Annotated in this window: 46 protein-coding genes; 17 read left to right on the top strand and 29 right to left on the bottom strand. The window is 63.7% G+C overall.

Translation table 11 applies throughout. The features are described 5' to 3' along the window. Positions 1-141 precede the first annotated feature (141 nt). The 4 genes from H0W65_RS04255 (at position 142) to H0W65_RS04240 (ending at position 2,994) form a co-directional block, all read left to right on the top strand. The gene (locus tag H0W65_RS04255; RefSeq protein ID WP_294004295.1) at positions 142-519 is read left to right on the top strand and encodes a type II toxin-antitoxin system VapC family toxin; all 378 of its coding nucleotides are present in this window, start codon (positions 142-144) and stop codon (positions 517-519) included. 66 nt (positions 520-585) lie between these two features. Then, the gene (locus H0W65_RS04250; RefSeq protein ID WP_294004292.1) at positions 586-1,260 is read left to right on the top strand and encodes a nitroreductase family protein; all 675 of its coding nucleotides are present in this window, start codon (positions 586-588) and stop codon (positions 1,258-1,260) included. A gap of 64 nt (positions 1,261-1,324) precedes the next feature. After that, positions 1,325-1,774 carry a hypothetical protein gene (locus H0W65_RS04245; RefSeq protein WP_294004289.1) on the top strand — a complete coding sequence of 150 codons (450 nt, stop codon included), beginning with the start codon at positions 1,325-1,327 and terminating at the stop codon, positions 1,772-1,774. Continuing rightward, positions 1,771-2,994 (top strand): DUF418 domain-containing protein, encoded by a 1,224-nt coding sequence (locus H0W65_RS04240; RefSeq protein WP_294004286.1) that lies wholly within the window; start codon positions 1,771-1,773, stop codon positions 2,992-2,994. The genes H0W65_RS04245 and H0W65_RS04240 overlap by 4 nt, the downstream gene beginning before the upstream one ends. On the opposite strand, the gene H0W65_RS04235 is transcribed toward H0W65_RS04240, so the two are convergent. The 4 genes from H0W65_RS04235 to H0W65_RS04220 form a co-directional block, all read right to left on the bottom strand. Then, complete coding sequence (locus H0W65_RS04235; protein ID WP_294004283.1) at positions 2,991-3,428, bottom strand: Hpt domain-containing protein; 438 nt, start codon at positions 3,426-3,428, stop codon at positions 2,991-2,993. The two genes, H0W65_RS04240 and H0W65_RS04235, sit on opposite strands and share 4 nt — an antisense overlap. A gap of 76 nt (positions 3,429-3,504) precedes the next feature. Beyond that, on the bottom strand, positions 3,505-4,857 hold the full coding sequence (gene der, locus H0W65_RS04230; protein WP_294004281.1) for a ribosome biogenesis GTPase Der: 1,353 nt from the start codon (positions 4,855-4,857) through the stop codon (positions 3,505-3,507). 40 nt (positions 4,858-4,897) lie between these two features. Beyond that, positions 4,898-6,226, bottom strand: a complete 1,329-nt coding sequence (locus H0W65_RS04225) for a PQQ-like beta-propeller repeat protein (protein ID WP_294004278.1) — start codon at positions 6,224-6,226, stop codon at positions 4,898-4,900. 12 nt (positions 6,227-6,238) lie between these two features. Continuing rightward, entirely contained in the window at positions 6,239-6,952 is a 714-nt protein-coding gene (locus tag H0W65_RS04220; RefSeq protein ID WP_294004276.1) for a tetratricopeptide repeat protein, read from the bottom strand. Positions 6,953-7,229: 277 nt separating this feature from the next. Here H0W65_RS04220 and H0W65_RS04215 point away from each other — a divergent pair, with 277 nt between their 5' ends. Then, positions 7,230-7,712, top strand: coding sequence for a hypothetical protein (locus H0W65_RS04215; protein WP_294004273.1), 483 nt, complete (start codon positions 7,230-7,232; stop codon positions 7,710-7,712). Positions 7,713-7,814: 102 nt separating this feature from the next. Here H0W65_RS04215 and panB read toward each other — a convergent pair whose 3' ends face one another. The 3 genes from panB to H0W65_RS04200 form a co-directional block, all read right to left on the bottom strand. Continuing rightward, positions 7,815-8,687, bottom strand: coding sequence for a 3-methyl-2-oxobutanoate hydroxymethyltransferase (panB, locus tag H0W65_RS04210; protein WP_294004270.1), 873 nt, complete (start codon positions 8,685-8,687; stop codon positions 7,815-7,817). Positions 8,688-8,740: 53 nt separating this feature from the next. Then, complete coding sequence (locus tag H0W65_RS04205; RefSeq protein WP_294004267.1) at positions 8,741-9,205, bottom strand: hypothetical protein; 465 nt, start codon at positions 9,203-9,205, stop codon at positions 8,741-8,743. 207 nt (positions 9,206-9,412) lie between these two features. Further along, positions 9,413-10,060: a helix-turn-helix domain-containing protein gene (locus tag H0W65_RS04200; protein ID WP_294004265.1), complete on the bottom strand. Its 648-nt coding sequence runs from the start codon at positions 10,058-10,060 to the stop codon at positions 9,413-9,415. Between the two features lie 80 nt (positions 10,061-10,140). Here H0W65_RS04200 and H0W65_RS04195 point away from each other — a divergent pair, with 80 nt between their 5' ends. Then, positions 10,141-10,539, top strand: coding sequence for a hypothetical protein (locus H0W65_RS04195; RefSeq protein WP_294004262.1), 399 nt, complete (start codon positions 10,141-10,143; stop codon positions 10,537-10,539). Positions 10,540-10,662: 123 nt separating this feature from the next. On the opposite strand, the gene H0W65_RS04190 is transcribed toward H0W65_RS04195, so the two are convergent. The 3 genes from H0W65_RS04190 to guaA all read right to left on the bottom strand — a co-directional run bounded on the left by H0W65_RS04190 (position 10,663) and on the right by guaA (position 14,065). After that, complete coding sequence (locus tag H0W65_RS04190; protein WP_294004259.1) at positions 10,663-11,574, bottom strand: sigma-70 family RNA polymerase sigma factor; 912 nt, start codon at positions 11,572-11,574, stop codon at positions 10,663-10,665. Between the two features lie 17 nt (positions 11,575-11,591). Then, the gene (locus tag H0W65_RS04185) at positions 11,592-12,350 is read right to left on the bottom strand and encodes an SDR family oxidoreductase (RefSeq protein ID WP_294004257.1); all 759 of its coding nucleotides are present in this window, start codon (positions 12,348-12,350) and stop codon (positions 11,592-11,594) included. 140 nt (positions 12,351-12,490) lie between these two features. Further along, entirely contained in the window at positions 12,491-14,065 is a 1,575-nt protein-coding gene (gene guaA, locus H0W65_RS04180; protein WP_294004254.1) for a glutamine-hydrolyzing GMP synthase, read from the bottom strand. 59 nt (positions 14,066-14,124) lie between these two features. On the opposite strand from guaA, the gene H0W65_RS04175 reads away from it, so the two are divergent. After that, complete coding sequence (locus H0W65_RS04175) at positions 14,125-14,262, top strand: hypothetical protein (RefSeq protein ID WP_294004251.1); 138 nt, start codon at positions 14,125-14,127, stop codon at positions 14,260-14,262. A gap of 62 nt (positions 14,263-14,324) precedes the next feature. Here the strand turns inward: H0W65_RS04175 and H0W65_RS04170 are convergent, their stop codons facing one another. From H0W65_RS04170 to rpsM, 8 genes are all read right to left on the bottom strand, one after another. Continuing rightward, on the bottom strand, positions 14,325-14,885 hold the full coding sequence (locus H0W65_RS04170) for a hypothetical protein (protein ID WP_294004248.1): 561 nt from the start codon (positions 14,883-14,885) through the stop codon (positions 14,325-14,327). Positions 14,886-15,097: 212 nt separating this feature from the next. Next, complete coding sequence (locus H0W65_RS04165) at positions 15,098-15,709, bottom strand: hypothetical protein (RefSeq protein ID WP_294004245.1); 612 nt, start codon at positions 15,707-15,709, stop codon at positions 15,098-15,100. Between the two features lie 218 nt (positions 15,710-15,927). After that, the gene (gene rplQ / locus H0W65_RS04160; protein ID WP_294004243.1) at positions 15,928-16,347 is read right to left on the bottom strand and encodes a 50S ribosomal protein L17; all 420 of its coding nucleotides are present in this window, start codon (positions 16,345-16,347) and stop codon (positions 15,928-15,930) included. Positions 16,348-16,789: 442 nt separating this feature from the next. Beyond that, positions 16,790-17,683 carry a restriction endonuclease gene (locus H0W65_RS04155; protein WP_294004241.1) on the bottom strand — a complete coding sequence of 298 codons (894 nt, stop codon included), beginning with the start codon at positions 17,681-17,683 and terminating at the stop codon, positions 16,790-16,792. Beyond that, on the bottom strand, positions 17,680-20,781 hold the full coding sequence (locus tag H0W65_RS04150) for a type ISP restriction/modification enzyme (protein ID WP_294004238.1): 3,102 nt from the start codon (positions 20,779-20,781) through the stop codon (positions 17,680-17,682). Before H0W65_RS04150 ends, H0W65_RS04155 begins: the two co-directional genes overlap by 4 nt. Positions 20,782-20,935: 154 nt before the next feature. Then, complete coding sequence (locus H0W65_RS04145; RefSeq protein WP_294004235.1) at positions 20,936-22,015, bottom strand: DNA-directed RNA polymerase subunit alpha; 1,080 nt, start codon at positions 22,013-22,015, stop codon at positions 20,936-20,938. An 85-nt stretch (positions 22,016-22,100) separates the two neighbouring features. Continuing rightward, on the bottom strand, positions 22,101-22,490 hold the full coding sequence (gene rpsK, locus H0W65_RS04140; protein ID WP_294004233.1) for a 30S ribosomal protein S11: 390 nt from the start codon (positions 22,488-22,490) through the stop codon (positions 22,101-22,103). A gap of 56 nt (positions 22,491-22,546) precedes the next feature. Beyond that, positions 22,547-22,915 (bottom strand): 30S ribosomal protein S13, encoded by a 369-nt coding sequence (rpsM, locus tag H0W65_RS04135; RefSeq protein WP_294004230.1) that lies wholly within the window; start codon positions 22,913-22,915, stop codon positions 22,547-22,549. A 206-nt stretch (positions 22,916-23,121) separates the two neighbouring features. Between rpsM and H0W65_RS04130 the strand changes: the two genes are divergently transcribed. The 6 genes from H0W65_RS04130 to H0W65_RS04105 all read left to right on the top strand — a co-directional run bounded on the left by H0W65_RS04130 (position 23,122) and on the right by H0W65_RS04105 (position 29,113). Continuing rightward, positions 23,122-24,054 carry a bifunctional riboflavin kinase/FAD synthetase gene (locus H0W65_RS04130; RefSeq protein ID WP_294004227.1) on the top strand — a complete coding sequence of 311 codons (933 nt, stop codon included), beginning with the start codon at positions 23,122-23,124 and terminating at the stop codon, positions 24,052-24,054. Positions 24,055-24,192: 138 nt separating this feature from the next. Further along, positions 24,193-27,264, top strand: coding sequence for an isoleucine--tRNA ligase (locus tag H0W65_RS04125; RefSeq protein ID WP_294004225.1), 3,072 nt, complete (start codon positions 24,193-24,195; stop codon positions 27,262-27,264). Next, complete coding sequence (gene lspA / locus H0W65_RS04120) at positions 27,257-27,745, top strand: signal peptidase II (protein ID WP_294004222.1); 489 nt, start codon at positions 27,257-27,259, stop codon at positions 27,743-27,745. The genes H0W65_RS04125 and lspA overlap by 8 nt, the downstream gene beginning before the upstream one ends. A 2-nt stretch (positions 27,746-27,747) precedes the next feature. After that, positions 27,748-28,155 carry a DUF3035 domain-containing protein gene (locus H0W65_RS04115; RefSeq protein ID WP_294004219.1) on the top strand — a complete coding sequence of 136 codons (408 nt, stop codon included), beginning with the start codon at positions 27,748-27,750 and terminating at the stop codon, positions 28,153-28,155. Between the two features lie 17 nt (positions 28,156-28,172). Then, on the top strand, positions 28,173-28,724 hold the full coding sequence (locus tag H0W65_RS04110) for a winged helix-turn-helix domain-containing protein (protein ID WP_294004215.1): 552 nt from the start codon (positions 28,173-28,175) through the stop codon (positions 28,722-28,724). Positions 28,725-28,774: 50 nt separating this feature from the next. Continuing rightward, positions 28,775-29,113 carry a hypothetical protein gene (locus tag H0W65_RS04105; protein ID WP_294004212.1) on the top strand — a complete coding sequence of 113 codons (339 nt, stop codon included), beginning with the start codon at positions 28,775-28,777 and terminating at the stop codon, positions 29,111-29,113. Here H0W65_RS04105 and sseA read toward each other — a convergent pair. From sseA to hflK, 10 genes are all read right to left on the bottom strand, one after another. Further along, positions 29,103-29,930 (bottom strand): 3-mercaptopyruvate sulfurtransferase, encoded by an 828-nt coding sequence (gene sseA / locus H0W65_RS04100; RefSeq protein WP_294004209.1) that lies wholly within the window; start codon positions 29,928-29,930, stop codon positions 29,103-29,105. The genes H0W65_RS04105 and sseA overlap by 11 nt on opposite strands. A 2-nt stretch (positions 29,931-29,932) precedes the next feature. After that, a complete protein-coding gene (gene queF / locus H0W65_RS04095) occupies positions 29,933-30,379 on the bottom strand; it encodes a preQ(1) synthase (RefSeq protein ID WP_294004206.1) in 447 nt (148 codons plus the stop codon). A 3-nt stretch (positions 30,380-30,382) separates the two neighbouring features. Continuing rightward, positions 30,383-32,356, bottom strand: coding sequence for an OPT family oligopeptide transporter (locus tag H0W65_RS04090; protein ID WP_294004204.1), 1,974 nt, complete (start codon positions 32,354-32,356; stop codon positions 30,383-30,385). A 113-nt stretch (positions 32,357-32,469) separates the two neighbouring features. Beyond that, positions 32,470-33,660 (bottom strand): M20 family metallopeptidase, encoded by a 1,191-nt coding sequence (locus H0W65_RS04085; RefSeq protein ID WP_294004201.1) that lies wholly within the window; start codon positions 33,658-33,660, stop codon positions 32,470-32,472. A gap of 44 nt (positions 33,661-33,704) precedes the next feature. Beyond that, positions 33,705-34,022 carry a hypothetical protein gene (locus H0W65_RS04080; RefSeq protein WP_294004198.1) on the bottom strand — a complete coding sequence of 106 codons (318 nt, stop codon included), beginning with the start codon at positions 34,020-34,022 and terminating at the stop codon, positions 33,705-33,707. Positions 34,023-34,090: 68 nt separating this feature from the next. Next, complete coding sequence (locus tag H0W65_RS04075; RefSeq protein ID WP_294004195.1) at positions 34,091-34,489, bottom strand: nuclear transport factor 2 family protein; 399 nt, start codon at positions 34,487-34,489, stop codon at positions 34,091-34,093. Then, complete coding sequence (locus tag H0W65_RS04070; RefSeq protein ID WP_294004192.1) at positions 34,479-36,119, bottom strand: helicase HerA-like domain-containing protein; 1,641 nt, start codon at positions 36,117-36,119, stop codon at positions 34,479-34,481. Before H0W65_RS04070 ends, H0W65_RS04075 begins: the two co-directional genes overlap by 11 nt. Before the next feature lie 71 nt (positions 36,120-36,190). Further along, positions 36,191-37,756 (bottom strand): Do family serine endopeptidase, encoded by a 1,566-nt coding sequence (locus tag H0W65_RS04065; protein WP_294004189.1) that lies wholly within the window; start codon positions 37,754-37,756, stop codon positions 36,191-36,193. Positions 37,757-37,837: 81 nt separating this feature from the next. Then, a complete protein-coding gene (gene hflC, locus H0W65_RS04060; protein WP_294004186.1) occupies positions 37,838-38,698 on the bottom strand; it encodes a protease modulator HflC in 861 nt (286 codons plus the stop codon). Beyond that, positions 38,695-39,789 carry an FtsH protease activity modulator HflK gene (gene hflK / locus H0W65_RS04055; protein ID WP_294004184.1) on the bottom strand — a complete coding sequence of 365 codons (1,095 nt, stop codon included), beginning with the start codon at positions 39,787-39,789 and terminating at the stop codon, positions 38,695-38,697. Before hflK ends, hflC begins: the two co-directional genes overlap by 4 nt. 92 nt (positions 39,790-39,881) lie before the next feature. Here hflK and H0W65_RS04050 point away from each other — a divergent pair, with 92 nt between their 5' ends. The 4 genes from H0W65_RS04050 to H0W65_RS04035 are packed head-to-tail and all read left to right on the top strand — an operon-like array spanning position 39,882 to position 41,848. After that, the gene (locus H0W65_RS04050; RefSeq protein WP_294004181.1) at positions 39,882-40,130 is read left to right on the top strand and encodes a type II toxin-antitoxin system CcdA family antitoxin; all 249 of its coding nucleotides are present in this window, start codon (positions 39,882-39,884) and stop codon (positions 40,128-40,130) included. Beyond that, positions 40,130-40,429, top strand: coding sequence for a CcdB family protein (locus H0W65_RS04045; protein WP_294004178.1), 300 nt, complete (start codon positions 40,130-40,132; stop codon positions 40,427-40,429). The genes H0W65_RS04050 and H0W65_RS04045 overlap by 1 nt, the downstream gene beginning before the upstream one ends. Beyond that, entirely contained in the window at positions 40,429-41,382 is a 954-nt protein-coding gene (locus H0W65_RS04040) for an Mrp/NBP35 family ATP-binding protein (protein ID WP_294004176.1), read from the top strand. Before H0W65_RS04045 ends, H0W65_RS04040 begins: the two co-directional genes overlap by 1 nt. A gap of 28 nt (positions 41,383-41,410) precedes the next feature. Next, entirely contained in the window at positions 41,411-41,848 is a 438-nt protein-coding gene (locus H0W65_RS04035) for a CoA-binding protein (RefSeq protein WP_294004172.1), read from the top strand. On the opposite strand, the gene H0W65_RS04030 is transcribed toward H0W65_RS04035, so the two are convergent. After that, positions 41,845-43,121 (bottom strand): metallopeptidase TldD-related protein (locus H0W65_RS04030; protein WP_294004169.1); only part of this gene is annotated, 1,277 nt, incomplete at its 5' end. The two genes, H0W65_RS04035 and H0W65_RS04030, sit on opposite strands and share 4 nt — an antisense overlap.

Here is a 43,121-nt window from a genome sequence, read left to right as displayed (position 1 = left end):
GACCAACGCTCTGGTCCGCCGCGCGCTGATCGAAATGCGTCAGCGCCTCGCGGCCGAGCGACTGATCGCGCTCGGCGGATCGGACCCTCATGCAAAGGCGGCGCCACGGCGCCGTCCGCCGCAATTCATAAATCCAGGTTGATGCGCGGGCCGCCAATCGTCGCTGACACGTCTATCTGGATCGACCACATCAACAACGGCAATGCTGAACTCGCGGCCCAGCTGCGCCGCCGACGCATCTTGCTGCACCCCATGATCGTCGGCGAGATTGCCCTCGGCTCGATCCCCAACCGACAGATCGTGTTGGAAGAATTAAAGGCGTTGCCCGCCGCGCCAAACGTTTCGCATACCGAAGTAATCGCAATGGTCGAATGGCTGGAGCTTTACAATCGAGGCATCGGCTTGGTCGATTGCCATTTACTGGCGTCGGTGAAGCAAGTGCCGGACGCGAAGCTGTGGACACGCGACAAGCGTCTTGATGCGCAGGCCGAACGGCTGGGCATCGCCTACGCGCCGTGATGGCTTTCATTGCTGTCTGACGGGTTAAGCTGGTTTCGATCGCCTGCCTTCCTGTTAGAAAGGCCCATGAAACCCGTCCCCCATATCGCTTACACCGCGCTCCCCGCGCTGTCCGATGAACAGCGCATCGCCGCCGCGCGCGCCTTTCGTGAGGACATTGCCCAGCGCCGCACCTGCCGCATGTTCGCCAATACCCCCGTGCCGCGCGAAGTGATCGAGGAGGCGATCCTGGCCGCTGGGACCGCGCCGTCGGGCGCCAATCATCAGCCGTGGCACTTCGCGGTCGTCTCCTCACCCGAGCTGCGCCATCAGATCCGCCTCGCCGCCGAGAAGGAGGAAGCCGAATTCTACGCTGGCAAGGCGGGACAGGAATGGCTCGAAGCACTCGCTCCGCTCGGCACCGACGAAGACAAGGGATATCTCGACGTCGCGCCATGGCACATCGTCGTATTCGGGCAGCGCCGCGGCGGGATCGAACCAGGCGACGACAAGCAGAACTACTATGTGATGGAGAGTGTCGGGATTGCCTGCGGCCTGATGCTGGCGGCGCTGCACAAGGCCGGGCTGGCGACGCTGACTCACACGCCCTCGCCGATGGGCTTCCTGCGCACCCTCTGCGGGCGCCCGGCCAACGAGAAGCCGGTGATGATCATCGTCGCCGGGCTCCCCGCCGACGATGCGACTGTCCCAGTCCATGCCACCCGTAAGAAGACGCTCGACCAAATCACCAGCTGGCTTTGAGCCGATTGACAGCGCCGCCGATTTCGCATTCGTTCCGTCGATCCAATCAGAGGGGGAATAATCGATGGGCCGCACGATCGCACTCGCCACGCTGGCAGCGGGCACGCTCGACATTCTTGCCGCGACCTTACTCACCTTATTTTATCATAAAGCCCCCGCCGACATGCTGCGCGGCGTCGCTTCCGGTCCCTTCCCCGATGCGACCCAGTGGGGCACGGGCGGCGCCTGTCTTGGGCTTGTGACCCACTTCGCACTGATGGCAATCATGGCCGCGGTGTTCGTGCTCGCCGCGCGCAACTGGCCCGCGCTGACCGCCGCGCCGATCAAATTGGGCGTGATCTACGGCCTTGTCACCTATGTCGTGATGAACCTGATCGTCGTGCCGCTGCGCTTCGGCGGCTGGCCGCCCAAGCCGCTGTCGATCGCGACCCAGCTGTTCTGCCATATCGTACTGGTCGGCATCCCCATCGCGCTGATCGCGGCGCGAGGCCTGGGCGCCAAACCCGCGGCATGACCGCCGCCGGGGGGCAGCGCCTCGCCACCCTCGACATCATCCGCGGGGTGGCGGTGGTGGGCATCCTGGCGATGAACATCGTCGCGTTCGCCATGCCCGACGCGGCCTATCTCAACCCGCGGGCCTACGGCACTAACGGCCCGGCCGATCTGATCAGCTGGCTGGTCAGCTATGTCCTGTTCGACGGCAAGATGCGCGGCTTGTTTTCGTTCCTGTTCGGGGCAAGCATGTTGCTGGTCATTGATCGGGCTCGCGCCGGCGGAGAATCGGCGGCGCGAATCCATTTCAGCCGCATGCTGTGGCTGTTGCTGTTCGGCTACCTCCACTTCTACTTTATTTGGTACGGCGATATCCTTACTGGCTACGCCTCGCTCGGCATGATCGCCTGGTTCTTCCGCGATCAGCCCGCGCCGACTCTGATCAAATGGGGCGCGATCCTGACTGCCGTCCAATTCGCGCTGTTCGCCTTCTTCGCCATGGCCTTCGCCCAGGCCAGCGCCGCCGCCGGTACGAGTGTCGAGGCAGCGAGGCAGTGGGCGCAAATGAGCGAGGGCATCGGCGTGCCGACACCCGACCAGCTAACCCACTGCCTGGCGCTCTATCGCAGCAATTGGTGGTCGATCTCGTTCGACAAATTGACCCATCGCACCACCGAGCCGCTGCTAACGCTCAGCCGCTTTGGCTGGGAAGTGATCGCCAACCTGCTGTTCGGCATGGCGTTGCTCAAAAATGGGTTTTTTACCGGCGAGTGGGCCGACGCCGATTATCGCCGGATAATGCGGATAGGGTTTGCCATCACCATCCCCGTCTTTCTGGTGCTGGCGGCGATCCAGTGGGGAAGCGATTTCGCGGTGCCCGCGATCATGCTGTCGATGGCGGTCAGCGCGCTATTTCGACCGCTTATGGTGGTGGCGATCGCCGCGCTGGTGATCCTGACCACGCGACCCGGCGGCTGGCTGGTCGATCGCATCGCCGCGACCGGGCGCGCTGCCTTCACCAATTATCTCGGCACCAGCATCGCCATGACCAGCCTGTTCTACGGCTATGGTCTTGGCTGGTTCGGGGCGCTCGGCCGCGCCCAGTTGTGGTTGATAGTCGCGCCGATGTGGCTGCTGATGCTGGGTTGGTCCGAACCGTGGTTGAAGCGCTTCTACTACGGTCCATTCGAATGGCTGTGGCGAAGTCTGGCGCGGTGGCAACCGCAACCGATGCGCCGTTAGATTCGCCCGAACCCCTGGTTGCTGACCTTGCGGCCGAAGCCCCCGGAGGCGGCTGCCGAGCGGGTCTGCAGCGGGTTGGTTTCCTTCTCAAACAGCTCGATCGTCTCACGCCACAATCGGCGCAGCTCAACCACGTCGGGGATTAGATGATCGGGAAAGGCATGGGTTTCGATGCAGAAGCGCGCGACCTGCTCGATATTTTCGGCGACCAGGGCGAGCGGCTCGGCGCCGAACTGGCGCGCCTCGCCCTTCAGCGTGTGGGCGGGAATGACCAGCGCGATGGTGTTCTGCTCATGCATCGCCTGCTCGATCTCGAGCACGCTCTTGGCGCCGTCTTCGCGAAAATAGCTGAGGATTTTGATGAAGCTAGGGCCAAGCTCCGCCCGGTTCTTCTCGAAATGCACCCAATCGACAATGTCCAGCCCGTCTTCCAACCCGTCGCTCCCGCGCGCGCCCGATCGGGGCGCAGTCCCACGAGCCTTTCCTACACGCCAAAGGGTAAATGATCCCTTATTGACCTTTGTCGTCGAACGGGTTCTTCGGTGAGCGCAGAGTCAGGCGCAGGGGCACCGGACCCAACTTAAGATCGCGCCGCATAGAATTGAGCAAATAGCGCTGGTAGCTCATCGGCAGTTGATCGACCCGCGTCCCGAAGATGACGAAGCTCGGCGGCCGCGCTTTCACCTGCGTGATATAGCGCAATTTGATCCGCTTGCCCCCCGGCGCGGGCGGCGGGTTGGTCTCGACCGCGCGTTCGAACCAGCGGTTGAGCTCGCCGGTGGTCACCCGCCGCGACCAATTCTCGCGCACCTCGAACGCTGCGCCCAACAGTTGGTCGATGCCCTTGCCGGTCTTGCCCGACACGGTCATCAGCGGCACGCCGCGCAGCTGGCTGAGCCCTTCCTCGAGCGCCGCCTTGACTCCGTTAAACAGTGCCGACGCGCCTTCGGCGACATCCCATTTGTTCAGGGCGATGACCAGCGCGCGGCCTTCCTCGAGCACTTGGTCGGCGATTCGCAAATCCTGCGATTCGAGCCCCCGTGTCGCGTCGAGCAGCAGAACGACAACCTCGGCGTGGTCGATCGCCCGCTTGGTGTCCCACGCCGACAATTTCTCCAGCTTGTCCTCGACCCGCGCGCGCTTCCTGAGGCCCGCCGTGTCGACCAGACGCACCGGCTTGTCGTTCCAATTCCAGTCGATGGTGATCGAATCGCGCGTAATCCCCGCCTCGGGACCGGTGATCATCCGCTCCTCGCCCAGCATCATGTTGACTAGCGTCGATTTGCCCGCATTTGGCCGGCCGACGATGGCCAGCTTGAGCGGCCCGCCTTCCTCGTCGTCGGGTTCCTCGTCCTCGCCCTCCTCGCGCTCGATATGCGGGCGCAGCGCCTCGAACAGGTCGACCAGCCCTTCGCCATGCTCGGCCGACAGCGAAAACGGCTCGCCAAATCCGAGCGCGAACGCCTCGAGCCGGCCGTTCTCCCCTGCGTTTCCTTCGGACTTGTTGGCCGCGACCAGCACCGGCGTATTCTCGCTGCGCAGCCAGCGCGCGATCTCCTCGTCGAGCGGAGTCAGCCCCTCGCGCCCGTCGATCAGGAACAGTGCGACATCCGCCTCGCGCACCGCCGCCTCGGTCTGCGCGCGCATCCGCCCCGGCAGGGTCTGCGGATCTTCATCCTCGAACCCGGCGGTGTCCATCACCCGAAATTCCAGGCCGAGCAGTTCGCCCGTCCCCTCGCGCCGGTCGCGAGTCACGCCCGGCCGGTCGTCGACCAACGCCGATCGCTTGCCGACAAGGCGATTGAACAGCGTCGATTTGCCGACGTTGGGGCGGCCGACGATGGCGACGGTAGGTTGGGGCATGGAGCCGACCCCCTGCCCGTCCCCCAGCTAGGCGTCAACCTTAGCGGTACGCGATCAGATTGCCGCCATCGGTCAGAAGGTAGAGCGTATTGTTGGCGACCACCGGCTGGAAGCTTATCCCCTGCTTCAAATCGACCTGGCTCTGGAAGCTGCCATCGGCGGGATTGACGTTGATCAGCGCGCCGTTCGATCCGGCGAGGATCAGCCGGTCGCCGGCCAGCACCGGCCCGACATAGGTAATCGACCCGGTCTTCTTTTTCATTTTCTCGTAACGCGGCAGCTGGTTGATCCACTTGATCTTGCCGGTCGCGCGAGAGACCGCGATCAGCTGACCCCGGTCGTTGACCGCGAACAGCCAGTCGCCCGCGACCCACGGCGTAGCGATGCCACCGAAGTTCAATTCCCAGATGCGCTGGCCCGAATTGAGGTCGAGTGCGACCATCCGCCCGCCCTGGCCGACCGCATAGACCGCGCCATTGTCGATCACAGGGTCGGCGTCGATGTCGCTTAGCGATGAAACGCTGGTGGTAATCGACGTCCGCGACAGCGCGTCCTGCCACACCATACGGCCATTTTCGTAGCGATAGGCGTTGAGTTCGCCGCTCGAGAAGCCGGCGACCACCGTGCCCAGCGCGATCGCCGGCGCCGCGGCGCCCGACACGCCGGCGATTTCCAGCGCGGCGGCGTTCGACCAGTTGGTCGTCCCGTCGGTAGCCTTGAGCGAGTAGATTTGATTGTCCTGGCTCATCACATAGACGTTGCCGCCCTCGACCGACGGCTCGCCCCGCATCGGTCCGCCCGGCCGCACCGTCCACACCGCCGCGCCGCTGCCGGCATCGAGCGCAGCGACATAGCCAAGACCGTTGGTGGCATAGACTCGGCCACCGTCGAAGGCGACACCGCCGCCGTAGAGTGAGCTCGCGTTCTGGCCGGCGTCGCCGAACCGCGTTTGCCACAAGACCGTGCCCCGCGCCGCATCGAAGGCTCGCACGACGCCGTTGGTGTCCATCGTGAAGACCTTGCCGTCGGCGACCACCGGGCCGCCGCCGAGCCGGCCCTTCTTGCCGCTGCCTTCGCCGATCGAGGCGGTCCAGGCGACGCCGAGCGCGGCCCCGAGCGCGACATGGCCGACCGATTTGCGCGCGTTGCCGCCCGACTGCGCCCAGCTGTCGTTGACGACTGCCGCGGGCAGCGAGACGGGAAGAGCGGCGGTCGCCGGGTCGATTTCAATATCGGCCTCGTTGACCAGCACCGCGACGCGCTCGCCGAGCAGCTTCGCCGGCGGCTTCTTCTTGAACGGGCCGCCTGCGCAGCCGGCAATCATGCTGGCCGACAGGATGAGGAGGGTCAGGCGGGAAAAGTGACGCATGAGTCGTCGTTCCTAACGGGCAGGAGTGGCGGCGGGATCGCCGGGCAGGAAGGCCGACGCATCGACCCCCAGCGAGCCGGCGATCTGAACCGCGCGGCTACGAATGGTTTCGGGCACTTGCTTGTCGGCGGCAATCTTGGCGAACAGCGCTCCGGCGCCGGCCTTGTCGCCCTTGGCCAGCATGGCCATCGCGGTCATCTCTCCGGCGGTACCGAAAAAGGCATTGCCCGACTGGGCGAGCGGGGCGAGCCGGGCGATCGCCGCGTCGGGCTTCATGGTATCGAAATCGACCGCCGTGCCGCGCACCGTGGCAAGGTCGCGGAACGGCTGCGGCAGCCCCTCGTCCGCCGCGACCTGCTGGTAGAGATCGCTGGCGGTCTTACGGTCGTTCTGCCGGGTCGCGAGCGCCGCGCGGGCGAGCAAGGCCGAGGCGCGCGTGACATCGTTGGTCGACCCGCCAAGCGGCACGAGCTCGGCCGCCGCTTCCTTGACATTGCCCGAGGTCACCTTGTCGAGTGCGGCCGAGACCGCTTCGCTATCGTCGCTGGCGCGCTCCGACTGGCGATACTGCCAATAGAGGTATCCGCCGACTGCGGCGAGGAACAGAACGACCGCGACGAGGATCCACTTGCCGTAGCGCCGGGCGGCATCGCGCACCTGGTCGCGGCGCAGATTCTCGTCGACTTCGCGAACGAAGGTTTCGGCCTGATCGGGGGGAAGCGCCAACGTGGATCCTCTTAGTGCACTGGTGGGATGCGCCGCATCGCTTCCTTCCCCACCCTGGATGAACGGAAGCTGGCGGCGCCTCGTCTAGCGCCAAGCGGCGCAAAGGCAAAGGGGCAAGCGCTTGAACCGCGCAACCGAACGCCGGCTCAATTCAAAGCATAAACATCGCATTAATCCTGGTTAATTTTCTGTTAGGCGCGACTCGGAGTTCACTGATAAAACCCCTTGCAGGTCGACTAGCTTACGTGCCGACCTTTCAAACTGGCAGGAGGGCACCATGTTGAATTCCAAACAATTTAAGCTTTGCACCGCGTTACTCGGACTTACCGTGGCCATCCCGATGGCATCGGCGGCGCTCGCAACATCCCCGTCCGGCATCACGCCAACTACGTTTGTTGCAGCCGACTATGATGGCCAAGGGCATATCAACAGCGACCGGATCAAGTTCCAAACCAAGGGCCCGACAGATGTTTCTATGCAGAAGCTTGTTTTTGCGGCCGGAGCGCGCAGTGGATGGCATCACCATCCCGGCATGGTAATCGTGGCTGTTCAGTCGGGTCGTCTCACTCTCACCGACGCAAATTGCGGCTCCAAAGACTATGGCCCTGGCTTGTCCAATGGGGCGGTATTTGTCGAAGGCGGGGACATGGCGGTCGAGGCCTCGAGCGCCGCAGGCGCCATTGTTTATGTAACTTCAATCGCGCCAAGCACCGATCCGCGTGATTTTCGTGACGAGGATTCCCCCCCCACCTGCCACTAAACTGATCCTCGATATGACCGCGAGCGACAGGGCGGAGAGTCAACCTCCGCCCCAAGCTATTCCGCGGGCATCGACTTCGGCGCTACAAGCAAAAGCTCAGCGCTATGCTCCCTTTGGTTGGTAAGTTTGCTCCACCGTGGGGAAGTTCCGGCCGCGTACTTCGCTTGCATAGGCTGCCGCCGCCTCGCCGATTTCGGTCGCCAGGTCGGCGTAGCGTTTGACGAAACGGGGCGTGCGCTCGAACAGGCCGAGCATGTCCTCCGTCACCAGCACCTGGCCGTCGCATTTGGCCGACGCGCCGATACCGATCACCGGAATGTCGAGCGAGGCGGTCGCCGCGTCGGCCAACGGCTCGAGCACCCCTTCGACTACGCAAGCAAACGCACCCGCCTGGGCCACCGCCTTGGCATCGTCGAGAATCTTGGCATGTTCGGCTTGGCTCTTGCCCCGCGCGCCATAACCACCGAGCGCGTTGACCGCCTGCGGTGTGAGCCCGACATGGCCCATCACCGGAATCCCGCGCGCGCCCAGAAACGCGATCGAGCCGGCCATCGCCACGCCGCCCTCAAGCTTGACCGCCGAGCAGCCGGTTTCGGCCATTACCCGGCTCGCGCTGGCGAACGCCTGTTCGGGCGAGGATTCATAGCTGCCGAACGGCATGTCGACGACGACCAGGCTGTGAAAGCTGCCGCGCACCACCGCCGCGCCATGCGCGCACATCATATCGAGCGTCACCGGCAGAGTCGAAGGCAGTCCGTAGATGACCTGGCCCAGGCTATCCCCAACCAGCAGAATGTCGCAGTGCGGGTCGAGCAGCTGCGCCATCCGCATCGTGTAGGCGGTGAGCATGACCAGCGGCTCGGTGGTAGAGCCGCCATTCTTGCGCGCCCGAATCGCGGGGACGGTCACCCGCTTGCCGGGCACAGGAGAGGGCGTCGCGCGGCTGGTGCCGCTGTCGATGGTGAAGGTGGACATGGTTGCGTTCTAACCGTTGCCCCGCCGCGCAGCCAGTCCTCTTGGCCTCGGCCTCAGCGCAGCCAGCCGCGCTTGCTCGACAGCTTGGCGAACTGCCAGATGATATAGCCGGCGATGATGATGAAAATCGGCACCGCCAGCATATCCGACGAGGTAGTCTCGCGCAGCTGCGGCACCAGCGCCAGCGCACTGAATTGTACCACCACCGCGATCAGCGACACTAGCAACACAGGCGCCGCCAGCCGCCTGCGCATCAGCAGCAGCACCGCGCCGATCAGTCCCACCCACACCGCGACCGCATAGGCCCCAATCATCCACGCCGGCGTCGCGGCCCACATCGCCCGCTGGTCGAGCGGCAGCGTTGCCGGATCGGTCGTCACCTGGCTGACGTACATGAAGCAGCCCACTGCCTCCCACAGCAGCACGGCCACCGCCGCGACCCAGAACCAGCCGGGCACGGCGTTCGCTTCAGCGGTCGACGCGCCCGGTTCGATATCAATGCCCGTTTCGTCTGTCATGGCAGCCCCCCTTGAGGAGCGCCAGACTGCGCTTCCCGTGCCCGTCACGCAAGGGTCGTACCCTTGGACAGAGGTGAGCGAGTCGCCACCCTTGGCGAGACAACAACGGGAGGCACGCGGTGAAGGCATGCCAAGCGATCGTCCGGAGGTTGCTCAGTATCCGGCTTCCTGATGATCAGGTTTGGGCGATGGTGCCTCGCCGAGGCGTCAAACGGAAGGGAACATCGCCTGGAACCGACCGAGCGCTTTCGCGTCGCCTGCGACCTCCACCCGCTCGTCCGCGATTGCTCGCCGCGCCGTGACCTGGCCCAGGAAAATGTCGTTGAGCGTCTGCGTATCCATCGTGAACACCGCGGCCGGCCGGACTGCGCTTCCCTCGCCAGTTGTGGAGGTGCCATCATTCACCGTGACCTCGAAAACCCGCCCGTCGACCCTGAACTCATAAGCTTCATGCAAGTTCGCGGACCGCTCGGGCCGAAACCGCTCTCGAAGGGCGACGAAATAAGCTCCGGTCGACAGCTTTTCACCCTCCCGCCGCGGGCCCATGAAGCGTCGCCCCCAGCGGCCCAGCGCCCGGACCACGGTCTCAAGCTCGACGCCAGCATCGGTCAGCCGGTAGACGTTTGATCCCGCAGGCGGGGGAAGCGTTACTCGCTCAAGGAGACCCTGCGCCTCCATTTCGCGCAGGCGATCGGCAAGCAGGTTGGTGCCGATACCGGGGCTCGCCGCCAGCAGGTCACCATATCGCTTGGGGCCCAGCAAAAGCTCTCGCACCAGGAGCAGCGTCCAGCGGTCCCCAACGACATCGAGCCCGCGCGCGACGGCGCAATACTGGTTGTAGCTCCGCTTCGCCATCGACCGGCCAATAGCACGAGCTTGCTTTCCAAGTCTATTTGCTACATAATTTTAAAGCTATTACTTCAAAGGAACATTGCATGCCCATCGCCTATCTCGACGTCCCCCTCGGAGCAGCCCTGGATCAGAAGAAGCATCTCATGCAATCGCTCTACAGCGCACTGCACGAGGCTTACCCGTTCCCCGACGACCATCGGATATTTCTGCGCGAATGGCCGCTCGACAGCGCTAGCCAAAATGGCGGGCTCGGCTCCGAACCTACCAAGCCTGTGATGCTGATCCACGGACCGCAAGGAGGTGACCTCGATGCAAAGCGGAAGATGTTGAAGGACATCAACGCCGCCGTCGCCGAGGTATATCGCCTGCCTGACTTCATGATATTCATTCACGAATACCCACTCGACCTCGTCGCCCACGAGGGAGGATTGCTGGCCGACAACGTCCAACGCGTCGAAGAGCAAGCAAGGGCGTACAGCTAGTTCAAGGCATTCGGGCTTGCCCCCCACGGGGGGCAGCTCGAAACTTTACTCCCATGAGCGAGGCGACGAAGCGACCTTGACGTCCTAATTAGACGAGGGTTTTAGAACCGCCCGGTCGTCGCTTCAGAGCATTTTTCCGTTACCCTCCGCCTGGGCGACCGGCGCAAGCACCAGTTCTGCTTCCGCGGCGACATAGCGGGCATACCGGTAGTCGCGGATGAAAATGATTTTTCCGTCGCGCCACTCGAGCCACATAAAATAGCTGGGCCGCGGGTCGGCGCGATCTTCGAAAACCGCGATCACTTCCCGGCCTTCGAGCCAAGCCGGTGCAAGCCAGATTCGGTCATAAGTCGCGTAGATCGTAAAGAATAAACTTGCTTCCGCGCCGGTGCGAAGCGCGCGCGTCGACTGTTGTAGCTTAACGTCCGTCGACAGAAGCGCCCGAAGGCCGTCCCAGTCCCGCTGATTGAAGAGCGTAACATAGCGATCGACTGCGGCAGACGCCGCCCGGGCGGGCGGAAGTGAGCCGGCCTTGGCGTTGATTGCCCGAAGGCGCGAGCGACCCCGCGCCAGATGACCCTTCACCGCGTCGACCGTGAGGTCGAGAAGTGCGGCGATCTCCTTCAAAGGCTCGTCGAGTACGTCCTTTAGGATGACGACGCTGCGCTGAATGAGGGGAAGCTCGGCGAAGCGCGCCACCGCCGTTTTAACCGCTTCCTGTCGCATCAACATCTCGATTGGATCGATATTCGCCAAGTCCGCGACGTCCCAGGCAACGTCGATCGGCTCGGCTTTTCGTATCGCCCGGCTGCGGAGCAGGTCGAGGGCCCGGTTATGCGCGATCCGGAACAGCCAAGGTCGAAGCGGCGGCACATCGTCCAGGTCCTGCAACGCCGTGAAAGCCCGAACGAGCGTATCTTGAACGACGTCCTCGCCGTCGATGACCGAGCCGAGGAGCCGGGCGCAATAGCGATGCAGCTCCGGGCGCAGTTCGCCGGCCCGCACGAAGAGATTTGCCTGGAGTTCCTGGCTCAATGCGGGCCGTCCTGAATTCAAGCCTGCTCTCTTTCGAGCACCGTCACGCCCGTTTCGCCGTTGATACCAAAAGCAAGCCCATCGGAATAAGCTGGATTCTCCAAAACCGAAATGACGTAATCTCCATAAGCCCGTGGCGGCATCGGCGCGCCGAATCCGTCAAGAAACGCTTGCTGAGTGATACCCTTGGCGCGCGCATAAGCTTTAGAACCCGCGTCGCCGGTTCCGGTGCCGCCGACCATCTGCCGTGGCACGATAGTCTGGAATCGAATCCCGAGTTTCATCTGCTCAGAAACGCTATTGGCGTAATTGGCCATCATCCAGAGCATGCGCTTGGCGCCACCATAGCCGCCCGAGAGCGGAGATCCGGTTAGGGCGGCACCGCTTGACCCAACCAACACCCGGCTTCCCGGCTGCAACGGCACGTTGAGCGCCGCTTGGATCCAGTAGAGCCCAGCCTTGACGTCGGTCTCCCAGGTCGCTGAGAAATCTGTCCAGTCCATCTGATCCAGCCGATACATCGGCGGCGGGGTTCCGGCGTTCAGCACCAAGATGTCCGGGCGGACGCCTGAAAGAATGCGGTCGGCAGCTGCCTTATCGGTGACGTCAGCCGCGATGGCATCAACGCCCAGCCTGTCGCGAACCGCGTCAAGCGCATCTGCGCCGCGAGCAACGACCGTGACCTTGGCGTCACCAGCGACCAAGGCCTCGACCAGTCCGAGACCAAGGCCGCGGCTTCCACCGGTGACGACCACACTCTTATTTTTAAGGCTCATCGCTCAGTCTCCTCTGTCTAGATAGCTAGGACGATTGAGGCCCTGCAAAGGAGTCAAACATGGTTGCGGCGATGGCGCCGTCTTTTAGGCGGGATGGAATTCGCGCCAAGCTTATCTACTGAAAAGCGAATTCGGCAGCCTCATTCCCACTCGATCGTCCCCGGTGGCTTGGATGTATAGTCATAGACCACCCGGTTGATGCCCTTTACCTCATTGATGATCCGCGTCGCGCAGCGGCTCAAGAAGGCGGCGTCGAGCGGGTAGATGTCGGCGGTCATGCCGTCGACGCTGGTCACTGCGCGCAATCCGCACACGCTGTCGTAAGTGCGATGATCGCCCATCACTCCGACGGTCTTGACCGGCAGCAGCACCGCAAACGCCTGCCAGATCGCGTCGTATAATCCGGCGTTGCGGATTTCCTCGAGGTAGATGGCGTCGGCCTTGCGCAAAATGTCGCAGCGCTCCTTGGTCACTTCGCCCGGGATGCGGATGGCGAGGCCCGGGCCGGGGAATGGGTGCCGCGCGACGAACGCCTCAGGCAGGCCGAGCTCGCGCCCGAGCACCCTGACCTCGTCCTTGAACAGCTCGCGCAGCGGCTCGACCAGCTTCATGTTCATCCGCTCGGGCAGACCGCCGACATTGTGGTGGCTCTTGATCGTTACCGACGGCCCGCCGGTGAAGCTGACGCTTTCGATCACGTCGGGATAGAGCGTGCCCTGCGCGAGGAAATTTGCGCCGCCGATCTTGCCCGCTTCCTCGTCGAACACGTCGATGAAAGTCTTGCCGATGAACTTGCGCTTTTTCTCGGGATCGGTGACCCCGGCGAGGCCGGACAGGAACAATTCCTCGGCATCCACATGCACCAGTGGGATATTGTAGCTGTTACGGAACAGGCTGACGACTTGCTCGGCTTCGCCTTGCCGCATCAGTCCATGGTCGACGAACACGCAGGTCAGCTGCTCGCCAATCGCTTCGTGGATGAGGACCGCCGCGACCGCGCTGTCGACCCCGCCCGACAGGCCGCAAATCACTCGCCCCTTGCCGACCTGCTTGCGGATCTCGGCGATCTTGGCGTCACGGAAGGCACCCATCGTCCAGTCGCCGGCGGAGCCGCAAATGTGCCGCGCAAAATTGGCGAGCAGCTTACCGCCGTCCGGCGTGTGGACCACCTCAGGATGGAACATCATCGAATAGAAACGCCGCGCCTCGTCGGTGGCGATGGCGTAGGGCGCGCCCTCGGATTTGGCGACGATCGAAAAGCCCTCCGGCAATTGTTCGACCCGATCGCCGTGGCTCATCCATACCTGGTGCTGCTCGCCGACGCTCCACAGCCCATCGAACAGCGCGCTGTCGCCGACCACCTCGATGAAGGCGCGACCGAATTCGCGATTGTCCGAAGCGGCGACGCGCCCGCCCAACTGCTCGGCCATCGTCTGCTGGCCGTAGCAGATCGCCAGGATCGGCAGCTTCTGGTCGAAGAAATGTTGCGGTGCGCGGGGGGAGTCCTCCCACATCACGGACGACGGCCCGCCGGAAAAGATGATGCCCTTGGGCCGCAGCCGCTCGAACGCCTCGGCGGACGCGTTGAACGGCGCGATCTCGCAATAAACCCCCGCCTCGCGCACCCGCCGCGCGATCAACTGGGTCACCTGGCTGCCGAAGTCGACGATGAGGATGGTGTCGCCAAAGACTTCAGCAGGATCCTGGACTGTCATGGCGGGCCGATACGGAGGCCGCGCCGCGAAGTAAAGTTAAGCAGCTCCTTGACTGTCAAATGCGCTCTCGTTCGCGGACGGCTGGATCGCCGAGCGGCGCGGAATTGGAAGCGCACGCCGACCGCCTCGATATACTCGACGCTACAGGAAAATGGAGAAGGATGATGATCGCCCGCGGCCTTGCGGCGCTGGCCTGAACGGACAGAGCGCGCGCCCCTTGCCGGGACGCGCGCTCCTTGTTCGCCTCAGGCGCTCACGCTTAGTAGCCGCGCCAGTTGGCGCTGCGACGGTTGACGTGGATGTCACGGATGCCGCCGCGGTAGTCGACCTTGCACGTGAAGCTCAAATCCGCACCGTTGCTGTAGCCGTACGAGCCATAACCGCCCCGGTTGTAACCATCGTAGCGGTTGTAGCCCGAGCTGGCGACGCCGACGACCTTGAGGCCGTACGACTTACGCTCGACCCGGGTGACGCCGAGCACGCGGCCGCCGTTGCCGCTGTCATAGCCGTTATAGCCATAGTTTCGGTAGCCATAGTTACCGTAGCTGCGGCCGCTGATCCGCGCTTCGACCGCGCGGGCGCACTGATCGATCGCCGTGCTCTGGCCGCCATAGCCCTGGTTGTAGCCATAATTGCCGTACGGATACTGGCCGTAGCGACCGCCGTTGACGACGCTGTTGATGATCGCGCCGACAACGCCGCCGCCTTGGTTGCCGTAAGGGCTGGGTTGAGGATAATATTGCGCGGCTGCCGGGGTCGTTACACCTGCCAGGGCCGCAAGACCGGTGGCTCCGGCCAGGATTTTCGTCTTCGCCGACATCGGCTTTCTCCTTGTCATTCGCTCAAAATCCGAGGATTCCCGGATCATGTAACGAACGATAGGTGATATGCTATGCATCTCCCCTGAATATGGCTGTTTGCCGCCATTCAGCTTGGTTAACGACCGCAATCGATCGCCCGCGTTTCACAAGAAAAAGGCGCGGGCCAGACTAACCCGCGCCTTCCTTCATTAGCTTGTCGGCCGGTCTCGGCTTAGTAACCGCGCCCGTACGCCGTCTGGCGGTTGAAATTGAGGCTGGTCACCCGGCCGCTGTAATCGACCTTGCAGGTGAAGCTCAGGTCGGCCTGGCCGGCGGCGCCGTAGCCGCCCTGATAACCCTGGTTGCCATAGCCCTGGTTGCCATAGCCCTGGTTGCCGTAACCTTGGTTGCCGTAGCCGCCATATGCCTGGCCCGAACTCGCCAAGCCGGTCACGCGCAGCTTGCCGTTGCTACGGCGCTCGACGTTGGTGATGCCGACGACGCGGGCTTGGCCGTAGCCGCTTTGGTAGCCGTTATTGCCATAGCCTTGGTTGCCATAGCTCGACTGGCCATAGCCGCCGTTGAGGCGCTGCTCGGCGGCGGCGGCGCACTGGCTGACCGCGGTCCGCTCGTTGACCTGGCCATAGCCGTAATTGCCTTGCGGATAGCGGCCGTAGCCGCCGCCCGTCACCGAATTGATGATTGCGCCGACGATGCCGCTGCCGGTGCTTTGGCCCTGATTGCCATAGCCGTAGGGATAGCCCTGGGCCATCGCCGGCGACGCCACGCCGACCACCGCCGCAAGGCCGGCCGCGCCGACCAGAAGCTTGGAAATATTCGACATTTGAAATTCCTATAAAAGGCCCAAAGAGTTACGCTCTTGGGAATGAAACGAAACTAGGCCCATTTGGGTGCATCGCGGCTGAACCTGAACAGCGGCGATTGTTCATCTTGAGGGCCCCTTTTCGGCAGTCCGATTGTTCTTTCGCGCTCCGGCCAGGTACAAAAAAAGACCCGCGAACCGAAGCGCGGGCCATTTTTTTCTCGTGGGCGAGAGCGCGCCTAGTCGGCGTCGACTTCCTCGTCAGTCATCACCGGGCCCGAATCCTGACCCTTTGCGGCGACGTCGCGATCGACGAATTCGATGATCGAGATGGCGGCGGCGTCGCTCATGCGGATGCCGGCCTTGACGATCCGGCAATAGCCGCCGTCGCGACCCGCATAGCGCGTCGCCAGCACGTCGAATAATTTGACCAGCTGCGCATCGTCCATCAGCCGCGCATGCGCCAGCCGGCGGTTCGACAGCCCGCCCTTCTTGGCGAGCGTAATCAGCTTCTCGACGTAGGGGCGCAGCTCCTTCGCCTTGGCGGTGGTGGTGGTGATCTGCTCATGCTTGATCAGCGCCGCCGCCATGTTGCGGAACAGGGCTGTCCGGTGGCTCGAGGTGCGCTGCAGTTTGCGATGGCCAACACGATGTCGCATTTTCTTGTCCTTCGTTCGTCAGGGGTCCGTGTCAGGTAACCCCGGCCAGGCCGTCAAAAGGGGACGGCCCAAACCCAAAAGCGAAAGCGGAGCGCGCGGCCCCGCTTCATCAGCGGCTCCTCAACCCGATCGGCCCGCGAAAGTCAAGCCGAGACCGGGCCGGACGGGCGCAAGTTGACGCCGGGACGACACGCCGCCGAAGGATTTTTCCGGAGGCGAAGTTGATGAAGTTGATGGTGGGTCGAACATTCGAATGGTCCCAATGGTCGCACTGACGCGCGCGTGCGGGCGGGAGGGGTTGCGCGTTCGAACGGGAGGGTGCTCGGGCGTCCCGCCTGCGCCGCAATGTTCCGGTGACAACCCATCCCAACTCTTCCACTGTGAGCCGAGATTTGCGTAACCTATTTGGTTTCAGATTGCAAGGATCTTATAACTTGCGCGCTTAAATCTCGTCGAAGAACTCGGGAATGAGCGTGACCTGCTCGACCATTTCAACTGAGACGCCCAGTCGATTGTCCTTAAGCAGTTCGCACAGCGCCGCGCCGTCAATCAGATCGATCGCCGGCGCCCCATCGCGCGTCGCTTCTTTACGCGCATCAGGAGTAAAGGTGCCGGTGGTGATGATCAGCCCCTTGTCGGCTCGACCCTGCATCGCCCCGCGGAAGTCACGCACTGTGCCTGCACCCACTGAGCCTTGATAGCGCTTGCACTGGAACAGCACGTGAAACGAGACCAGATTGACCCGCACCACGCCCTTTCCATCAATCCCGCCGTCACCCGATTTCTTTGTTACCTCGACCTGGACGAAGCCGTTCTTGCGCAGCAGCCGCTGCGACAGCCGTTCGAAAGCATATGGGTCCATCGATTGTAGCTTGGCGAGCAACTGGTCGGCCCATTCGCCGACTTCGTCGAGCTCGATATTGGCTGCCGCATCCACCAATTCGCTCGGCTCTTGCGGCGCGCTCTTCTTCTTGGTGGCTTTGGCGGCATTGTAATTTTTGTTGTAGATTCGCATCGCCTCGGTGACGGCGTCTCGCACCGCTTGCTCGCCAAGCGTTAGCTTCTCGCGACCCTTTTCAGTTAGAACCCACAGTCCCCGCCCCTCATTGATGATCAGCCCGCCTTCCTTCAGATAGGAGCGCGCCCAGCTAATCTTGTCGGGAACGATGAGGCTTCCGCTTTTCTCATATGTTGCCTCGAGGTCGCTGGCGGTCATGCCGGTCATTTCAATGACCTTGGAATCAATTTCCTCAATCTGTCCTGAGCCGCCAAGCGCGTCGAGCGTCTTGAGAACCGGGATATAAAAATCGTCCTTGCGGAGGTTGAGGATGTTCAATTGCCTTCTCCGGTGTCGCGTTTGAGATCCCGCATCGCGTCGGTAATTTTCACCGTCTCCATGCTCACCGTCACCACCTTGGCGAGAAGCTTGATCATCTCCTCCTTGTAATCGGCGAAACGGTAGGTGTTGAACTTGGCGCGGATGGTCGGGTCGCGCGGGGTCTTTTCCTTGTGCTGGTCGAGCACCCAGTCGATGGCCGAGCGATTGCCGAGGCGGTAGGCCCAGGCCTCCGGCGGGATGCCTGAAAGCTGAGTGTCCTCGTCTACGACGATCGTACCGGTATCGGTGATGCTTTTCAGCTTGGGCTTGGGGTGGGTGTCGGCAGCGCGTTTTGGTGCGGGGGTGTCGTTGCGGGTCAGCTTGAACGGTTTCTGCTTCTCATAATCGATGTGCAGCTTGAGCAGCGCCTCGCCCCACGCCACCCATTGCGCGAAGTCGGGATAGAAAGGGATGCGAGGGAATTCGCGCTTGAGATTGAGCGCATATTTCTCGCGGTAGAACGGGTCGTGGAGGACGGCGTAGACGTAAGCGAAGATGGCGTCTTTCTCGCCTGGGAACGCCTCGCCATAGTGCGCGCGGAACTGCGCCACCGACCAGTCAGTGATATTGTCCACCCGCTCGCCGGACTTGGTGTAGCGGTGGCGAGGGAGGACCTGCGACGCGCTGGGCATGAACATGTCTTTGTTGGGCAAATCCTCGAAGGCGAGAGTGCCAAACTGTGCGCGTTCTTCGGATACGAGTGCAATCGAGCTGTTCGTCGTCGTGGCGTCGGGCCAGACCGACGGTGTCTGATATTGGAACTCATTCAATAGCGTATTGAACAAAACCCATTTGCTAACAAACGGCCGATAGGCTGACTTGCGGACTTGTGATGCCACGTCGCCAAGTAGCCGCCGCCGCCGAGCAGAGGCTTTCAGCAACCGGGTCCATTTTATGTCGGGAGAAAAGCGCTTTTCGGCGTCGTCGCTTTTTTCGAAAGGACGAGGATCAGCGATTGCGGAGTCATAAATCTTAGCCTGCTTAAGCGCGCGACGGCGAACTTCTTTAGCCGAAAAGTCATAGACCCATTCGTCACGATTCGTGACAATGCCGAGTGTATAGAGTTGAAAAATTGCGTCATGTTTGCGTCGGTCTATAGCTCGCTTTGAAGCGTTGCTGGCAATGGGCAACATTGCATCCCACTCCGCACTCTCATTTTGACCAAGCCAGGTCCCATCGGCTTTGGGTAAGATGGTTGTAAATAGACTGTGATCGAGCCGCGTTTGATCAACAAATTGACGCTTGTCGTCCTCGCGGGCGAAGTCTTGAACTGCAAGATAATGAATACGGAAGGGCGTTGATGTCTTCCGCCGAACAAAAAAGGCGATCGCTATTCCGACCTTAATTTTGTCTTCGAAAACATTGCCACCTTCGCGCTTGCGCCTCTCGCCGCTGTTGCGGGCGTTGCCCTTTAGGTTGATTACCCAAGCTTCGCTAAAATCTTCTGCTACCTTCTTGCGGAATCCATCAAATGTGCGGGCTTCCAGAAAGCTATTGTTTGTGACGAACGCAACAATACCTTCTTTGCCAAGCCTATCCGTCGCCCACCGATAAAAGCGCGCATACATATCGTAAAGCTTGGTTTTTTGCGCAGTGCTGGCCTTGATGTAGGTCTGCTTGATGCGGCTATCGATGCGCGCATAGGTGCGGTTCTGGTTGTTGTCGTTCTCGTTCTGCTGGTTGGCGTTGTAGGGTGGGTTGCCGATGATGACGCTGATCTTGCGTTCGTTCTGGCGCTTGATGCGGCCGAGGTTTTCGTCGCTGACCGAGCCGAACATGTCTCCCTGGTGGCCCGCATAAATTCCGAGCGCGGCGACGTTGTCGAGCGTGTCGACGAAGCACAGGTTGGGATATTCGGCGAACTGGCCGGTAATCGCCGCGTAGGTCGCCTCGATGTTCAAATTGGCGACGTAGTAGGGGAGGATCGCGACCTCATTGGCGTGAAGCTCCTCCTTATATTTGTGCGCCAATTTTTCCCGGTTGCCGCGGAAATGTTCGAGCAGTTCGACGATGAACGTGCCGGTGCCGGTGGCAGGGTCGAGGATCTCGACGCCCTTATCCTCAAGGTGCTTGCCGAAATGTTCGTGGCACAGCCAGTCGGCGCTGCGGATCATGAAACGCACGATTTCGCCGGGGGTGTAGACGACGCCGAGACGGTCGGCGGCCAGCGGATTATAGACTTTGTAGAAATTCTCGTAGAGTCCCTTGAGGAAGCCCTGCTTTTCGGAATGGCTTTCGATCACGGCGGCGGTCGAGGCGATGCCCGAGTAATAGGGGCCGAGCGCCTTCAGCAGCCTTTGCTTTTCGCCATAGCCGAAAAGCTTTTCCTCGAGCGCATAAAGCGCCGCTGCGACGTTGTTCTGGCGATGGAAGTCGGGGTTTTCGAACACCTTGGCGAAGATGTCCTCGGTGAGAATGTGCTGGATCAACATTTCCTGCACGTCATCCTCGTTGACCGCCGGGTTGATGGCATCGCGGGCGTGGGCGAGGAAGTCGGTTTCGGCCTTGGCGAAGGCGCTGCTTGCGGCGCGCTTTTCGGCGATGATGTCGCGCAGGGCGGCGAGCACGGCAGGAAGGTCGGTCGCGAATTGCTTCACCGCCTTGCGGAAATCGGCGACCTCCTGCCGCTCGTGAGCGAAGAAATGGGTGAGTAGGACAAACAGTGCTTCGGTATCGTCCATGGGCGCGCTGCCGGCTTCGTGGCCGTCCTGATAAAGGATCGAGGTCGCGTCGTCGGTGAAGATGGTGTTGTCTTTGGGATAGCCGCTGCGGAATTTGGCCTCGATCTCCTTGGCGAGATCGTCGTCCTCATCCTTGGCTTCCCAATAGCCGAACGGAACACGGAGGCTGTGGAGCAAGGCGCCGTCGAGCGCGATGCGGTTGCCCTTGGGCGTGATCAGATCATATTCGGCGATGAACTGAAGGTCGTTAGATTTGCCCCAGCGCTTGAGCAGATCCTTGAACGCCTCACGCAGAACGCTTTCGCGACGGCTGCCCGAAATCGACTTGAGGCGGTCCAGCTCGCCGCGATATTCGTTGATCAACTGCCGGCTCACACGCACCCCTCACCCGAGCGCCTGCACATTGGCGAGCATAACGCCAAATGAAAAGGGCCGCCTCTTCTAAGGCGGCCCCTTGCGCTTCCCGAACCGTGTCAGCCGAGCAGAGAGGTTTTTCGAGCCTGTCCCCCGGACAGGCCCGACCGGCTGGTCAGCCTAAAAGCTCTTGCTCCAGTTTCTTGGCCATCTCTTCGATATTTTCCGGTGGCCAGCCGGGGATGTCCATGCCGAGGCGGAGGCCCATCGAGGCAAGGACTTCCTTGATCTCGTTGAGGCTCTTGCGGCCGAAGTTCGGCGTGCGGAGCATCTCGGCTTCGGTCTTCTGGACCAGGTCGCCGATGTAGATGATGTTGTCGTTCTTGAGACAGTTGGCGCTGCGCACGCTGAGCTCCAGCTCGTCGACCTTCTTGAGCAGGTAGCGGTTGAGCTGGTTGGTGTCGGTCGCGGTGTCGGTCGCGCCGCCGCCCATGCCGCCGACGCCGCCAACCATGCCCGCCGCCGGCGCGGCGCGAACCTGGCTGTCGTCGAAGTGGACGAACAATTGCAGCTGGTCCTGCAGGATGCGCGCGGCATAGCCGAGCGAATCTTCGGGGGTGACGGTGCCGTCGGTCTCGATCGTCAGGGTCAACTTGTCATAGTCGAGCTCCTGCCCGACGCGGGTGTTCTCGACCTTGTAGGCGACCTGGCGCACCGGGCTGTACAGCGCGTCGACCGGGATCAGGCCGATCGGCGCGTCGGCCGGGCGGTTGGCCGCGCTCGGCACATAGCCTTTCCCGATGTCGGCTGTCAGCTCCATGTTGAGCGTCGCGCCGTCGTCGAGGTGGCACAGCACCAGCTCGGGGTTGGTGACTTCGATATCGCCGGTCGCGGCGATCTGCCCGGCGGTGACTTCGCCCGGGCCGGTCGCGCTCAGCTGCAGCCGCTTGGGGCCTTCGCCTTCCATCTTGAGCGCGATCTGCTTGACGTTGAGGATGATGTCGGTGACGTCCTCGCGGACCCCGGCGAGCGACGAGAATTCGTGGAGAACGCCCTCGATCTTGATCGAGGTCACCGCCGCGCCCTGGAGCGAGGAGAGCAATACGCGACGCAGGCTGTTGCCGAGCGTCATGCCGAAGCCGCGCTCAAGCGGTTCGGCGACGAAGATCGCCTTGCGGCGCACATCGGTGCCAGTCTTGCGCTCGAGCGCGTTGGGCTTCTTGAGTTCCTGCCAGTTCTTAGTGTTGACGGCCATGTTTCTTCCTGCCCTTGGCGGAACGTCTCCCGCCTTCATATGAAACTCGCGAGACCACCGTGGTGGTTCGCCAAGCGGTCGTCGCCTAGACGCGGCGCCGCTTCGAAGGCCGCACGCCGTTGTGCGGGATCGGCGTCACGTCGCGGATCGAAGTAATCTGGAAACCGACCGCCTGCAGCGCACGGAGCGCCGACTCGCGGCCCGATCCCGGACCCTTGACCTCGACTTCGAGGGTGCGGACGCCATGTTCGGCGGCCTTGCGGCCGGCGTCTTCGGCTGCGACTTGCGCCGCGTAAGGGGTCGACTTGCGGCTGCCCTTGAAGCCCATCGTCCCTGCCGACGACCAGGCAATCGCATTGCCCTGCGCGTCGGTGATGGTGATCATAGTGTTGTTGAAGCTGGCGTTTACGTGCGCCACTCCCGAAGTAATGTTCTTGCGCTCGCGGCGGCGAATGCGCTGGGGTTCACGTGCCATGGGTGGAAATCCCTAAAAATCGAAAGCTGTGTGAGCGGCGAAAGAAGCAGAGCGGACTACTTCTTTTTACCAGCGATCGGCTTCGCCTTGCCCTTGCGGGTGCGCGCATTGGTGTGGGTGCGCTGGCCGCGGACCGGCAGGCCTTTGCGATGCCTGAGGCCGCGATAGCAGGCCAGGTCCATCAATCGCTTGATGTTCATCGCCGTCTCGCGGCGGAGGTCGCCCTCGACCTTGTAGCCGGCATCGATCGCCTCGCGGATGTGCAGCACTTCCTGATCGTTGAGATCCTGGACGCGGCGCTCGGGCGCAATCGACAGCTTTTCGGTGATTTCCCTGGCCTTGGTGTTGCCAATGCCGTGGATATAGGTGAGCGCGATGACAACGCGCTTGTTGGTGGGCAAATTGACGCCCGCGATACGTGCCATGAAAAACTTTCTCCTAGCTCCACAGGGCGGCGTGGCACGCGCGCCCCATCTCAAAGCGACGGTCCCATTACGACAGCAAAACGGCGCGCGCACGAATGCGCCGCCGGTGACCGGTGAAACGGGATAGCGGCCAGATAGGATCAACAAACAGGTGAGTCAATAACCCGCGGTTGATTCTGCGGCGCTAAACTATATGCGCCAGCACAATGCAGCGCCTGACCTTCGACAAGCCGATCCCCGAGCTACTTCGCGGCGCGATCGTGGCGCTTGGCAATTTCGATGGGTTCCACCTTGGCCACCAGGCGGTGGTCGGGCGGGCGGTGCAGCGGGGCGCGCACGAGCGGCGGCCGGTGATCGTCGCCACCTTCGACCCGCACCCGGTGCGGCATTTCAGGCCCGACGCGCCTCCCTTTCGCCTAACCAGTCTTGACCAGCGCGAGCGATTGTTCGGCCAAGCCGGGGCCGACGCGATGCTGGTGTTCCGGTTCGATGCTGCGCTGGCTTCCACCACGGCGGAGGAGTTCGTCGCCGACTTGCTGGCGAAGCGGATCGGCGCGGCAGGCGTCGTCACCGGTGAGGATTTCACCTTCGGCTACAAGCGTGGCGGCAATGCCGAGGTGTTGCGCGAGCTCGGCGCGGCCCACGGCATTAAAGCGGAGGTGGTTGCCCCGGTCGTGCTCGATGGCGAGCCGGTGTCGTCGAGCCGCATCCGCGACGCGCTCACCGCCGCCGACCCCAGGACCGCGACCCATTTGCTCACCCGCCCGTTCGCGATCGAGGGTGCGGTCATCCACGGCAACAAGCGCGGCCGAACGCTCGGCTGGCCGACCGCCAATGTCGAGCTCGGCCCCTACCAGCGGCCGGCCTATGGAGTTTACGCGGTCCGCGTCCGGCTCGACGACGGCAGCGAGCATGACGGAGTCGCCAACCTTGGCACCCGCCCGATGTTCAACCCGCCGCGCGAATTGCTTGAGGCGGTGCTGTTCGATTTCGATGGCGACCTTTACGGCCGGACAATCGAGATCGCGCTCCACCATTACCTCCGGCCCGAAGCCAAGTTCGACGGACTGGACGCGTTGAAGGCCCAAATGGATGCCGATGCGGCGGAAGCACGGCAACTCTTGAGCCCCTCCCCTTGATGGGAAGGGGTTGGGGTGGGGTGATGCCTCCTGAGATGGCCTACCCTTCGTCCACCCTCACCCCCACCCCACCCTCCCCCATCAAGGGGGAGGGCTAAAGCTTTGCATCTCGCGAAAGCCCCGCTAGAGCCCGCGCCAATGTCCGACGCGCCTGCCAAACCCGATGCCTCCAAGCCTGATTGGCGCTCCACGGTCTTTCTGCCCAAAACCGACTTTCCGATGAAGGCCGGCCTGCCGCAGAAGGAGCCGCTGATCCTCGCCAAATGGCAGGCGGCAGATCTCTACGCACAGGTCCGCGCCGCGCGGGCAGGACGCGAGAAATTCATCCTCCACGACGGCCCGCCCTACGCCAATGGCGACATCCACATCGGCCACGCGCTCGACCGAACGCTCAAGGATATGGTCGTGCGCACCCAGACCCTGCTGGGCAAGGATGCGCCGTTCGTTCCGGGATGGGATTGCCACGGCCTGCCGATCGAATGGAAGATCGAAGAGCAGTACCGCAAGAAGAAGCTCAACAAGGACGAGGTGCCGGTCAAGGAATTCCGCGCCGAATGCCGCGCTTACGCACAGCATTGGGTCGATGTGCAGCGCGACCAATTAAAGCGCCTCGGCGCCCTCGCAGACTGGGATCACCCCTATTTGACGATGGCCTATGACAGCGAAGCGACCATCGTCGGCGAGCTGATGAAATTCGCCGAAAGCGGCCAGGTCTACCGCGGTGCCAAGCCGGTGATGTGGTCCCCGGTCGAAAAAACCGCGCTGGCCGAGGCCGAGATCGAATATGAGGACATCGTCTCGACCCAGATCGATGTCGCGTTCGAGATCGTCGAAAGCCCGATCCCAGAATTGGTCGGCGCGCACGCGATGGTGTGGACGACGACGCCCTGGACGATCCCCGTCAACCAGGCGATCGCCTATGGGCCGGAGGTTGTTTACCAATTTGAATGCTTCGAATTCGCAAGCGGAGAGACTCAAACTCTGTTGTATGCTGGAGTTCTGCGGGCCGCATTACTTGTACGAGCAGGTGCAGTTCCGGGCCTCAAGATTAAGAGCAGCAAGATACTAGGACATATAAAGGGCGCCGATCTCGCCGGCACCATTGCTCGCCATCCGATGCACCACCTCGGCGGCTTTTTCGCCAAGCCGCGCCCGTTCCTCCCCGGCGAGTTCGTCACCACCGACACCGGCACCGGCCTTGTCCACATGTCGCCCGACCATGGCGAGGATGATTTCGCGCTGTGCAAGGCGCACGGCATCGATCCGGTGTTCGCGGTCGAAGCGGATGGGAAGTACCGCGAGGACTGGGAGTGGCTCGGCGGCCAGGGCTCGGTCATCAACAACAAGTTCAATGCGCCCGACGGACCGATCTGTTCGGACCTGCGCGAAGCAGGCGGGCTGCTCGCGGCGAGCGCCGACTATAAGCACAGCTACCCGCACTCGTGGCGGTCGAAGGCCAAGGTCATCTACCGCTGCACGCCGCAATGGTTCATCGCGATGGACGCACCGCTCCAGACTGCCGGGGGCAGTCTGGAAACAGGTCCACCGCTTTCCCCTCTCCCCTTGAGGGAGAGGGAGGGGCCCGATGCAAAGCAGCGGGAGGGTGAGGGGGTAGCAAAGAGTCCTTTAGCCGCAGACGCGGCCGGCCCCTCATCCCAACCTTCTCCCTCAAGGGGAGAAGGAGGCGGCGAACGCGCCCTCGCTCGCTGGGAAAACGAAGGCGGCCACCTCCCACCTCAATCTACCCTGCGCCAGACCGCGCTTCATGCCATCGCCAACACCCGCTGGGTGCCTGAAAAGGGCGAAAACCGCATCCGCTCGATGGTCGAAGGCCGCCCCGACTGGGTGATCAGCCGCCAGCGGGCGTGGGGCGTGCCGATCGCGCTGTTCGTCGAGAAAGGCGGCAACCGGCCACTGGTCGACGATGTGGTCAACGCCCGCATCGTCGCCGCGATTAAAGCCGAGGGAGTCGACGCCTGGTCTGACGAGCGAACGCAGGAGTATCTCGGCGACGCTTATGATGCCGCCGATTACGAACGCGTCACCGACATTCTCGACGTGTGGTTCGACAGCGGCTGCACCCACGTCTTCACGCTGGAAAGCGGCCATTGGCCCGAGCAACGCTGGCCCGCCGACCTCTATCTCGAAGGAAGCGACCAGCATCGCGGCTGGTTCCAGTCGAGCCTGCTCGAAAGCTGCGGGACGCGCGGGCGGGCGCCCTACGATGCCGTGCTGACCCACGGCTTCACGATGGACGCCAAGGGCCTGAAAATGTCGAAGAGCGTCGGCAACACGATCACCCCGCTCGACCTGATGCGCGATTATGGCGCGGACATCTTGCGGCTGTGGGCGCTCAGCGTCGATTTCACCGAGGACCATCGCATCGGCAAGGAAATCCTTGCCGGTGTCGCCGACCAGTACCGCAAGCTCAGGAATACCTTTCGATATCTGCTTGGCGCGCTCGACGGGTTCGACGAGGCCGAGAAGGTCGCGGTCGAGGAGATGCCCGAGCTCGAGCGCTATATGTTGTCGCTCCTCGAGGGCCTCGACGAGCGGCTGCGGCGGGCGGTCGAGAATTATGATTTCAACGACTACACCCGCGCGTTGGCCGATTTCTGCAACGAGGATCTGAGCGCCTTCTACTTCGATATCCGCAAGGACAGCCTTTATTGCGAGGTCAATCCGGCGACGGGCTTTCAGACCGACAAGCGCCGCGCTTACCACACCGTCCTCGACACCCTCTTCCACGCACTGGTCCGCTGGGCGGCGCCGGTGCTGGTGTTTACGGCGGAAGAGGTATGGGGCACGCGGTTCCCGGATGCGGGCAGCGTGCATTTGCTTGAGTGGCCGGAGATTGGCGACTGGCACGATGAAGAGATCTCACGGAAATGGAAAGCGCTCCGAGATTTGAGACAGTTCGCCACTTTCGCGATTGAACCGCATCGAAAGGACAAGATCTTAGGCTCCAGCCTTAAAGCAGCGATCGTTTTGCAAATCGCCGACTTCGATCCAACGGTCACCGAAGGCATCGACTTGTCAGAGCTTTTCATCTGCGCGACCGCGTCGGTTGAACCGTCACCGACCGCCCAAGATCATGCCGATGTGTCAATCATCAACTCTGAGAAATGCGACCGCTGCTGGCGCCACCTTCCCGAGGTCGTCGAGGACGGCGACCTGTGCGCTCGGTGCGAGGCGGTGGTGAATGGATAAGCGCCTCGCGTACCTCGTCGCCCTTGCCGTGTTCGCGCTTGATCAACTGACCAAGGCGGTCGTCATTGGTCCGCTCCAGCTGCAGCAACGCGCGCAGATCGAGTTGCTGCCGGTCTTCAATCTGACCTGGGTCGAAAATCGCGGGATCAGCCTTGGCTTGCTCCACGCTGATGGCGAGCTTGGCCGCTGGCTCCTCGTCGCGATGACCGCGGCGATCGCGGTCGGTGTCGCTTACTGGATCGGCCGCGAGCACAGGCGCGGCGACCAGCTCGCCTTGTCGCTGGTGCTCGGCGGCGCGCTCGGCAATATCGTCGATCGCGTCCGATTGGGTTATGTGGTCGACTTCGCCGACCTGCATTTCGGGGCCTTCCGTCCCTTTTTGGTCTTTAATGTCGGCGACGCGGCGATTAGCATCGGCGTCGCGATCTTGCTGCTTCGCGCCTTCCTGATTAGGGATAAGGCGCCTCAAAGGAACCCATGAACATGCGTAAGGCCATCTTCCTCCTTGCCCCCGCCATCCTGCTTGGCGGCTGCGGAGTCCTTGGCGGGAAGCGCGCCTCGCTCGACGAGTTCGCGGTCGCGCGCAACGCGCCGCTGGTCATCCCGCCCGATTATTCGCTCACGCCCCCGGTCGCCGGAACGGTGAACCTGTCGGCAAGCGACGCGCAGACCCAGGCGATCGAGGCGCTGTTCGGCGGCCCCGCCCCGCGCAGCGCGACCGAGAGGGCAATTCTCGACAGCGCTGGCCGCGACCGCTCGGCACTGGGCGTGCGTTCGACCGTCGGCGACCCCAATACCCGCGTCGTCGACAAGGGCCAGACGACGCAGACGATCATCGCCGCGCCGGAGGCCGACGGTAAAGACGCCTCGGCCCAGACGCCGCAGCACTAACGGTCGGGAGGGGGCGCATGGCAGTGGAGACATTATCGGCCCGACTGGTCGAGATCGAAGCGATGCTCGATCGCTCGCGGAGACGATTCGAGGAAGGCTCGCGCCTGGTCGAAGAGGCGCATCGGTCACTGGCCGAGGTGCAGCAGCTGTTGCTCGGTTCGCCGGTCACGCTGTCGGCCGAGGATAATGAGGAAGCCGCGTCGCGCTTGCTCGAGAGCCTCAAGGCCAACGGCGGCGACCTGCCCGCAACCCTGTGCGGCGGGCGCCTCGCGGTCGATCCGGTGCAGCGGCTGATCCGCATCGACGGCCATCCGATCGGGATCACCGAGATGGAATATCGGGTGCTCGAACTGCTGGCGTTCGCCCGCAACAACGTTGTCACCCGGCAGATGCTGCTCAAGCATCTCTACCGCCGGTCCGACGATCAGCCGCAGCCCAAGATCATCGACGTGTTCATCTCCAAACTGCGCAAAAAGCTTCGCTCGGCGGCGGGCGGGGCGGAATTCATCGAGACGATACCGCAGCGCGGCTGGATTCTGCGCGATATCCAGAATTCGTCGGTAGCCTGATTCACGGTTGGTTTACCGCGCCGTGCGATACGGCGGGGATGATCCATTTCATGCCCGACTCGTTCGACCGGAACGACCCTGTCCCTGGCCCCTATGCCGAGGCCGTCGCCCGGCTGTCGGCGATCCGTCAGGCACTGGCCTGCGTCGAGCAAACGGCGGGCAATCCGCCGAGCGAGACGATGGTCGAGGCCAAACTCGCCGCCGGCTGGCCGGTCGCGTCGCCGGCGCGGCAGCGCTCGTTCAACGCGCGGTCGGCACGCACTGCCGCTGGCGCCGCGGCGGGCCTTGAAGCGATCGCCGACCAGGATGCCCACCCGGCTGCGGTCGAGCGGCTGAAGCGCGAGCTGACCTGCGGAGTCGAGTCGATCGACCAGCTGTTTAGCCTGTAATTTTTTCCTTAGGCGTCGTCGGGTCCGCGCCCCATTCACTCCAACTGCCGTCGTAAAGCCGGGCATCGCGCCCGCCGAGCCGGTGCGCAGCGAACAGCAGCGAGGCGGCGCTCACGCCCGATCCGCAGGTGGCGATGAATGGCCGGACGGGATCGACGTTGGCCGCGGCGAACGCCTGGCGCAACTCGCCGTCCGATTTCAGCGTGCCGTCGGCGCGATATAATTCGCCAAACGGCAGGTTGCGCGCGCCCGGAATGTGGCCGGCAGCGACACCGGGGCGAGGGTCGGGCTCGCTGCCGTCGAATCGGCCTTTGCCGCGCGCATCAAGCAGCGGCTGATCGGTGCCAGCGAGAATCGCCGCCTTGTCGATGACGTCGGAGCGGAGGTGGGTGTCGAAGCGCGCCTTGCGCGGCCTCGCCTCGCCGCTTTCAACGAGTCGGCCCTCGCCGCGCCATTTGGCGAACCCGCCATCGAGTATGGCGACCCGTTCCGCTCCGTAATGACGCAACATAAACCAGCCGCGCGCCGCGCTCCTGAGCGGGCTGTTGTCGTAGACGATGATGCGATCGTCGCGACCGACGCCGAGCTCCGCCATCGCTCGCGAAAAATCGGCGGCGGGGGGCAGCATGTGCGGTGCTGGGTGCGACGAGTCGGACAAAGCGTCGATGTCGAGATAGCGCGCGCCAGGGATGTGCGCGGCCTCGAATTCCGCGCGCCCATCGCGCCCGCCCGGCATGAAGACCGAACAATCGACGATCGCGGTGTCGGGGTCATCGAGATGATGCGCGAGCCAGTCGGTCGAAACCAGATCGTCCACGCTCAGCCCCGACCACGATAGGGCGCGACGCCCTGGTCGGGCAGCCACAAGCCCGTCGGCGGGGCGCCCGATTGCCAGAAGACGTCGATCGGGATCCCGCCGCGCGGATACCAATAACCGCCAATGCGCAGCCAATTGGGCTTCATTTCCTCAAACAGGCGCTGGCCGATGCCCACGGTGACGTCCTCATGGAAGCCGCAATGGTTGCGGAACGATCCTAGGTAGAGCTTCAGGGATTTGGATTCGACGATCGTCTGGCCCGGCGCGTAATCGATGACCAGGTGAGCGAAGTCGGGCTGCCCAGTGACCGGACAGAGGGAGGTAAATTCGGGCGCGGCGAAGCGGACGAGGTAAAGTGTGGCCGCGCGCGGGTTGGGCACAAAGTCGAGCATGGCCTCGTCCGGAGATGCCGGCAGCGCGCTCGACTGGCCAAGGTGCACGGTCTCCATTGCTTAGGCCGGCAGGGCGTGCGCGGCCTTGCGCCGTGTTGCCGCGTAGAGCCACAGGATCGAGCCGGTGAAGACGGTCAGGCCAATAGGGACCGCGAGCGGGAAGTCGGTGACCAGCGCGAGCGGCGTGTCATTGTCGGTAGCGCCGACGATGGCGGCGAAGGTGACACCGAACAAGCTTTCGCCGACAATGAGCCCGGTGGCCATGAGGACGCCGAGCCGCTGGGCGAAGGGCGGATCGGGGGCCCGCTCGACCGCTTTATTGTAGAAATAACCAAGGACCGCGCCGACCGGGATCAGCAGGGTGAGGGCCATCGGCAAATAAATGCCCATTCCAACCGCGAGCGGCGGCAAGCAGCCGCGTTTGGTGGCTCGTAAAATTTCGTCGACCGCAACGGCCATCACTCCAATCGCGGCGCCGAGGCCGATCAAATTCCAGTTAAGGTTGCCGCCGAGAACGCCTTGCGCGATCGCCGAGATCAGCGCCGCCTGCGGCGCGGCGAGCGCGTTGGGGCCAGCGCCCGGCGCCCCCTGAAAGCCGAAAGCGTCGTTGAGAATGGTCAGTATCGGCGGGATAACCAGCGATCCGAAAATCACGCCGAGCACCAGCGCGACTTGTTGCCGCCATGGAGTAGCGCCGACCAGCTGGCCGGTCTTCAGATCCTGCAGATTGTCATTGGCGATGGTTGCCACGCCGAAAATGATTGCGGTGACGAACAGCGCGAACGCGACCAGACTTTTCGAAGCGTCGACCCCGATGTCGCGGCCAAAAATGGCGGCGAGGATCAGCGAAATGCCGAGCACCGTCAGAATGCCCACGCCCGACACCGGGCTGTTCGACGCGCCGATCAGGCCCGCCATATAACCGGTGATGGCGGCGATCACCGCACCGGCGAACAGGATGTAGAGCAGGCTGAGGCCGATCGTCAGCCCCGGCGCCGCGGCGATTGGGTTCGTGCTTGCGAAGGCGTGGAGCAACAGGCCGATCGGGATGAGTGAGAACAGGATGGTCCCGCCGACGATACCGATCGGCAGGTCGCGCTCGGTCAGGGGAAGGCTGTCCTGCCCGCCGACCGATCGCGCCCGGCTGGCGGCGATGGCCGAGGTGACGCCCTTGACGATCGGGCCGAGGATGCGGAGCAATGTCCAGATCGCGGCGACGCCGATCGTGCCGGCGCCGATGAAGCGCACTTTCTCGCGGAACACCGTGCCGACCAATGTGTCGAGGTCGGCCCCGGCGGTGATTCCGGCGAGGCCGGTCTGCCACGGGACAAGCACGAACCAGCTAATGATCAGGCCGACCAGCATGGCGATGCCGACGGCCATGCCGACGAGGTGGCCCACCCCGATCAGGGCCATCGACAGGCTGGTCGAGACAGTTGTCGCGCCGGAGCCGAAGCCGAAGCTTCGGGCCGCATCGGCGACCGCAATCTTGGTCTGGGCGAGAAGCGCAAAGGCAGCCGAGACGAGCGAGCTCAGGACGATGGCGGCGAGGCCGCGCCTATTCTCCTCTGCCCCGCCGACGCCGGCGCCGACTTTCAACACTTCGGCCGCGGCGACGCCTTCGGGATAGGGGAGGTCCGATCCGGTGACGAGCGCGCGGCGGAGCGGCACCGAGTACATCACGCCCAGGATGCCGCCGAGCGCAATCGTTGCGGCCGAGAGCCAGAAGGGAAACCCAGTCCACCAGCCGATCATGATGAGCCCGGGCAGTACGAAGATGATCGCGCTCAACGTCCCCGCCGCGGAGGCGATGGTCTGGACGATATTATTTTCCTGGATAGTCGCGTCGTTAAAAAATTTGAGCACCGCCATCGAGATCACCGCCGCTGGGATCGAGGTCGCGAATGTGAGGCCCAGCTTCAATCCGAGATAGACATTGGCGGCGGTGAACAGGGCGGTGATCAACGCGCCGAGGATCACGCCGCGAAGCGTGAGCTCTTTAAGGCTGGGAGCGGGGATCGGGGTCGAAGCCATAGGAGAATTCCCAAGGGAAAGTTGATGAAGTTGATGATGAGCGACGATTCTCGACGCTCCCAGCCGGATCAGAGCCAAAATCAATCATAAATTCGCTGTGTAGGACAGCAAAATCAGCTCCACCCCTCGGCCAGGAGGCGCGTCGCGAAGGCGCAGTGAAGCGCGACCCCGATCGGCAACGCTGCCTCGTCGATCATCATCCCCGGATTGTGGAGCGGCGCTCGGCCTTTGGCCTCCTCCCCCGCCGGCCCGACGCCAAGGAAAGCCATCGCGCCCGGAACGCGCTCGAGCACATAGGCGAAATCCTCGCCGCCCATATTGGATGCGGGCGGCTCCCAAAAGGCGTCGCCCGCCAACTCACGGATCAACGCGACCGCGCGCGGATCGTTGACAGTCGGCGGATAGCCCTGCTCGATGGCGACTTCGGCGGTGCAGCCGTGTGCGGCAGCGACATGAGTGCAGATCCGCTCGAACGCGGCGCGGCCGCGTGCGCGAGCCTCGGGCGACAGCGTGCGCAGCGTGCCGAGCAGGTCGACCGAGTCGGGCAGGACGTTGTGGGTGGTGCCGGCGGCGATTTTGGTGATCGACAGGACGATCGGGTCGGTCACGGGGGTGCGTCGCGCGACCTCGGTCTGGAGAGCCAGCACCACTTCGGCGGCGACCGGAACCGGGTCGATCGCATCGTGGGGCATTGCCGCGTGGCCGCCCTTGCCGACGATGCGGGCGATAAGCGTATCGGTCGAGGCCAGCATCGTCCCGGCGCGGCAGGCGATGGTTCCGTGGGCCAGCGTCGGCCAGATGTGGAGCGCGAAGGCGCCATCGGGGAGCGGATCGCCGAGCAAGCCTTCCTCGAGCATGGTGCGCGCGCCGTGGTGCCCCTCCTCCCCCGGCTGAAACATGAACAAGACGCGTCCCGACAATTGGTCGCGCCGCGCCGATAATATGCGTGCCGCGCTGACCAGCATGGCCGAATGGCTGTCATGGCCGCAAGCGTGCATCAACCCCGCCGTCCGGCTCGCGAAATCGAGCCCGGTCGCCTCGTGGATGGGCAACGCGTCCATGTCGCCGCGCAGGAGGGCCGTACGACCCTTGGTTGCCCCTTCCAGAACCGCGACGAAGCCACTGCATCGCGCGCTCCGGCGGAGGGTGAGAGGCAGGCCGGCGAGCGCAGTCTCAAGCTTGTCGCGCGTCGTCGGGCAGTCGAGGCCCAGCTCCGGCTCGGCATGAATCGCGCGGCGAAGTTTGATGAGGTCGTCGCGTTGCGACTCGGCGGCATCGGCGAAGGTGGTGAGATCGGCGGGCATGACGCGAGCCTAGCCTCGGCGACCCGTCACCTCAACGAGCCGTTTCAGGGATGGCCGACGAGGTCGCGGTAGCGCTCCTCACTCGTCAGCCGGTAATCGTCGACGTCGCGCGCCGCGTTGGCGGTCGCCGACGAGCGCTTGTTGCCCATCGCCACGTCGAATGCGACCAGCGCGTTCATCAGTGCCGCCGCTTCGGACGGGCAGGCCGACTTGACCGCGGCGCTATAGGCCGCGGCGTCGATTTTTCCCTGCCGGCTCATGGTCTCGAACGTCTTGAGGCACGTGGCGAAGGCCCGGCGCGGCGCGACAATCGACGATGGATTGGGCGCCGCCATCGCGATCGCCAACAACAGCGTAAACATCTCCGTACCTCTCCAACGGACATATTGACGGCCGGGATGATGGACTGTTTGCGGTGAAAATCAATGGGTCAGGTGAGTTTGCACCCAGGTGGCACCGGCGAGGAGTGGCGGCGCACCACCTGCCAGCTGGCGCCGACGCGGACCCAGACATCGGTCAGCAGCACCCGCTCGTCGATCAGCTGGCCGAGATAGCGCACCTTCCACTGGGCATCGACGGTCGCGACCAGCGTGTCGTCAAGCGCGACGCAATCGCTGACTCGAACCTCTAGGTTGGCGATGTCCATCCGCTTCAAGGCCTGGATCCATTGCTCGAGATCGACCGTCACCGACCCGGTCGAACGGATGCCGACCAGCTTGAACAGGGGGTGGATCAGACGGCGCAGCGTCACCTCATCCTTGGCGATCAGCGCGTCGCGCCATTCGCGCTCGAGCTCGCGGACGTCGAGGCAGGGCGCGTCAACGGCCACGCATCAATCCTCCAAAAATGCCGCGCAGCAAGGAATTGCCGAGCTGCCGCCCGACCGACGACGCCACCGCGCGGCCGGCAGATTGCATCATCTTGTCGGTCATCGTCGGCTTGGCTGCTTCGCGCGCGGCGCGGGCTTGCTCGCGCTCGAGCTCCTTCTGCCGGCGCTCCTCCTCGCGCATCTGCTGGGCGGCAAGCCGATCATCGGCGAGCTTGGCGCGGGCCGCTTCCTTGGCGGCGATGGCATCCTGCTTTGCCTGGAGCGCGGCGGCCTTCTGGGCGTCGGTCTCGGCTTGGACGGCGGCGGCGGCGGCGGCGGCCTCGTCGCCCTTGGCCTTGAGGATTTCCTCGGCGCTGTCGCGGTCGAGTAGCGTGTCATATTTGGCACCGATCGAATCGGTCTGGATCATTACCCCGCGCTCCTGCGGGGTAAGCGGTCCGACCCGAGAGCGCGGCGGCTTGATCAGCGTCCGCTCGACCGGGGATGGCGCGCCATCTGGCAGCAGAAGCGATACCAACGCCTCGCCGACCTTCAATTCGGTGATCACCCTGGTGACGTCGATCGCCGGGTTCTGGCGGAACGTATCGGCGGCCGATTTGACCGCCGCCTGATCGCGCGGGGTGAAAGCGCGCAGAGCATGCTGGACGCGGTTGCCGAGCTGCCCAGCGACAGTATCGGGGATGTCGATCGGGTTCTGGGTGATGAAATAGACGCCGACCCCCTTGGAGCGGACCAGGCGGACGACCTGCTCGACCTTTTCAAGCAGCGCGGCGGGCGCGTCGGTAAATAGCAGATGCGCCTCGTCGAAGAAGAAGGCAAGCTTGGGCTTGTCGGCATCGCCGACCTCGGGGAGCAGCTCGAATAGCTCGCTCAGGAGCCACAGGAGAAAGGTCGAGTAGAGGCGCGGAGAGGCCATTAGCTTGTCGGCGGCGAGAATGTTGACGATCCCCTTGCCGCTATCGTCGAGCTTTAGGAAATCCTCGAGGTCGAGCGCCGGCTCCCCGAAGAAATGGTCGCCGCCCTGGGCACGAAGCTGAAGCAGCGAGCGCTGGATGGTACCTACGCTGGGCTTCGACACATTGCCATATTCTAGCGTGAGCTCGTCGGCGCGCTCCCCAATGTTGACCAGCATCGCCTGCAGATCGTCGAGATCGAGAAGCATCAGCCCCTCCTTGTCGGCGACGTGAAAGGCGATCGCCATCACGCCTTCCTGGACCTCATTCAAATTCATCAGGCGCGACAACAGCAGCGGTCCCATTTCGCTGACCGTCGTGCGGATCGGGTGGCCGGCTTCCGCGAACAAGTCCCAGAACTGGACCGGAAAGCCCTCATAGGCCCAGTCGGTATAGCCGATCTCGGCGGCGCGGGCGGCGAACGCCTCATGCGGCTTGCCGGTGGCGGCGCCGGGCATGGCAATGCCGGCGAGGTCACCTTTGACGTCGGCGAGGAAGGTCGGGACGCCGGCGGCGGACAGCCCCTCGACGATGCCCTGCAGCGTGACGGTCTTGCCGGTGCCGGTCGCGCCGGCGATCAGCCCATGGCGGTTGGCGCGTTTGAGCTCGAGCTGTTGCGGATGCTCGCCGCCAGGGCCGGAGCCGATGAAGATGCTGGTCGTGGGATTGCTGGCCATGGGGTCGCGTCTCACTCCTTCGGCATTTGGCGCAAGCCTAAGCCGAAGGAGGGAGCGCAACAAGGCTGTGTTTAGCGAGCGCCGATGTTGACGCCGACAAACTGCTCCGGGCCCGTCCGCGGCTTGATCAGCATGAGAACGCTGGTCCGGCCCGCCTTTCGCGCCGATTCGACCGCAGCGAGAACTTCTTGCGGCCGTGAAACCGGCTGCCGGTTGACCGAGACGATGACAAATCCGCGAGCGATGCCCTTTGTCGCCGCGTCGCTGTTGGGATCGACCGAGGTCACCACGACCCCCTTCTGTGTCGCGGGCAGGCCAAGCGCGCTAATAATCTGCGGGTTCAGGGCCTGCAACGACAGGCCGAGCGCGCTGCCGGGCGTGACCGGGGCCTCATCGCCTAGCGGTTGGCCGTCGTCGATGCCGCCGCCCTGCTGCTTGGCCAGTTCTTCCTCGGTCGGACGCTGGCCGACCTGCGCCAAGATGGTCTGTCGGCGGCCGTCGCGAATGATGTCGAGCGGGACCCGAGCGCCGACCGTGGAGTTGGCGATTAGAAACGATACGGTCTCGTCGGGTGTGACATCCTGCCCGCCAACTCGCAGGATGACATCGCCCTGCTGCAGGCCGGCGCGGGCAGCCGCAGCGCCCGGGACGACCGAACGCACTAGCTCGCCGCGGTCTTTGGGCAGGCCGAGCGAAGCTGCGATACTTTCCTCCAATGGCTGAAGGCCAACGCCGAGATAGCCGCGCTGAGGGCGTTGGCCGCGGCGGAGCGCATCGATAACGGGTTTGGCCGCTTCGGCCGGAATGGCGAGGCCGATGCCGACGCTCGCGCCGGTCGGAGAGATCAGCGCCGAATTGATACCGATGACATTGCCGGCCATATCGAACATCGGACCGCCCGAATTGCCCATGTTGATGCTGGCATCGGTCTGAATGTAGCGATCGTAGGCGCCATTATTGGAAATGCCGCCGCGATGAAGCGCGGAGATAATCCCGGCGGTCACGGTGCCGCCCAGACCATAGGGATTGCCGATTGCAACCACCCAGTCACCAACCCTGGCGCGGGTTGAATCGCCGAAATTGACATAAGGCAGGTTGGCCGCGTCAATTTTGAGAAGCGCAAGATCGGAGGCGGTGTCACGCCCGACGATCCGCGCGGTATATTCCTTGCGGTCGGTGAGGATGACCGTGACAGAGTCGACCGTCCCGGTGCCGTCGACCCCGGCGATCAGATGGTTGTTGGTGACGACGTAGCCGTCTGGCGAAATAATGAAGCCCGAACCGAGCGATCCGGCCTCGCGGGTCTGCGGCGAGGCGTCACCAGGTTGTCCCGGCGTCTGTCCCTGCGGAACCTGACCGCCGAAGCGGCGGAAGAATTCCTCGAACGGGTCGACCTGGCGGCGGACCGGAACCCGCTGTTTGGTGGAAATATTGACCACTGCCGGCTGCAACCGGGCCGCAAGGTCGGCAAAACTGGTCGGAGCGCCCGCGCGCGGCGACATGGCGGAAGGCGCGTTCTGCGCGACCTGCGCCCCGGCCTCCCCGGTCGCTACCGAAAAAGCGGTCCCTCCCAAAAGCAGGGCCATGGCAACCCCATAGGCATAACGCACGGGTCGAAACTCCTTCGTCGGCTTCATTCTTGGTCCTCGCTTGGCTTTTGCGATGCATGTCGCGACGCTAGGTCAAGCGCATGAACGCGAATTGAACAGGGCTGGTGCCTATCGTCCAGTAAATTCCTTCAGATAACTATTGTTCGGCGACAGGATCATGGTCGTCCCGCCCGCCTTGTTCTCGGCATCGCCGATGAACGTCGTCTGATAGGACTGCATCGCCCGGTAGAAATCGTAGAATTGCGGATCCTTGCCGAACGCGGCGGCATAAATCTGCGCCGCCTCGGCATCGGCCTCGGCGCGGATGATCTGCGCCCGCTTCGATCCTTCGGCCCGGATCGAGCGCGATTCCTGAAGCCGCGCGGTGCGCATCCGGTCATAGGCAGATTCGAGCGGCGTGCCGTCGGGCAAATCTGCCTTCTTGATCCGAACGTCGATGATCTGCGCTCCATATTGCCGCGCGACCCGGTCTAGCCCGGCGCGGATATTCTCCATCGCACCTTCGCGCTCAGGGCTGAGCAGTGCCGCGAACGGCCGCTTGCCAAGCTCATTGCGAAGCTGTGAACCGAGGATCGGGCGCAACGCCTCTTCGACCCGGTCCTCGCTGCCGCGCGCACTGATATACATGCGCAGCGGATCGACGATGCGGTAGCGAGCGAAAGCATCGACCTGCAGCCGCAACTGATCGGTCGACAGGACCTGCTGCTTTTCCATGTCGATGTCGCGCACGCGCTTGTCGATCCAGACGAGGTTTTCGGCGAACGGAATGCGGAAGACGAGTCCGGCGCCGCGGTCGCCGAACCTTTGCCCAGCGTCGAACCGATTGACGATCCGCACCGGCCGGCCGAAGCGGGAGATGACGCCTTGGCTAGTTTCCGGCACGACCGCGATACTGCTCAAGAGCAGGATCAGGACGAAAAATCCGATTAGCCCCGAGGCGAACGGGTGGCGGCGAATGGTGTCGATCATTGGGCCGGCTCCCGCGGGACCGAGCGCTTGACTTCGCTCAGCGGCAGATAGGGGGTCACGCCGGGCGTTTCGACGATCGTCTTGTCGACGTTGCGAAGCACCCGCTCCATCGTCTCATAATACATGCGGCGGCGGGTGACCTCGGGCGCGAGCTTATATTGGGCATAAACTTTGTCGAACGAGGTCGCCTCGCCCTGCGCAAGCTGACGCAGCTGCAGCGCATAGGCGTTGGCTTGGTTGACGTCGCTCTGCGCCGCCTGCTGGGCGGCGGTGACCGCCTTGAACGCCTCGTTGACCGCGGCCGGCGGGTCGGCCTGCTTGACCGCGACGCCCTGGATCAGGACGCCCGACTGATAGAAGTCGAGCGTTTGCTGCATTTCCTCGCGTACCCGCGCCTCGATCTCGCCGCGCTTGTTGCCGATGGCGTCGTTGAGCGTCACCTGCGAGACAATCTGCCGCATCGAGCTTTCGGCGACCTGCTTGATGGTGTCCTCGGGCTGGGCCAGCTCATAGAGGTATTTTTCGGGGTCGCGGATGTTCCAGCGGACCTGATAGGCGATATCGATGATGTTCTGATCGCCGGTCAGGACCAGCGTCTCCTCCGCGGCCGAACCAAGGTCGATGTTGCGGATCTCCTCGACGTTCAATTTCTGCACACTGTCGACCGGGAACGGCAGGGTCAGGCCGATGCCGGGCCCCAGTGTGTGGCTGTAGCGGCCAAAGCGGGTGACCACGCCGCGCTCTTCCGGCGAGATGCGGTGCATGGTGCTGAACAGGAGCAACACCGCCGCAACCGCAAGCGCAGCCCACAGGAAGATCGATCGGTCGGGCCGTCCCCCGAACCCGCCGCCGCTGCCGCCGAAGCGGGTGCGGCTACGCTGCAGGAATTCGTCGAGCGTCGTCGCCGGATTGCGCCCGCTGCCCGACGGACGCCGCTTGGGCGGATCGCCCCACGGCCCCTTGGGCCCGTTGCCCGAAGGGGGCTCCTCGCCGCCCCCTCCGCCCGATCCTGGAGGAGAAGCGCCCCAGGGGCCCTTAATGTCGCTGAAAAGGCCGCGCCAACGCGCTCCCCAACCCGGTAAGATGGTCATGACCCCATAATAGGTAGGCTTTCGCCGAATAACAGTGTGGCCGGTCGAAAAGGCCAGTAGCATCACTTGTCGCCAAGTTGTGCGCATAGTATATGCGCATGATGAATATCCAACGCTCATTGAGGAGGCGCGGCACGAACGTGTCACTCGACGCCGCGCTGGTCGACGAAGCAAAGACGCTGGGCATCAGCCTATCGCAGTCGTGCGAACAGGGACTGGCAGCCGCCGTCAAGTCGGAGCGCGAGCGACGCTGGCTTGAGGAAAATCGGCCAGCGATCGAAGCCTACAACGCCTACATCCGCGATCATGGAGTTCCGCTGGCGCGCTTTCGGCAATTTTGATGGCGCGGTTCGACGTTCATTCGTTGCGCGACAATGGCGCCTTGGTCGTGATTTGCCAGGCTGACGCGCTGGGATCGCTTGAAACCTGTTTCGTCATTCCATTGATGCCGCGAGCGGATACGAGATGGTCGATGCCGCGGCTCGCGCCGGTCGTAGCGATCGGCAACGACGAATATGTATTGGCCATCCCTTTGGCCGCAGCGGTCCCACAGACCATGCTTGGCCCAATCGTCGGTTCGCTGGCGCATGAGGATCTTACGATCTTAAACGCCTTCGACATGTTGGTGAGCGGCATCTGATGGCGGCGGATCCGCTGGCCCCGCTCGACGCACTTGCCGATGCGCCGCGAATCCGCAGCCGCAAATGGGTCGATGGGGTGGCGAGCCTGGTAGTCGATGCGAGCGGGCTCGATGCGGCCGGGCGCGAGGTTTTGGAGGGGCAAATCAAGGCGGCGTTGCCGGAGGCGCGGGCGGTGCGCATCGCGATGACTGCCGCGAAGTCGGAGCGGCGGATCGTGGCGGTGGGATCGGGCAAGGGCGGGGTCGGCAAATCCACGCTGACCGCCAACCTCGCGGTCGCGCTGGCGCGGATGGGCAAGCGGGTCGGGCTGATCGACGCGGATATCTATGGGCCATCGCAACCGACCCTGCTCAACTCGCACGACAAGCCGCGCGCCGAGAAGGAGAAATTGTTTCCGGTCGATACGCCCTATGGCGTCAAATTGCTGTCGGTTGGCCAGCTGGTGCCAGCCGGCCAGGCACTGGCGTGGCGCGGGCCGATGGCGTCGGGTGCTTTGACCCAGTTGATCGAGGGCGCATGGGGCGACACCGAGCTGATCTTGGTCGACCTGCCGCCCGGCACCGGCGACGTGCAATTGTCTCTGATCCAAAAGGCGCGGCCCGACGGCGCGCTGATCGTCTCGACGCCCCAGGACCTCGCGTTGATCGACGCCGCGCGGGCGATCGACTTGTTCGGCAAGACCAGCGTCCCGGTGATCGGCCTGGTCGAGAATATGGCGGGCTATGTGTGCCCGCATTGCGGCGAGGAAAGCGACCCGTTCGGCAGTGGCGGGGCGGAGGCCAGCGCGGTGCGAATGGGCGTGCCCTTCCTGGGGAGGCTGCCGCTATCGATCAGCCTGCGCAAAATGTCGGACGCGGGCACTCCCCCGGCGGCGGGCGAAGGCCCGGCGGCAGACGCTTTCCTGGCCATCGCGCAGCGGCTGCTCGATGAACTGGAGAAAGTCGGCGGCTGAAGCATTGGTGCAGCGACAGGAGAAGCTTATGCCGCTGACCGACCCCAAGGACATCGCCGACTTGCTGCAGAATGCGCGGACCATCGCCATGGTCGGCGCCTCGGACAATCCGGGCCGGGCCAGCTATGGCGTGATGAAGTTCCTGCAGGATCAGGGCTATCGCGTGATCCCGGTCAACCCACGCATTACGGGCGAGCATGTCCATGGCGAATATGTCTGGCGCGAGCTGGCTCAAATCGGCGAGCCGATCGACATCGTCGATATTTTCAGGAAGTCCGAGGAGGTTGGCCCAATCGTCGACGCGGCGATCGCGGCCGGAGCCAAGGCGGTGTGGATGCAGCTTGGCGTCGAGGATGCCGAGGCTGCGGCGAAGGCCGAGGCGGCGGGGCTCAAGGTGGTGATGAACCACTGCCCCAAGATCGAGTTCGCCAGGTTAGGCTTAAATCGTATTTCCGAGCGAAATTAAGCGCTCGCCACCGTCATTTCGGGCACCAGCAGCGTCGGACTGTCGATGCCGCGGCGGAAACGGAGGTCAGTGGCGGGCTCCAGCGTGGCGAACATCGCCTTCAAATTGGAGGCGATGGTGATTTCGGCGACCGCCGGGCCTATCTCGCCACCCGAAATCAGGAACCCCGCCGCACCGCGCGAATAGTCGCCGGTGACGCCGTTAACCCCCTGCCCGATCAGTTCGGTAACGAGGATTGCATCGCCCAAATCGGCGATCATTGTTTCACGGCTCCGAGTGCCCGTGGCGATGTAGAGATTCGATGGACCCGCACCCGGCGCGCCCGAGACGCCGCGCACGGCGTGGCCGGTCGGCGTGATGCCGAGTTGGCGCGCGGACGCGCTGTCAGCCAGCCAGGCGGTGAGAACGCCATCCTCGACCAGGGCAACCGGCCGGACCGGAAGCCCTTCGCTGTCGAACGACCGGCTGCGCAGGCCGCGTTGGCGCAGGGGATCGTCGAGGATCGTCACACCCCTGGCGAAGACTTCCGTGCCTAGAGCTTCGAGCAAAAAACTTGCCTGGCGCGCGATCGACGACCCGGTGATTGCGCCGACCAGATGGCCGAGCAGCGTGGTAGCGACGCGTGGGTCGAACAGGATCGGCATCTTTCCGGCCTTGACCCGCACCGGACTGAGCCGGGCGACTGCGCGGGTCGCGGCTCGCGCACCGATTTCCTCAGGCGTCTCGAGATCGGTGAGGTGGCGCGCCGAGTGCCAGCCATAGTCGCGCTGCATCGTCTCGCCTTCACCGGCAACGACGCTCGCCGAGCGGCTGTAGCCGGTGGCACGGGTCGCGCCCGAAAAGCCATGGCTGGTGGCGATGGCGAACGACGAGGCGGAGGCCGAAGCGCTCCCCCCGTTGGAGTTGGTCACGCCCGGGACGGCCCGTGCCGCATCCTCGGCGGCGAGCGCGGCCTGGCGCAGCTCGGCCGGGTCCGGATCACCGCCGTCGTCGAGGTCGAGATCGGCCGGGTCGGCGCGCAGCAGCAACTCCTCGGGGGCGAGGCCGGCATAGGGATCCTCGGGCGCTTCGCCGGCCATGGCGTAGGCGCGATCGACCAGGGCGGCGAGGGCATCGGCGCCGAGGTCGGACGAGGCGACACTGGCGCTGCAGGTCCCACGGAACAGGCGCAGGCCAATCTCCTCGCCTTCGCTCCGATGCACATCCTCGAGCGCGCCCAAGCGGACGGTGACGCCCTGCGAGCGCTCGCCGACATAGACCGCGTCGGCGGCGT

The organism is Sphingomonas sp. (genome assembly GCF_013816785.1).
Lineage (GTDB): Bacteria > Pseudomonadota > Alphaproteobacteria > Sphingomonadales > Sphingomonadaceae > Sphingomicrobium.
The sequence above is the reverse complement of the archived record's forward strand: the minus strand, read 5'-3'. Positions and strand labels throughout refer to the sequence as shown.

Coding starts and splice junctions, on each gene's coding strand:
- H0W65_RS04085 (WP_294004201.1), bottom strand. CDS start 33,660: ATGCCCGCCGATCTCACCACCTTCGCCGATGCCGCCGAGTCGCAACGC.
- H0W65_RS04195 (WP_294004262.1), top strand. CDS start 10,141: ATGCCCATCGCCTATCTCGACGTCCCCCTCGGAGCAGCCCTGGATCAG.
- hflC (WP_294004186.1), bottom strand. CDS start 38,698: ATGATCGACACCATTCGCCGCCACCCGTTCGCCTCGGGGCTAATCGGA.
- guaA (WP_294004254.1), bottom strand. CDS start 14,065: ATGACAGTCCAGGATCCTGCTGAAGTCTTTGGCGACACCATCCTCATC.
- rpsK (WP_294004233.1), bottom strand. CDS start 22,490: ATGGCACGTGAACCCCAGCGCATTCGCCGCCGCGAGCGCAAGAACATT.
- rplQ (WP_294004243.1), bottom strand. CDS start 16,347: ATGCGACATCGTGTTGGCCATCGCAAACTGCAGCGCACCTCGAGCCAC.
- H0W65_RS04225 (WP_294004278.1), bottom strand. CDS start 6,226: ATGCGTCACTTTTCCCGCCTGACCCTCCTCATCCTGTCGGCCAGCATG.
- H0W65_RS04250 (WP_294004292.1), top strand. CDS start 586: ATGAAACCCGTCCCCCATATCGCTTACACCGCGCTCCCCGCGCTGTCC.
- H0W65_RS04200 (WP_294004265.1), bottom strand. CDS start 10,060: ATGGCGAAGCGGAGCTACAACCAGTATTGCGCCGTCGCGCGCGGGCTC.
- H0W65_RS04145 (WP_294004235.1), bottom strand. CDS start 22,015: ATGGCCGTCAACACTAAGAACTGGCAGGAACTCAAGAAGCCCAACGCG.
- panB (WP_294004270.1), bottom strand. CDS start 8,687: ATGTCCACCTTCACCATCGACAGCGGCACCAGCCGCGCGACGCCCTCT.
- H0W65_RS04115 (WP_294004219.1), top strand. CDS start 27,748: ATGCGTAAGGCCATCTTCCTCCTTGCCCCCGCCATCCTGCTTGGCGGC.
- der (WP_294004281.1), bottom strand. CDS start 4,857: ATGCCCCAACCTACCGTCGCCATCGTCGGCCGCCCCAACGTCGGCAAA.
- H0W65_RS04205 (WP_294004267.1), bottom strand. CDS start 9,205: ATGACAGACGAAACGGGCATTGATATCGAACCGGGCGCGTCGACCGCT.
- lspA (WP_294004222.1), top strand. CDS start 27,257: ATGGATAAGCGCCTCGCGTACCTCGTCGCCCTTGCCGTGTTCGCGCTT.
- H0W65_RS04170 (WP_294004248.1), bottom strand. CDS start 14,885: ATGTCGGCGAAGACGAAAATCCTGGCCGGAGCCACCGGTCTTGCGGCC.
- H0W65_RS04110 (WP_294004215.1), top strand. CDS start 28,173: ATGGCAGTGGAGACATTATCGGCCCGACTGGTCGAGATCGAAGCGATG.
- rpsM (WP_294004230.1), bottom strand. CDS start 22,915: ATGGCACGTATCGCGGGCGTCAATTTGCCCACCAACAAGCGCGTTGTC.
- H0W65_RS04050 (WP_294004181.1), top strand. CDS start 39,882: ATGCGCATGATGAATATCCAACGCTCATTGAGGAGGCGCGGCACGAAC.
- H0W65_RS04125 (WP_294004225.1), top strand. CDS start 24,193: ATGTCCGACGCGCCTGCCAAACCCGATGCCTCCAAGCCTGATTGGCGC.
- H0W65_RS04240 (WP_294004286.1), top strand. CDS start 1,771: ATGACCGCCGCCGGGGGGCAGCGCCTCGCCACCCTCGACATCATCCGC.
- H0W65_RS04090 (WP_294004204.1), bottom strand. CDS start 32,356: ATGGCTTCGACCCCGATCCCCGCTCCCAGCCTTAAAGAGCTCACGCTT.
- H0W65_RS04130 (WP_294004227.1), top strand. CDS start 23,122: ATGCAGCGCCTGACCTTCGACAAGCCGATCCCCGAGCTACTTCGCGGC.
- H0W65_RS04245 (WP_294004289.1), top strand. CDS start 1,325: ATGGGCCGCACGATCGCACTCGCCACGCTGGCAGCGGGCACGCTCGAC.
- H0W65_RS04255 (WP_294004295.1), top strand. CDS start 142: ATGCGCGGGCCGCCAATCGTCGCTGACACGTCTATCTGGATCGACCAC.
- hflK (WP_294004184.1), bottom strand. CDS start 39,789: ATGACCATCTTACCGGGTTGGGGAGCGCGTTGGCGCGGCCTTTTCAGC.
- H0W65_RS04185 (WP_294004257.1), bottom strand. CDS start 12,350: ATGAGCCTTAAAAATAAGAGTGTGGTCGTCACCGGTGGAAGCCGCGGC.
- H0W65_RS04070 (WP_294004192.1), bottom strand. CDS start 36,119: ATGGCCAGCAATCCCACGACCAGCATCTTCATCGGCTCCGGCCCTGGC.
- queF (WP_294004206.1), bottom strand. CDS start 30,379: ATGGAGACCGTGCACCTTGGCCAGTCGAGCGCGCTGCCGGCATCTCCG.
- H0W65_RS04175 (WP_294004251.1), top strand. CDS start 14,125: ATGCGCTCTCGTTCGCGGACGGCTGGATCGCCGAGCGGCGCGGAATTG.
- H0W65_RS04105 (WP_294004212.1), top strand. CDS start 28,775: ATGCCCGACTCGTTCGACCGGAACGACCCTGTCCCTGGCCCCTATGCC.
- H0W65_RS04045 (WP_294004178.1), top strand. CDS start 40,130: ATGGCGCGGTTCGACGTTCATTCGTTGCGCGACAATGGCGCCTTGGTC.
- H0W65_RS04080 (WP_294004198.1), bottom strand. CDS start 34,022: ATGTTTACGCTGTTGTTGGCGATCGCGATGGCGGCGCCCAATCCATCG.
- H0W65_RS04065 (WP_294004189.1), bottom strand. CDS start 37,756: ATGAAGCCGACGAAGGAGTTTCGACCCGTGCGTTATGCCTATGGGGTT.
- H0W65_RS04040 (WP_294004176.1), top strand. CDS start 40,429: ATGGCGGCGGATCCGCTGGCCCCGCTCGACGCACTTGCCGATGCGCCG.
- H0W65_RS04215 (WP_294004273.1), top strand. CDS start 7,230: ATGTTGAATTCCAAACAATTTAAGCTTTGCACCGCGTTACTCGGACTT.
- H0W65_RS04035 (WP_294004172.1), top strand. CDS start 41,411: ATGCCGCTGACCGACCCCAAGGACATCGCCGACTTGCTGCAGAATGCG.
- H0W65_RS04165 (WP_294004245.1), bottom strand. CDS start 15,709: ATGTCGAATATTTCCAAGCTTCTGGTCGGCGCGGCCGGCCTTGCGGCG.